The following is a 57,671-nucleotide window of genomic DNA, read 5'->3' as shown; positions in this document are numbered from 1 at the left end:
GATCAGCACGCCCTGGTCCTGGCCGCCGACCAATAACCGGCCCGCCATGCCTGCGGCGGGCAAGCCCTGAGCAGGCTGGCCCTGAGCGGGCTGGCCCTGGGGGGCCATGCCCGCGGCGGGTTGCCCCGCGTTGGCCGCGGCGCCGGTGGAGTCGGGCGACAGCAAACTGCCGAGCTCCTCACGCAGCTGGTCCCGACGTTTTTCCAGTTCCAAGGCGTCCAGGCCCGCCGCCGTTTCGGCCGCCTTGACCAGCAGGTCGTAGGCGTGCACCCGCACCGAATCGCTCATGCGGCCGCGCAGCCGTTTGCCGGCCTCCAGCCAGATGTCGGCGATCTCCATGGCTTCGCTGGCCGAACGGTCCTCGCTGCCGATCCAGACGATCTCGCGAGTCGCCGCTTGCGCCAGCCGGGGATCGGAGGACTGTGCCAACCAAGCCAGGCCGCCGGGCCAGTCGCGTTGCATCAGGCAGCGGTAGCGGCCCACCTGGGTGGCGTCGGTTGCCGAAACGTCGTCCAGGGTGTGCGAGGCCAGGATCTGCCGCGTGGCCTCGGCCAGACGACGCATGATCACGATCGAATCGCGACGCTGGGTCAGCCGCACCCGCAGGTCCGCGTCGTTGACCTTGCCCAAGGATGGCAACACGGTGCGCGTCAGTGCCGACGCGGCTTCGAATTGTTCGCTCCGCAGGTAGCGTTCGCTGCAGTACAGCACCCAGCCGACCAAGCGGCGGTGTTCGGTCATCTGCTCGGCGCGGTCGACCATCCGCCCGGTAATCGTCTGCGTCAGATCGATCGCCGATACCTCGAAACGCTGCTGCAAGGCGTACAGCAACTGGGCCGCGCGGTCGTAAGCTCCCAGGGCGATCAAGCGTTCCACAGCGACTTCGGTGATCACGAATCGATCGGCCGAGCCCTCGGGAGCGTTTTGATGCATGTCCAACAAATCGTCGACCGCCCGGTGGCGACCGGCATCGGTGACCGCGACCGGTCGATCGGCCAACAGGCGTTCGAGTTGTTGGCGGCTGGCCGTGCGCGCGGCCGCGTCCGGAAGCGGAGTGCGGCGGTCGACGTCACCGGTCGCCGCAGCGTTCTCGCGCTCGGTCTCGATGTCCCCGGCGGGCTGGCCGCTGGTTGCCGGTTCGCGGGCCGGTTCGCTCGGCTCGGGTTCGCTCGGCTCCGGTTCGGTGGGTTCCGGTTCGGTGGGTTCCGGTTCGGTGGGTTCCGGTTCGGTGGGTTCCGGTTCGGTGGGCTGGGGAGCCGCAGGTTCGGGAGCCGCAGGTTCGGGTGTGGCAGGTTCGGGTGTGGCAGGTTCGGGTGTCATCGCGATACGGGGAGCTTCGGCGGAATCGTCCGGCGAGGCGGCCTCGGCTTCCGCAACCGGTTCGGCCCCGCCCGCGGGCTCGCGTACGGCGTCCACCAACGCCTGCCAGCGGGCGACGGTTTCATCCAGCGACAGCGATTCCGAATCGCGCGAGGCCGGGGTGCGGTGGTTGTCGTCGCCAGCGGCGCCAAAGTCGCCGGCCGTCTGGGCCTCGCGATCACGGTTCTCCAAATCACCGTCCACGGCCGCACCGCCGGCAGGCGCAGCCGAGGCGCCGGTGTTCGAGGAGCCGGCGTTTTGGAGTGCGGGTGCGGGTGCGGGTTTAGGTGCCGGTTCAGAATCAGGCGTGGATTCAGCCGCAGGTTGAACCGGTGCGGGCTGTACCGGTACCGGTCCGGTGTTCTTCGGGCGGTCGGCCACGGTATGGAAGTGGATTTGGCGAGCCAACAGCATGCCGACCAGCAAAGCCAACAGCAGCGCACCCCAGATGACTCGCTGGCGGGCGTAGATCATCCAGCGTTCCAGAAACAATTGCCACTGCGAGGGCAGCGGGGCGTCGGGGTCGGGAAAGCTGGCTTGCCCGGTCGAGAGCGACTCGTAGGCTTGGGCGCCAAACCCCAAGCGGGGGCGGGCCGACAGGCGAGGTTGTTTGCGGCGGGCGCGCGGATGCAGCCACCGCGATTCGATCGGCGGGATCGGTTCGGTCTGCGACAGCAAGGCGCGTTCGGTCGCCGTTACGCGGCGCCGCGGGTCGAGCACTTTATACAGCGTCACACATAGATCCGTCACATCGGCCTCGGTTCCGTTGCCGCGGGCTTGTTGATGATGCAGTCGTTCCACTTGCCGAGCGGCCGCCTGGCGAATGATTCGTGGGCGGGCTTCGTTCGGACGCAGTCCCAGACGGCTGAAGTCTTGGGCGGCAGAATGCGGTTCCAGGGGATCAATGCTCATCGAACGATGCTGCGATAATGATTGGCTCGCCAACAACACGCCTCTCCAAAGGGTTCAAGCCGCCACGGCTCCCACGGCCGGGGCCGCCGGCGACGCTCACACGTCGCACACCGAAGCGGCATGCCTGAGGGCCGCCACCGGATCGTCCCAGGTCGGGATGAATTCTTGAGCCAGATAGCCCTTGTAACCGGTTTCCAGGATCGCCCGGATCACCGGTGGATAGAAGATCTCCTGCGACGTGTCCAGCTCGCCCCGACCGGGACAACCCGCCGTATGGTAATGCCCGATGATCGGGCTGTACTGCCGGATTCGGCGGATCAAATCCCCGTGCATTACCTGGACGTGATAAATATCAAATAACAACTTGAACCGTGGCGAATCGACCGCTCGGATCAGATCCGCACACAGCTCCAGGTCGTCGCCCCAGTAGCCCGGATGGCCCTTCATGGGGTGCGAGTCGTCGCGGGTGTTCAGGTGTTCCAGGACGATGCCCACGCCCTTTTCTTCGGCATAGGGAAGCACGCGTTTCCAGCACGCGACGCAGTTCTTCTTGGCCGCCGCTTCGCTGATCCCGGCTTTGGTCATGCCGGTAAAGGTGATCACGTTGGGGGCCCCGTAGCGGGCGGCCAGGTCGATGCCCTCGCGCAGTTTGGCTTCCACCATGGCGTGGTTGTCCGGATCCAGCGGTCCGTTGGCAAAGCCGTGGCTGCCGGTCAGCGAGATTTTCAAGCCCATTTGGGTGACCTGCGGATACGCCTCGGCCGGGATCCCTTCCATCGCTTCGATGCCGATGTCCAGGCAGTGTTTGGCCAGCGTCACCGCGTCCATGGGCTGGAAACACCACCCCATCACCGATTGGCGGATCCGGCCGCGGACCACGCCCGGAGCTTCGGCGGCAGCGCGGCCGGCATTCTCCGCGTTGCCGGCGGGTTGTTGGGCGGGTTGTTGGGCGGGCGCAGAGCGGCCTGCAGCGGCGGCCAGCATCCAGGCTCCGGCGGCCGAGGCCAAGCCACCGCGGAGCAGGTCGCGGCGGGAAACGGTGAGGCGGGATGCGGCGGCGGTCACGCGACGGTTCATTCGGACGGTTCTCACACGGCAGGGAGCGGATGCGATGCGCGGACCGGTCCCGCACTTTCCTCGCGCCCTTTATGGTACTCCATCGAGCGTCTACGCGTTCAGACGCTCGCCGCCGACGGGCAGTTCCCGCCAAAAATCGTCGTCTTCCACCGCCCCGGCTCTGCTGTGTGGGTTACTCGTCGGTCACGCAGCCTTCGCTGGCGCTTTTGACGTTCTTGATGTACTTGTACAGCGTTCCGCGAGTGGCTTTGAGGGCCGGAGCGACCCATTGGCTGCGGCGACGCTGCAGCTCCGACGGGTCCACGGCCACGTCCAGGGCGTTCCTTTCGGCGTCGATCGTGACCGTATCGCCGTCCTGAACCAGGGCCAGAGGCCCGCCCTCTTGGGCTTCGGGCGTAATGTGTCCGACGATGAAGCCGTGTGAACCGCCGGAGAATCGGCCATCGGTCAACAGGGCCACGTCGGCACCCAGGCCGGCGCCCATGATGGCGCTGGTGGGGGTCAGCATTTCCGGCATGCCGGGGCCGCCCTTGGGGCCTTCATAGCGGATGATAACGACGTCGCCTTTTTCGATGCCCTTCTGTTCCAGCGCCGAGAGCATGTCTTCTTCGCTGTCGAACACTTTGGCCGGACCGCTGAAGTGCAGGCCCTCTTTGCCGGTGATCTTGGCCACGGCCCCTTCGGGCGCGAGCGTGCCTTTGAGGATCCGGATGTGTCCCGACGGTTTGATCGGATTGCTGACCGGGCGAACGATCTTTTGGCCCTCTTTCAATCCCGGCAGGTCGGCCACATTTTCGCCCAGCGTCTTGCCGGTGACGGTCAAGCAGTCGCCTTCCAGCAGGCCTTCCTCCAGCAGGTACTTCATCACCGCGGGCGTGCCGCCGATCGAGTGCAGGTCTTCCTGGACAAAGCGGCCGCTGGGTTTCAGGTCTGCCAGGTACGGGATCCGGTCGCTGACGGACTGGAAATCGTCCAGCGTCAACGGCACATCGACGCTGCGAGCCATGGCGATCAGGTGCAGCACGGCATTGGTGCTGCCGCCCAGGGCCATGACCGTGACCATCGCGTTTTCGAACGCCGTGCGGGTCATGATGTCGCGAGGTTTGATGTCGCGCTCGAGCAGCACGCGGATGGCCTCTCCGGCCCGCTGGCACTCCTCGCTCTTCTCGGGGCTTTCGGCCGGGGCGCTGGCCGAGTAGGGCAGGGCCATGCCGAGGGCTTCGATGGCCGTGGCCATGGTGTTGGCGGTGTACATTCCGCCGCAGGCGCCCGCCCCGGGACAGCTGTGCCGGACGATCTCCTGACGCTCTTCGTCGCTGATCTGGCCGGCGAGGTACTGGCCGTAGCACTGAAAGGCGCTGACGATATCCAGTTTCTCGTCCTTGTACGTGCCGGGTTTGATCGTGCCGCCGTAGACCATGATCGAGGGCCGGTTCAGCCGTCCCATGGCGATCAGGCAGCCCGGCATGTTCTTGTCACAACCGGGCAGGGCGATCAGGGCGTCGTACCACTGGCCGCCCATGATCGTTTCGATGCTGTCGGCGATCAGGTCGCGGCTCTGCAGGCTGTAGCTCATCCCCTCGGTGCCCATCGAAATCCCATCCGAGACGCCGATGGTATTGAATCGCATTCCCACCAAGCCGGCGGCCTGGACGCCCTGCTTGACCTTTTCACCCAAATCCAACAGGTGCATGTTGCAGGTATTGCCCTCGTACCACACACTGCCGATCCCGATTTGCGGCTTGTCCATGTCCTCGGGGCTCATGCCGGTGCCGTAAAGCATCGCCTGGGAAGCTCCCTGGCTCTTCGGCTGGGTCACGCGGCGGCTGTACTGGTTAATCGGTGCGTTCATCGCAGTGGTCGCGTTGGTTTGGTCGGTGAGGGTATAAGGTTGGCCGAATCGAAGATCGTAAATCCTGGGCCGTGTTTTGACCAGCACTCGCCAGTCGGCCCCTTTCACAGTCCCCTCGCAGCGCCGGGAGCTCTCTGCTTTGACCCCTTCCGCACCGATTCGGTTCGTGTATTTCGATTTGGGCAACGTCCTGGTGGGTTTTGACCCACAGCGCGGCTGCCGAAATGTTGCTGCCTGGGCCGGTGTTTCCCCCGCCGCGGTGTACCGCGCGGTCTGGGACAGCGGTCTGGAGGACCAGTTCGAGCACGGCCGGCTGAGCCCCGCGGAATTCGCCCGCCAGGTGGTGCGAAATCTGGGCCTCTCGGAATCGCTGCTGGACCGCCGCGGTCAACCGCTGCTGGATCTGTTGAGCGACATGTTCACGCCGCTGCCCGAGATCCTGCCCCTGGTCGAAAGCCTGCGCCGCTCGGGCATCGGCGTCGGTATCCTGTCGAACACCTGCCACGCTCACTGGGACTGGATCCAGCGCCAGCGGTGGCCGGTGTGCTGGGGATGGTCCCAGAAGAACGTGCTGAGCTTTGAGGTCGGACACATGAAGCCGGCGGCGGACATCTACGCCGCGGCCCAGCGGCAGGCGGGCGTGCCGGCCGAGCAGCTGTTCTTTACCGACGACCGAGAAGAAAACGTCGCCGGGGCGCTCGCCGCCGGCTGGCAGGCCGCACCGTTTCTCGGCGCCCAAGACCTGATCCGGCAACTCGAGCGGCGTTTGCCCGAACTGTGCCAGCCGCGATAGGGTCCAGGTTGGCTTTGTTAGGGTCGCTGATCTCGCCAGAGATTGGATGGAGGCGGCGAACAGGTCCCGAGTCTGGCGACTTCCGCTACGGCCAGACCAACCGTGCCGGAGCCGTTTGGACGTTAGCCCCGGTTACTTCACGATGCGTTAGAATGAACCGATTCGGGTGCGAGGGCATTTTTTAGTTTTGAGTGGTTGCATTTGCGTGTTTGGCCTGCCGACGCCCGCTTTTCTTTGACGGAGACCGATCGCCTTGACTACCTCCTCCAGCCGCATGGAAACCCGTGAGGAAGCCGCGTCGACTCCGGCGGCTCCGCCCCAGACCGTGGCCGTGATCGATATCGGGGCGACCAGTATTCGCATGGAGATCGCGCAGATCGGTGGCGACGGTTCCATCCAACCACTCAGCCGCTTGGTCCGTCCGGTGGACCTCGGTAAAGACGCCTTTACCGGCCGGCGTTTTCAGCGCCGCAGCATCGAACAGGCGGTCAAGATCCTCACGTCCTATCAACAGGTGTTGCGCGAGTTCGGCATCCATTCGCCCGAGCAGATCCGGGTGGTGGCAACCAGTGCGGTTCGCGAAGCGGCCAACCGCCTGCAGTTTCTGGACCGGGTGTACATCGCCACCGGTTTGCAGATCGATTCGATCGACGAAGCCGAGGGCAACCGGATTACCTATATGGGTATCCAGCCCCACCTGGAACGCGACCAGACGTTGGCCGCGGCCAAAGCGGTGGTCGTCGAAGTCGGCGGCGGCAGCACGGAACTGTTGGTCGTCCGCGGCAGCAACGTGTTGGCGTCCGAGACGTATCGACTGGGCGCCTTTCGGCTGGCCAAGGCCCTGGAAACGCTCGGCGCGCCGGTGTCCAAGCGGCGGGCGATCATGGAGAACCAGATCGGACGCACCGTGGCCCAGATTCAAGAACAGGTCCGGCTCGACACGCGAGTGGAATTGATTGCGATCGGCGGCGACATCCGCTTTGCCGCCCATTACATCCACCCTGACTGGGACGGCAGCACGCTGGCGGTATTGCCAATCGGTGCCCTGGAACGGTTGACCAATACGGTGCTGGAGTGCGACGAGGACGAGATCGTGCGGCGGTACGGCATCAGTTTTGCCGAAGCCGAAACCTTGGCTCCGGCCCTGTTGACGTACCTCCAGCTGGCCAAGGCCTTCGGGCTTGCGCACGTGCATGTCAGCGACACGAATCTGCGTGATGGCCTGCTGCGAGAGATGGCCGCCCAGGAAAGTCTGACCGCGGATTTTCGCAACCAGATCATCCGCTCGGCCACCACGCTGGGGCGACGGTTCGACTTTGACGAAGCCTTTGCCAAACACACGGCCGAACTGGCCAGCAAACTATTTGCCCAGCTGCGTGACGTCCATCAACTGGACAGCCGCTTCGAGGTCATCCTGCATGTTGCGGCTCTGCTGCACGAGATCGGCAACGCGATCAACGATCGCAGCAACCACAAACACGCGATGTACATCATCCGCAACAGCGAACTGTTCGGGCTGACGCGTCAGGACGTGTTGTTGGTGGCGCTGCTGGCGCGCTATCACCGGCGGGCTTTCCCTCAACCCTCGCACGAACCCTACGGCACGCTGCAGTTGGACCAACGCGTGATCGTCTCCAAACTGGCCGCCATCCTGCGGCTGGCCATCGCCCTGAACGCGTCGCGCAGCGGCCGCGTCAAAGAGGTACGCTGCAGCCGCGAACGCAACCGCATGGTGATCGTCGTGCCGGGCGTGCAGGACGTATCGCTGGAGCAGTTGGCGATGCGGCAAAACCGCGGCCTGTTCGAAGAAGTCTACGGCTGGCCCGTCCTGCTCCGCTCGGGCCGCTAGATCATTCACTGCCGCGAGACCCGACGCTCGCGCGTTCGGCTGGGGCGTCCCGCGTCCGCGCTAAATGCCGATCTGAGCCAGGGCGTCGGCCAGCGAGCCGATGGTGTGGGTCAGGCGCGGATGGGTCTCTTCGAAGTGTCGCGCGGATTCTCGCAACCGCCGCACCAGACCGGATTCCTCCGCGTCGCTGCCCAGCCGTTCCTGGATCTCGTGCAGCGTCTGTTGCAGTTGGGCTTCCTGACTGGCATCCAGTGGCTCGGCCGCTTCCAGTTCACGGTGCAGCTCTCGCAGCAGTCCCGCCAATCGCTCGTTGTTCATCGGGCCGTTTCTCTGTTGGCAAAAGGACGTGATGGGTGGGAGCATTATAACTGGTTTCCACCGGCCAGACCGCATCCGCAGCGGTCACAAAATGCTCTTGGGCGGGAGGATGACGTTGGCCGTCAGGATGCCACCGACAAGCGCCGCGGCGACCATCACCATCGTCCAGGCAAAGTCCAGGCCGGCCAGCGTCTCGTGGTCCAGGAAGGCTGTTAGCGAGCGGTAGCCCAGCGAGCCCGGGACCAGCACGATGATGCCGGGCGTTTGGGAAACCATCGCCGGACGGTCTCGCAGGCGGGCGTACAGATTGCTGCCAAAACCCACGGCCAACGCCCCGCAGAACGCCCCGCCTTCCACGCCCCACACGCTGCCGGTCCAGCGGCTGGCCGCGAATCCGGCCACCGATACCGCCACAATGATCGGCCACTGCGGAAACCGGGCGCGGAAGAAAATCGCAAAGGCCAGCGGCGCCACCACGGCGGCCACCCATTGCCAGTGACTCTCGCCCCGCCACTCCGGCAGCGGCGGCAGCGCGCGCCAGTGAGCGGCCAGGCGCCAAGCCAGGCCCACGCCCAGAGTCATCGTCAGCAGGGACACGGCACCACCGGCCAAGCGGGCCACACCGGCCGACAGATGGCCCACGGCCAGCTCCGTCAGCGCGACCGTGATCCGCAGCCCCGGAATCATCACAATCAATCCCGCCAGGGCCACCAAGCGGTCGTCCAGCGGATAGACCCAGCGGGCCCAGCAGAGGGCTCCCAGGGCCGTCGCAAAGCCCGCCACCGGTTCCAGGAAACCGTGCTCCCAGCCGAAGCGGCGATGCAAGAATTCACAGCCCGCGACCAACAGCCCCAAAGCCGACGCCGCCACCACTTCACCAGCGGTCGCCCGAAACAAGGTGGCCACCGCCGCACAGGACACCGCGCAGGCGAGCGCCGTGGTCCACTCCGGGAAAGGCGGCGGCGCTTCGGCGATCGCATCGAGCCGCTGCCGCGTCTGGGCGACGGTCAACTCGCCCGACTTCAGCCGCTGGAGCACGTTGTCGAATTGCACCAGTTTGTCGACGTCCACCTGACCCGAATCGACCCGCCGCAGGTACGTCGTCTCGCCCTCCCGATCGCGCAGCGAATACAGCAGCGATGTGGGCGTGTAGAGGAATGCGCCTTCCACACCCAGGGACTGCGCCAGCTGTGTCAGCACGCGCTCCAGCCGGTGCGAAGGCGTGCCGTGGCGGTGCAGCAGCAAACCAACCTGAATCAGGAAGTCGCGAATCTCGTCCCGCGAGGCGCTGTGCTGGGCCGCCGCCTCGGGCTCGGTGGTTTCCGTATCCAGTGCCACTACACTTCGATGCGCAGTCGAGCCGGCTCGAGGTCCGGAGAAGGTTTTGGTTCGGCCGGCCGCTGGGGTTCAGCGGGCCGCTGGAGTTCGAGGGGCCGCTGCGGTTCGAGGGGCCGCTGCGGTTCGGGAGTCGGAATCGTCTCGGCCGCCGGCAAGCTGTCGATCGGTTCGAAGGACGGAGACGGCGGCGTCTGGGGCTGAGCTTCGGCGGTGCCGCGGGCCGCATCCCCGAACAACTGCCGCAGTTGCCACTGGTGCAGGTAGCGGCGCGTCGCCGCAAAGCCGTCCAGGTTGCTCAGCCAAGCCAGTTCGGTATTGGCCACGACGCCGTCGTAGCGATCGAGCACTTCGGTCACCGCAGCGGTGTCTTGGGCGGCCGTCAGGTTGACCAATTCTCGCGGCCGCAGAAACTCGCTCCATAGCTCGGCCGAAGCGCGACGGGCCAGGGCGTCGGCGAATCGCTGCGCCGCTTGGTTCAAGCGGGCCGTCAGCTGCGCATCGCTCAGTTCCCCCAGCTCCTCCGGGTCGGTCCGAGCCGCCGTCCAGGGGTCTCGTTCGTTCCGCAGCCGTTCGCCGTAGACGGGTTCGGTGGGGCGGGGCCGAGCGCGGAGACCACGGCGGTCGGCGGAGCTGCCGTCGCTGGGACTGCCGTAGACGGGACTACCGTAGATGGGGCTTCCGTAAACGGGGCTGCCGTAGATGGGGCCACCGTAGCCGGGGCCGCGATACACGGGTCTTGCGTAGCCGTAGCCGGGGGTGTCGACGGCCGTAAACGGGGCCCGCACGCTGGTCGCTCCACCCGGTCCCACATCGACGCTGACCAGTGGCAGACGCAAGCGGAAACCGCCCAGCGGACCGCCGCCCAACCACTGGGCGTACGCGGCCGAAGGGCCGGCCGTCGGGACGGCAAATGCCACGAGCAACAAGCATAAACAGCGGTGGCGAGACATCAAATGACTCTTCTTTTTCAAACGCGAATGAAGCGGGAAACCGGGTCTATTTTCGCACAACAGAAGGAAAAGGCAAACCGATTGTAAGCGTCTAAACGGATCGGCTTGGGGGCGATACAATGCCCCGGCAAAACAAGAACCTCTTTCTCGAAACCCACGTGCTGGAACACTGGTATGGCTAAGGCACCCAAGACCGCGATCTCTCCGATTCGCAGCGAAGACTACCCGGAGTGGTACCAGCAGGTGATCAAGGCTGCGGATCTGGCCGAAGCGTCTCCGGTGCGTGGGTGCATGGTGATCAAACCCTGGGGCTACGCCCTGTGGGAACGCATGCAGCGTGCGCTCGATGACAAGTTCAAGGAGACCGGTCACCAGAACGCCTATTTTCCGCTGTTCATCCCGATGAGCTTTTTGGAGAAAGAGGCCGAGCACGTCGAGGGGTTCGCCAAGGAATGCGCGGTCGTCACCCATCACCGCTTGGAACCGGATCCAGCCGGCGGGCTGCGGCCGGCCGGACCGCTCGAGGAACCGCTCGTCGTGCGGCCCACCAGCGAAACCATCATCGGCGCCAGCTTCGCCAAATGGGTCCAGAGCTGGAGGGATCTGCCGATCAAAATCAACCAGTGGGCCAACGTCGTGCGCTGGGAGATGCGGACGCGGATGTTCCTGCGGACCGCGGAGTTCCTCTGGCAGGAGGGCCACACGGTCCACGCGAGCCGAGAGGAAGCGTGGGAGGAGACCCAGCGGATGGTCGACGTCTACGCCGAGTTTGCCGAGCGCTGGATGGCGATGCCCGTGATCCGCGGAATCAAGACCCCCGAAGAACGCTTCCCCGGCGCCGTGGAAACGCTTTCCATCGAAGCCATGATGCAGGATCGCAAAGCCCTGCAGGCCGGCACCAGCCACTTCATGGGCCAGAACTTTTCTCGGGCCCAGGAGATCCAGTACCAGGATCGCGACGGGAATCTGCAGCACGCCTGGACGACCAGCTGGGGTGTGTCGACGCGCTTGGTCGGCGCATTGATCATGACGCACGGCGACGACGACGGACTGGTCCTGCCGCCGCGGCTGGCGCCCGCCCAGGTCGTCATCCTGCCGATCTACCGCGACGACGCGCAGCGCACCCAGGTCCTCGAGTACGTCGACTCGCTGCGTAAAGAATTATCCGAACAGACGATGGCCGGCGAACGCTTGCGCGTGGAGGTCGACGACCGCGACATGCGCGGCGGGGAAAAGAAGTGGTACCACGTCAAACGCGGCGTGCCGATTCGCATCGAAGTCGGCCCCAAGGATCTGGAAAAGAACGCCGCCTTCGTGACCCGCCGCGATACCGGCAAGAGCCAGGGCATGGACCGCGGTGAGCTGGTCGGATCGATCGCCAATATGCTGTGCGAGATGCAACGCGGCCTGTTCGAACGCGCCCTGAAGCTGCGCGAAGAGAACAGTTGCGAAATCGACAACGAAGCGGACTTCCGCGCCTACTTCACGCCTAAGAACGCCGACAACCCCGAGCTGCACGGCGGCTTCGCCCACTGTTACTTTGCCGACGAGCAGGATCTGCAGCCGCTGCTGAAGGAATTAAAAGTGACGATCCGCTGCATCCCGCAGGAGAGCAACGACGATCCGGGCAAGTGCTTCTTCACCGGCAAACCGGCGGCCCACCGCGGCGTCTTCGCCAAAGCCTACTAACGTGGTCTTCGCGGTCGTAGCTGAACTCGCCAGAGTAGCGACGGCAGGCGGCACGAATCGCGAAGCGATGGTAGGAGATAGCCTCGGACGCAAGTCCGAGGTGGCCAGTCCCCACCACCGCGCGTTCCGGAGTCGCGAAGCGACGGCAGGCGGCACGAATCGCGAAGCGATGGCAGGGGATAGCCTCGGACGCAAGTCCGAGGTGGCCAGTCCCACCACCGCGCGTTCCGGAGTCGCGAAGCGATGGCAGGTGGTTGGCGGACTGACGTCGCTCTGGCCACCTGCCGTCGCTTCGCGACTCTGGGGGCGCGTTGGGCCTGTGACCTGGGACTGACGTCACCAGGCTATCGATTGTCGTTGCTTCGCAACTGGGAACCGACTGCCGTTGCTTCGCAACTCTGGGGGCGCGTTGGGCCTGTGACCTGGGACTGACGTCACCAGGCTATCGATTGTCGTTGCTTCGCACCTGGGAACCGACTGCCGTCGCTTCGCGACTCTGAGGGTGCGTTGGGCCTGTGACCTGGGACTGACGTCACCAGGCTATCGACTGCCGTTGCTTCGCAACTGGGAACCGACTGCCGTTGCTTCGCAACTCTGGGGGCGCGTTGGGCCTGTGACCTGGGACTGACGTCACCAGGCTATCGATTGTCGTTGCTTCGCAACTGGGAACCACCTGCCGTCGCTTCGCGACTCTGGGGGCGCGTTGGGCCTGTGACCTGGGACTGACGTCACCAGGCTATCGATTGTCGTTGCTTCGCAACTGGGAACCGACTGCCGTCGCTTCGCGACTCTGGGGGCGCGTTGGGCCTGTGACCTGGGACTGACGTCACCAGGCTATCGACTGTCGTTGCTTCGCAACTTGGAACCGACTGCCGTCGCTTCGCGACTCTGGGGGCGCGTTGGGCCTGTGACCTGGGACTGACGTCACCAGGCTATCGACTGCCGTTGCTTCGCAACTGGGAACCTGCGTGTATCGCGTTTAGAATGCGTGGATGGTCTTAGGACATCTCATCGGACTTCGTGAAATGGGGGCAGATCCGTTATGTCAACGCACCATGGCATTTTGTTGCATGTTGTTTTTTCGACCAAGCATCGTCGACCATGGTTGAAGCTTGCTTGGCGGGAGGACATGTACGCCTACATGGGTGGGACGCTGAAGTCACACAAGGCGTCGCTGCTGAAGGCTGGAGGGATCGAGGATCATGTGCATTTGTTTGTTCGCACGAATCCCTCCTTCGCGATATCTAAGACCATCCAGATGGTCAAAGCTAACTCCTCGCGTTGGATCACTGACCTGACGTGCCTGCCCGGGAGATTTCAATGGCAACGAGGTTATGGAGCGTTCTCGGTGAGCCAGTCCAGGGCCGAGGCCGTGAAGGATTACATTCAAGATCAAGAAGCTCATCATCGAACCCAGCGATTCGAGGACGAGTACCTTGCGATATTGGCCAAACACCAGATTCCCTTCGACCGAAAGTATGTCTTCGAAGAGGAGATTGTCGGCTGAACAGCCCGGAGTCGCGAAGCGACGGCAGGTGGCACGAATCGCGAAGCGATGGTAGGAGATAGCCTCGGACGTGAGTCCGAGGTGACAGTCCCACCACCGCGCGTTCCGGAGTCGCGAAGCGACGGCAGGTGGCACGAATCGCGAAGCGATGGCAGGGGATAGCCTCGGACGTGAGTCCGAGGTGGCAGTCCCACCACCGCGCGTTCCGGAGTCGCGAAGCGACGGCAGGCGGCACGAATCGCGAAGCGATGGCAGGGGATAGCCTCGGACGTGAGTCCGAGGTGGCAGTCCCACCACCGCGCGTTCCGGAGTCGCGAAGCGACGGCAGGCGGCACAAATCGCGAAGCGATGGCAGGGGATAGCCTCGGACGTGAGTCCGAGGTGGCAGTCCCACCACCGCGCGTTCCGGAGTCGCGAAGCGACGGCAGGTGGTTGGCGGACTGACGTCGCTCTGGCCACCTGCCGTTGCTTCGCGACTCTGGGGGCGCGTTGGGCCTGTGGCCTGGGACTGACGTCACCAGGCTATCGATTGTCGTTGCTTCGCAACTGGGAACCGACTGCCGTTGCTTCGCAACTGGGAACCGACTGCCGTTGCTTCGCAACTCTGGGGGCGCGTTGGGCCTGTGACCTGGGACTGACGTCACCAAGCTATCGACTGCCGTTGCTTCGCAACTGGGAACCGACTGCCGTTGCTTCGCAACTGGGAACCGACTGCCGTTGCTTTGCGACGGGGGCGGAGCTTACGAGGGGATGTCGACGTCGTCCCAGGGGGCGTCTTCGAATCGTACCAGCCAGTTCAGGGCGTGTTGCCGTTCGCTGATCACGCCGCCGTCGATGGCCGCCGGCGGATCTTGCTGGTTTTGATGCGCCTGCCGCGCCGCCCACAGCAGCCGCTGGTGCAGGTCCAGGGCGTCCAGGATCTCCGATGTCTCGCGCAGCTGCGCACCGGCGGCGAACGCTTCATTGATCCGCGGCAGCATCGTCTCCGCCACCACGGGCACTTCACAGATGGTATCGGGAAACGGCAGTTCGGCGTGCAGGCCCAGCGCCCATTGCAACGAGAACAGGGCTTCGTAACGCCACGCCGCCTGCATCACACTCTGCTGGTCCGGCTCGTCCGTGGCCAGGAATTGGTTCTCCTGCGGGCTCAGCGCCGCGAAGGCCAGCGGCGAACGAGCTTGCAGGTTCTCCACCGGGATCGGTTGACCCGAAGCCAGCGACTCGGCGCGGACGGCCACGATGAACAGGGCCATCGCCCGCTGTGCCACCTCTTCGGCCGTTCGCAGTCGCACTTCGCTCTCGGCCACCACCGGGGGCAGGGCAGGAGGCGTGTCGATCAAGCGGTTTCGCAGCAGCAGCTCGCTCTGCGCCTTTCGCTGCCGGGCCTCCGGGGGAAACGGCAGCTGCGCCGCGTCGGCGGGCAGCCCCGTCTCGGGATCGACCAACACGTGATGGTCCGGATCGCGGATCGAACCATCGGGGTAGAACAGCACCGCGTTAGCTCGCCACGCCCACCGGCTGACCGCTTCGCGCTGATCGGCATCGACCTCAAAGGACCACTGGTGTTGGACTCGCTGCAGATGCCGCAGCACCGCGTACAGCGACGCGGTCATCTCGCGCTGGCCACCGGCGGAGACGTAGCCCATGAATTGGTTGAGGTGTTCGGATAGTTCGGCAGCACTGCGGTCGCGGTGGTGCAGGGCGTCGCAGGGAAAGTCGACCGGGGTGGGGGCAAGCAGGGTGCCGTAGGCGTTGATCAGGGTGGTCATGGGAGTCTGTTTGGTTTTCACAGGCTGGAAGCCTATGCCACAGAGTAGCTCGGCTGTCCCAGCCGAGACGTGTGTTGGTTCACGGCTGAGACAGCCGTGCTACTTTTCACAGGCTGGAAGCCTATGCCACTGGGCGGTCAGCGGGTGCGGGCTAGACGGAGGAAGAGTTCTTCGAGGACCCAGCGGTCGCGGCCTTCGCTGCTGTGGCTGCCTTTGAGTTTCAGGTCGGCGGCCAGCAACCACGGCAGGATCTGGCGAGCTCGCTCGCGGCCGAGCTGCTTCAGTTGCTGTTCGGCCTGTTTCAGGTCTTGCGGTCGACCGCGAAAGCCGGCGGTGCGCAGGGCGTCGGACAAGCCGATCCTTCGGCCCCGTTGTTCGGCCGCGTCGACCGCGGCGGTCGTCATGCCCAGCCGCCGCAGGGACCAGGCGAGCTGTGGCAGCAGAGCGATCGGCCGTTGGCCGCTGCCCATCAAACGATCGACGTGCTCGAGGGCCACGGCCGCGTTGCCCGAAGCCGCCGCGTCGATGATCTCCCACATCGTCTTGCCCTGCCAACCGGCCACAACGTCGTCGACCAGGCCATCGGTGATCTCGCCGTCGACCGGCAGGTTGACCGCCAACTTGGCCAGCTCCGTATCCAGCATGCCGATGTCGTCACCGACCAGGTCCAGCAGGCGATCGGTGGCGGTGGAGGTGATCCGGCAGCGATGTCGCGGCGCGATGTATTTTTGCAGGAAGGAGCGTATCCGGCCGTGGTCCGGGCGCGTCGAGCGACCCGACTGGATCGTGGGCGGCTTGCACTGCACCAGCCAGCCCTGTTTGCTGGCCGCTTTGTATAGCCGCGTGTTGGAGGCCAGCGTGTCGATCTCCATCAGCAACCGGCCGGCCTTGCTGGGCGCCGCGACGTAGTCTTCCAATTCGGTGCGGTAGCGTTTGACCAGAGCGTCGCCGCCGCGGACCACGACCATGCGCGGTTGCCCGGAGGAGAACAGCGAAGCGGTCGAGAGGTCGTCGCGCAGATCGCCCCACTGGACCGTGTCGCCCTCGACCTCGCTCTCGTCCTGACCGGCCGACAACTGGGTCCGGCACCAGGAACGCAGCGTGCTGTCGTTGCCGATCAGCAGCACGACCGGCGGCAGCGCCGCTTCCTCGGGCGGTTCGGTGAGAAGATCAAAGGCGTGCAGCAGGGGCATCGAAGGCGCCGAGGAAAGAAGGCAAGGAATGGACCCTGCGAGTATGACCGATCGGGGACGACGAGCAAGTATGAGCCGTTTGGGCGGCGTGGGTATCAGCCGCAACGCGCTAGCGTACGGTTCCGTGTGGTGCGGGATCATCGCGAGGTGTCGCGCGTAGGAACCGTGGGCTAGCGCCCTGCGGCTGATGGTGGTGACCGTGGGCTAGCGCCCAAACGGCTCACTTGAACCGGCCTCGGGGGGCGGCGGCGGTCTCGTCTCGCACGGGCTGGAAGGCGCGGATGCGGGCTCGCGGCGCCAGGCCTTCCACGGCGATCGGACGGTCCAGGGTGTAACGGCCGATGTTGTCCGCTCGGTCGCTGGCCTCGATCCGCAGGTAGATCTTGGACGGCAACTGAGGGTCGGCGGGCCAGGCATAGAAGCCGTCGTTGCTCAGCCCCGTGGCGATCGTCGTCCAAGGGCCCTCGGGACGCTCGGCGAATTTCAGCGTGATCGGCCGGCTGGCGAGGTTGTCGTGCGGGTCTTCGCATTCGTACTGAATCAACAGTTTGCCCGTGTCGTCGTTTTCGCCGTAGCGAGCCCCGGTGATCCGGACCTGCGGTTCGGTGGTGTCGATCAAGACATAAATGTCGGCGTTCTCGCCGGCTTTGGGCCGGGGACTGGCCAGACCGTTCTCGGCGACCACGACGATGCGGAAGCCGTAAACGCCATCGCCAGCGGTAATGATGTCGAAGGGGCTCTGGCCGTCGGGGTCGACGTCCCAGTAGTCCCAGCTTTGGCCGCCGTCCTTGGTCGCCCACAGCTCCACCTTGTCGACGCCCTGGCGGCCGACCGCTTCCAGCTCGTACTCCAAGCTGAAGGTCCGCGAGTCGCTCTGCCGCACGGCCGCGCCCGTCGCGGCCAACTGCTGCATCGAGACCCGGTAGGAACTGTCCAGCCGCGGCCGAGCGGCGGAATTTGAAGCGGAATCGCGAGCCGAATCAACTCGCCGGTTCTGTTCGCCGGCCCCGTTCTGCTCGATCCGTAGGTTCTGCTCGATCCGTAGGTTCTGTTCGAGCGCCTCGTTCGAACCGGCCGTCGTCGTGGTGGCCAGCGTGTCGGGTACCGCGGCCGGGGCCGGCAGTTGTTCGACCGAGGAAACCGATTTCGCCGGACGCGACACGGTTCGGCTGGAGGTTCCCGAGCGGCCCGCTGTGGTTGCCGAGCGGTTCGCTGTGGTTCCCGGGCGGGCGGCCGAGTCGTTCACGCTGGACTCGTCCAACGGGATCGGGCGCAGTGCGTCCTCGGGGCGGCGAACGGCGTCATCGGCGCGAGCAGAAACGTCATCGGCGCGAGCAGAAGCGTCGGCGGGGCGAGCAGAAGCGTCGGCGGGGCGTGGTTGGAGCTGGGGCTTCGCAGCGGCTGGCCCGGCCGGGGACTCCGCAGCGTCCGCTCGGGCACCGGTCGCCGGCGTCAGTTGAAAGTCCTCGCCGAACCCGCGATCCAGGCCTCGCATCGGAGTGCGGGGCGTGGCATCGGCGACGTACGCCGAAGCGGGGGCGTCAGCTGGATTGGCGCCGGGCGCAGCCGGGGTGGGGGCGGGACGCCGGTCTGCCATGGTCGGCTGCGAGCGATTCTCCGTCCGAGCGGGGGCGGTTTGCGGCGGCGTCGGCTGTTGGCCTGCCGGGGTTCCGCCAGCGGCCAGCGCGTGGCCGGCAAAGGTCGGGGCCGGGGTTCCGCCAGCGACTCCGCCGGCGGCCTGACGATCACCGGGGGCGGGCCGAGCGGCAGGGCTGGCGGCCACCGGATTGAAGGGCTGGCTGAGCAGGTCGCTCTGGGGCGGGCGGCCGGTCAGCGGTCCGGAAGCCGTGCGGTGAGCCGCCATCGCTTCGAGGGCCGCCGGATTGGCGTACATCGGCGGGGCGTCGTTGGGCGGTGGGGGCGGCGGCAGCAGCGGCGAACTGGCCAGCTGGGTCGGTGGCTTCTGAGTGGCCATGCGTGGTTTTTCGACCTGTCGCGACAGCACCGTCTGGTTGCCCGCGCGGTCGCGAACGATCAAGCGGACATAGACGTGTCGCCAGTCCGCTTGGGGAGCCCACACGATGCGACCCTCGGCCGAACCGTCCTGTTGGCGAAAGATGGGCTGCGAGGCGGATTCCACCGGAATCCACTGACGCACCGCGTCGGACATGTATTCGATCCGCAGGCTTTCGGCCATCGGAGCCAGGTCGCGGATGCGATAATCCACAATCACCTGGCCGCCCGCATCGGCATCGACGCGGGCCTCCAGATCGGGGTTGACCGTGTCGACGGTCACGCGCAACTGCGGCTGGACCGGACCGGCGGGATGGGCCACGCCGGAGCTGTCGATCGTGCGGGTGGCGAACCAGTAATCCCCGTCGGCCGGTGCGGAGAACGGAAAGTTGCGGCTGGTGGCCGGTTGCCGAGCGGCCAGTTCCCAGTGAGCCCCGGCGTCGCGCGATAGGTACAGGTGGACTTCCTGGGGCTGGGATCCGGTCGCCGCCACGCTGAACGGGATCTCGAACTGGCTCATGTTCAGGTAGATGCCCGCCGGCGCCTGGGCCGCCGCGGTTGCCGAGCCTGCCGGGCCTAGAGCCTGGTTCACCGAAGGCTGACTCACCGATGCATGGGCGGCCGCGGTGTGACCATAGCCGGGACCCTGCGCCAGGGCGGCGGCGGGCACCGTGACCGAGGTCGCTGCCAGGATCGCTCGAAGATGTTTTCGCATGATTCGGGCCAATGCCTCCACCGCGAGGTTCTCTGACGGAGATGAACGGGATGATCGATCGAGCGGCCGCGTCGGTCGTCCCCGGCGCAATGATCCCAGGACCATCCGCCGTTCTTCTGGTTAGGTTCGGCTGGGCGGATTGTCCGGCTTGAGCAAAACCACCCACCGGCCAGGAAAGGCCCCGTGAGAACCACCCAAGCGACGGGGCGTGTGGCATAGGCTTCCAGCCTGTGAACAGTGGCATAGGCTTCCAGCCTGTGGGCGAGTTAGTGCCATCGGCTTCCAGCCTGTGATTCGGTCTTCACCGACTGGAAGCCTATGCCACAGGGGGGCTTGGTCCCGAGGGTTTTTTGCAGTTGGACTTTCCCCACAGCGAAAAGGGCGCATATTCAGAGGCACCAAAGCCTATGTCCTTAGCGAGGAAAATCCTGCATGCCTGAAACGGTGTACCCCTACGACGTGATTGTGATCGGAGCCGGCCATGCAGGCACCGAAGCGGCTGCCGCGGCGGCCCGGATGGGGGCTCACACGGCCCTGCTGACCACGACCCTGGACACCGTCGGGCAGATGAGCTGCAATCCGGCCATCGGGGGTGTGGCCAAAGGACAGATCGTCCGCGAGGTCGATGCGCTGGGCGGATTGATGGGCCGAGCGATCGATGCCACGGGCGTCCAGTTCCGGTTGCTGAACCGCCGCAAGGGGCCGGCGATGCACAGCCCTCGGGCCCAGGCGGACAAGAAGGCCTATCAGAACGAAATCAAGTGGCAGGTCGAGGACCAACCCAACCTCGACCTCCGTCAGGAAACGGTCGAAAGCTTGTGGACCGAGGGCGAAGAAGAGAATCGCGTGGTCCGCGGAGTGCAGGTTCGCGGCGGAGCCACCTATCAGGCACCGTGCGTGATCCTGACCACCGGCACGTTCCTGCAAGCGGTGATGCATACCGGCGAAGCAAAGACCGCCGGCGGCCGAGCCGGCGAGGGCACCACGGCCGGGCTGAGCGGTGCTCTGCGCGAGCTGGGCTTTGAGATCGAACGCTTTAAGACCGGCACGCCGCCCCGGCTGAGCGGCCGCACGATCGATTGGGCCCAGACCGAACGGCAACCCGGCGACGAGCAACCGCAACCGTTCTCCTTCCTGACCGATCGCCTGACGCAGTCCCAGCTGGACTGCTACATCACCTATACCAACGATCGGGTCCACGGCATCATTCGCGACAACCTGCACCGGGCGCCGATGTACAGCGGCCAGATCGATTCGCGTGGTCCCCGCTACTGCCCTTCGATCGAAGACAAAGTCGTGCGGTTTGCCGACAAGAACCAGCACCAATTGTTTCTCGAACCCGAAGGCCGCCAAACCCACGAGGTGTACGTCAACGGGATCTCGACCAGCTTGCCCCGCGATGTCCAGGACCAGATCCTGCGGTTGGTTCCGGGGCTGGAAAACGCCCAGGTGATGCGCTATGGCTACGCGGTCGAGTACGATTTCTGCCCACCGACGCAACTGTGGCCGCACCTGGAAACCAAACGGGTGCGCGGCTTGTTTCTGGCCGGACAGATCAACGGCACGACCGGCTACGAAGAAGCCGCCGGGCAGGGCTTGATCGCCGGGGCGAACGCGGCCCTGCGCTGCGCGGGCAAGGAACCCTACGTGCCGGAGCGCGACGAAGCCTACATCGGCGTCCTGGTCGACGACCTGGTGACCGCCGGCACCGACGAGCCCTACCGGATGTTTACCAGTCGGGCCGAGTACCGCTTGCTGCTGCGGCAGGACAACGCCGATCGGCGCTTGACCCGGCGCGGCCACGAGGTCGGTCTGGTCGACGCGGCTCGCCTGGCACGGCTGGAGGAGAAAGAGCAGCAGATGCAGCGGGCGGTGGAGATCCTGCAGGCGGCCCGCATCGAAGCCGCCCCGGCCGATCGCTATCTCAAGCGGCCCGAGGTCGGCTGGGAAGAGATGACACAGCGGATTCCCGAGCTGGCCGCAGTCCCCGCCGAAGCGGCCCAGCAGGTCGAGTACGACATCAAGTACGCCGGCTACATCGGCCGGCAGCAGCAGGAGGTTTCCAAACAGCAGCGGTTGGCGGCGCGGCGAATCCCCCCGGCGTTCGATTATCACGGCATCACCCCGCTGCGCAACGAAGCCAAGCAGAAGCTCAGCGAGATCCAGCCGCTGACCCTCGCTCAGGCTCGCCGGATCAGCGGGATCACGCCGGCGGACATCGCCCTGGTGATGGCCCACCTGGATGGCAAGCGATCCTCGTAAGGTGGGCGAACTAGGGCAGCTCCGCAGACCGCCTGTCTTTGTCTAAAATCCGCCACGTTTTCTCCTGCTTTCGTTCGTAAGTGATTGCGGCGCAAGGGCTTGCGCCGGATATTTCGATCTTGACCCGAGGGGGGCGTCGGGTATAATTCCGCAGGTTTGGTAAATTTGGGAAGCAAGGCAGGAGCGGGAATTCTTGCTGCTTGCGGTTTCGGCGCAGTTTGCCCATGAATTGGGGTAGTGCGGAGAAACGGAGATTTGCTAAACGAGGTCTGATTTTAGGGACAAGCACGCCGCGAGCAGGGAGGATGATTTCTGCCATGACCACCAAAACGGTGTTTACGACGGGCGAAGCAGCGAAGATTTGCAAGGTCAGCCAGCAAACGATTATTCGCTGTTTTGACAACGGTTCATTGAGGGGCTTCCGCGTACCGGGCAGCAAATTCCGGCGGATTCCGCGGGATCATTTGTTTTCCTTTATGAAGGAAAACGGGATCCCCACCGATGCGCTGGAAAGCGGAAAGAAGAAGGTTTTGGTCGTCGACGACGATCAGGATCTGGTGGATTTGATCTGTGATGGTTTCAAGCGAGACGGAAACTTCGAGATCCGCACCGCCAACAACGGCTTCGATGCCGGGATGCAGGTTCGCGAGTTCCGTCCGGACCTGGTGGTCCTGGACGTGATGCTGCCGGACATCAACGGTAAAGAGGTTTGCCAGCGGGTGCGCAGCGACAGCGCCCTGGACATGGTCAAGATCCTCTGCATCTCGGGGATGGTCGAACAGGACAAGGTCGAGGAATTGAAGGTAGCCGGCGCGAACGATTTCATGCAGAAGCCGTTTGCGATCGACGACCTGGTCAACCGCGCCTGCGAACTGGTCGATCTGGAACGCAACGTTTCCAGCTGACCAGCCCGGAAAGAAAGCAGCTCGGCTGTCCCAGCCGAGAAAGAAAGCAGCTCGGCTGTCCCAGCCGAGCTAAGCACGTCGGCATGAATCTTTCGGTGAAACCCCGCGACAACACCCTCCCGCGCAGCGGGAGGGTCGGGCTCTTAGGCCCGGGGAGGGCCCTACGAAAACCCTCTCCGGGCCTAAGAGCCCGACTCTCCCAGAGGGAGAGGAAAGCCGAATTAAATGTTGCGACGTGCTACTATTGGGGCGGGCTGCCGTGCTCGTTTCACAGGCTGGAAGCCTATGCCACTTGGCCCCTGTGTTCGACAGCGAGAAGGATCCCGTCGAGTTCGATGAGTTTGTTGCCCTGCTTGCGGTGGTCCCGAAGCCGATGGTGGTTGCCGCTGGAGAAGTCCACGGCCGACCTCTTGGCCGACGTGCTGCTCGATGCCGCTGAGACCGCCGCGGAGCGACATCGCGGTGCGCTGCGCGAGCGACTCCGCGCCGATCCGGCGCTGTTGATCTATGCGGTGCTGCGCGGTGCCGAAGGCGGACGACGCCCTCCGGACGTGGTGTCCGTGCCCCGGTTGGCCGATCGTCTGCTGCGCCGTCTGCCGCAGTGGTTGGGTGAAGCCGATCGCCAGCTGCACACGCCCGGCGTCGATGCAGGGCACCGAAGGCGTTGGCAGGAATTGGCGAGGCGAGCTTTACAGTTGCCGCTGGAAGATCGGCTGTTGACGGCGCCACAGTGGTTGCGGGTGCTGGGGCCGCCGGTGCCGCCATCGTGGCAGTCGTATTGGCCTCGCCTGCGTGATCCAGAGGAGACGCGTGATCCAGACGAGGCGCGTGATCCAGACGAGATGTGGGCGGAAGCCGAAACCCAGCCACTCGAGTACGCCGCGCCGACACTCTCGCTGCATCGCCTGGCCGGATTGGTCCGCCGAGAACGTAGCCTGCGCGAGCGTTTTGATGCACGCTTGGCCCGCGAGAAGCTCGCGTCGCTGAAACAGTTCGCTTATGGCCTGACGCACGAGATCAACAATCCGCTGGCCAACATCGTCACCCGCAGCCAACAGTTGCAGGCCGACGAATCCGATCCCCAGCGAGTCGAATCGCTGGAGCGTGTGGTGGCCCAGGCGATGCGTGCCCACAGCATGCTCTCGGACGTGATGTTCTTCGCCCATCCGCCTCGGCCTCGACCCGTCAAACTGGACCTGCAAGCCTTGGTTGCGGACGTGGTCGCGCAGGCGCAGGCCGAAGCGGAGCGGGTGCGGATCGATTTGCATGTTGCCGCTGGCGACGCATTGTTCTGTCATGCTGACCCGGCCCTGCTGCACGACGCGGTCGCGGCCCTGGTGCGAAACGCGCTCGAAGCGGTCGGCAGCGATGGCCGCATCGTGGCTCGCTGCGCGGCCGAGGGCAACCGGTTGACGGTGGAAGTCGCCGACAGCGGACCGGGGGTCAGCGAGGAAGCGCGGCGACACGCCTTCGATCCTTATTACAGCGGGCGCGAAGCCGGACGCGGTCTGGGGTTGGGACTGTGCCGGGTGTACCGCGTGGCTTCTCTGCATCAGGGCGGGGCCGAACTCGGCGGCGGCTTGGCCGGTTGTGTTGCTCGGTTCTGGATCCACCGCGGTGATCTGTTGTGACCAACGCTGAACCCGTCGATTTTGGATTGCTCAGTCTGTTGCCATCGGCGGTGGCGATCATTCTGGCAATTGTCTCGCGGCGGGTGATCGCTTCTTTGGGACTGGCCATCGTCGTCGGAGCCGGACTGTTGGCGGCCGGCTTGCCCCTGGCCGAGAACGAAGCGTCGCGGCCGGTGGTTCTGCGGGCGATTCTGAAGCTGGTGGTCCCTCTGTACGAAGCCGTTCGCGACACCGCCCATGCGCAGGTGTTGGCGTTCACCCTGCTGTTCGGGGCGATGATCGGGGTGCTGGAAGCCAGCCATGCGATGCAGTCGTTGATGCAGCGGTTAACGCGGCGGGCGGCGGGGCGCCGCGGCGGTCAGACATTGGTCGCCGCCCTGGGGCTGGGCGTGTTCTTCGACGACTATGCCAACACGCTGTTGCTGGGCGGAACGATGCGCCGCGTCTGCGACCGCTTGCGGATCTCCCGAGCCAAACTGGCGTACTTGGTCGATTCGACCGCCGCACCGGTGGCCGGCGTCGCGGTCGTCAGCACCTGGGTGGCCACCGAGGTGAGTCTGATCGGCGAGGGGCTGCCGGCCGATTCGGCGGTCAGCGGCTTTCAGCTGTTCTTGCATTCGATCGTTTATCGTTTTTATCCGTTGTTCGCCTTGGTCTTGGTGGTGTTGATCGCCCGCACCGGCCGTGACTTTGGGCCCATGCGGACGGCCGAACGACGGGCTTGGTTGGGCGAAGCGAACGATGGCGATCGCGATGGAGAGAGCACGGTCTTCGCCGACACGGTCGACGCGTCGCAGGGCGGCGGTTGGTTGTGGTTGGCGGCCGTGCTGCCGGTTCTGGCCTGCGTGCTGACGGTCGCCGGCGTGTTGTGGATCACCGGGGCAGCGGTCGTCGCCGGCCAAGACGATGCGCCGGCCGGTGGACTGCGACGCTGGGGCGAGGTGCTGGGCAACGCGAATTCCTACTTGGCCTTGATCGCGGGCGGTGCGGTCGGGTGGACGCTGGCGATCGCGGCCACGTGGATCACCCGCCCGCGGCGCAGCACGGCCCGGCGAATCGCCGTGGGGTCGTTGGCCGGAATGTGGCAGCTGGCCCCGGCGATGGTCGTGCTGTGGTTGGCTTGGACGTTGTCGGCGATGACCGGGGACGAGCAATTGAATACGGGCGGGTTTTTGGGCGAGGTGTTAAGCGACCGGTTGCCGGCGGCGCTGCTGCCCACGACGGTGTTCCTAGTATCGGGATTGGTCGCTTTTTCCACCGGTACCAGTTGGGGCACGATGGCACTGCTGACACCGCTGGCCGTCCAGTTGGCTCTCCAGCTGTCCGGCGCCGGGCCGCTGGACCCCTTGGTCGTGACGACCACCGGCAGCGTGTTGGCCGGCTCCATCTTCGGCGACCACTGTTCGCCGATCTCCGACACCACGGTGCTCTCGAGCCGAGCCTGCGGATGCGATCACGTGGAGCACGTTCGCACGCAGATGCCCTACGCCCTGTCGGCGGCCGCCGTGGCGGTTGCCCTGGGGACGGTGCCCGCGGCCCTGGGCGTTTCACCCTGGATCAGTTTGCTGGCCGGCGCGGTGGTGCTGTACGGGATCGTCCGCCTCTGCGGACGCCCGGTGGAGGAGGCGACAGACATCGTGGCTCTGGAAGGTGGCGAACGTGTGGAGAGTAACGCGCCATGAACGCGACGTCGCCGCCGCCCTGGTGGAAAGCTTGGCAGCGAGTCGTGCCGCTATTGATCGAGAGCGGCGTCAGCGGCAAACGCGCTCCTAAACTCGATCCGTTGCTGGGCCGTTTGCGCGACGCCGGTTGGCAGTGCGAGAGCCTGTTTCAGTGGCAACCGACCAAGGCTCAGGCCAACGCCCTCAAGCGAGCTCAGAGTGAACGCTCGAAAGTGCTCGATCCGTCCTTTGCTAAACCCGATAGCGCCTACCATCGCACCCGCCGCCTGCTGCGTGAAGCTTCGATTCCCGACGCGTTGATGACCGCCTTTGACGCCAACATTTCGCATCTGGAACCGGTCGAACAACGCGAAGCGCTAAAGGCCAAGCAAAAGAAAGAGAAAGCGGCGAGAGAAAGCAAGGCGAAGTCGCGGGCCAAGACGAAGAAGCGAAGCAAAAAAGAGCAACCAACAGGACCGACGTCACAGGACAGCGCCCGTGCCAAGGCGACGAGTCGTCCCAAGCCGTCGCCGAAACTGACGCGAGCTCGCCGGGCCCAACAGCGGCTGGAACGAGCCCGGCTGGAAATGCCCAGCGCCACCGACTGGGGACGCGATAGTTCGGAGCTGCTGATCTGTATCGACGAAACCTGGCCGCTGACCGGCGGCCCCGGCAAGGCGGCCGAGAAAGAGAACTCGCCGCAAAGCAGTGAAGGGGTGATCGCGGGAGTGGTTTGGCAGGGGGCCGCACCCGACTTCGACGTCTTGCCGGCCGCTCGCGATCATCGTTACGCCTCGCCGCAAGCCTACGAGATCCTCGAACAATTGTTTCGTTGCCGGCGGGCCATGCCCTTCATCATGCCGATCCGGCTGGACGATCGCCACGGCCAAGCCAGCCAGCACTACGACGATCTGCTGCAGGCCAGCATCCAGATCGTGCTGGGTTGGTTGTTGCCGGTCGATGGCGAGCCGGCTCAGCTGCGGATCTGGATGGATCATGATTCGCGCCATCCGCACGGCTTTGACCAGACCGATTTCTATCGCGGTCTGCTCCGCGGCCATCAACGCTTTGCACGCTACGACATCCGCGAGGTGGCCTGGTACGACCTGGACCGCATCGACAGCTACATCGCTTACGCCGATCAACTGGCCTATCTGGCTCGAGAGAGTACCAAGGCCAACCGCGAACTCGGCCAGGTCGCCAAGTACAAACAGCTGCCGGGCTACGTGCCGCTGTCGATGCTGTTGGTCCAGCGGCTGAAGCGGCTGGAGCACCTGGAGGAGAACGGCGACGTCGAGAACTTTTTGGATCTAGCGGTCGAGCTGCGTCAGACGCGGATCGGAGAACTGTTGGTCGAGGACGTGCGGCGGCGGTTGGTCGATCGCCACGACCTGCAGCTGCGGTTGCTGGAGACGCTCGATCGCCGCTACCAACATCCCGGTCGCGATCTCCGCAAACTGGAAAAAGCCGTCGACGTGACGCGCCGCGTCGTGTCGATCCCCAGACACAAACAGGGCATTCGCGCGCGCCTGTTGGCCACGGCCGTGCAGTTTCAAAGCGCCAATTACGATGGCGATCCACACCGCGTCGCATTGGTTGCCAGCGAGTACCAGGCGATCCGCCGGCAAGCCCTCGAAGACGTGCCCGAACTGGCCATCGAATGCGACGTGCACTTGGCCGGCGTGTGGGCCGAACATCTGGAGTTTGAACGGGCCGCGGCGATCGCGCGGCGGTGGATCGATGAAGAGCGTTTCGGGTACCTGCCGCGGTTTTTGCGAGCCAAGGTCTGGACCAGTCTGGGACGTTTTCAAGCGGCCAATGAAAACCACCGCCAAGCGGACCTGGCGTTGGAGGAAGCGGTCGCGTTGGTCGAAGCCGCCCAGCAAGCGCTGCCCAGTCTCGTGGGCTGGCGCGAGATTCCCGCAACCTATCGGGCGCACAACGCCATCGACGCCCGCTGCGACCAGTGGTATCAGCGATTGGTCGACGCGCTGGGCGATCCGGAAATTCTGGTCGATCAACTGCTGGCCAACCAACGACCCAAGCACCACCGTTATCGGCATCGCTTGTTGCTACATGCGATGGCGGCCTTCGGGCGAAGCGAACCCCTCCGGCCGCTGACCCGGCGCTACCTCGATGCCCGCGCCGAATGGGCGATGTACGAGGGCGAACCGTGGCCGGACATCGGGCTGTACCGCGCCTACGTGCTGTGGCAGGACAAGGAGCCGCAGGCCGCGTCGCGATGGTTCGATCGGGCGCTGCTGGCCTTGGCCAGTCGCCGCTGCGAGGCGACGCTGCAGTTGTTCCTGGCCTGCATCGCGGCGACCGCGTACAGTTGTTTCGACGACCAACACTTCTACGAGGAAGCGCAGGAAGCGATTCTCGCGGCCGAACCGAAACTGCCCGCCGCCGAACCCCTGGTCCGCCAGCTCAAGCTGGCCATCAGCCGTCCCGACGCCGCCCGCGTACCGGCCTTGATGAGCCGGTTGAAGTTCCACTACCTGTGAGCGGTGAGTGCGAGCTTTCTTTCACGTGATGCTTGCATTCTTCCATCTGGTGCGCGAATGCTGTCACCTTATGCTTGCAATCTTTCATTGCCCCGAGCGGGCGGTTGGCAAGGGCGGCCCTGGCCAAGTTTCCTGTTCAAAGCCGTCGATCGGCAGAATCCGGACAATCCGTGGCAGCGTTTCAAAGCGTCCGCCGGCGGTGGGGTAGCGGGGGGGAGATCTCATTTCACCTTGATTTAACTTGCCAACGCCCAACAATAAAACCCATGCTTGGTGGCGCGAGTTGCTTTGGGCGCGCCGGCGGGGACTGTGGCAAGCCTTGTCTCGCCGTGCGGTAAAGAAACAATGGCCGCAGCCCGCCGCGAAGGCGGAGCGAGAGAACGAATGCGTTATGATGGGGCCCGGCGGACTGTAGGGGATCGCGAGTGAGCCTCTTCCACGATATCACGAAAGTGTACGATAGATGCTTAGAATCAAGGCCGCGAAACAGCCCAGGCAATGTTGCCCGATCGATCTGAGTCAGGTGGTCGATTTGGGCGAAGGGCCCGAAACGATCCTCTTCCTGCACGGATTGTTCGGGACGCCCGAACACTGGCTGGACGTGATGGAAACCCTCTCGGACCGCTACCGCGTGGTGGCCCCGCAGTTGCCGATCGACCCCCAGCCCGGCCGTCGACACCACGGCATGCAGACGATCGGCGACCTGAGCCAGGCGGTCGAGCAGTTGGTCGACCAGCTGGAACTCGACCAGGTCGTCCTGTGCGGCAATTCCCTGGGAGGCTTGGTCGCGATCGATCTGTGCGTCAAGCATCCGGAGATGGCCAGCGGGTTGGTGTTGGCCGGCAGTGCGGGCCTGTTCGAACGCAGCCCGATCCGGGGCCTGCGAGCGAAACCGACGCGGAGCTTCGTGCGGAGCACCATCGAGGGCATTTTGTACGACGAGTCGATCGTCAGCGACGCCTTGGTCGACCACTGGCACGCCGCTCTGTCGGACCGCGACTACGTCCGTTTCCTGCTGCGGGTTTCGCGGGCGACGCGAGATCGTACGGTCGAGGACGAGTTGAGTCAGTTGCAGTTGCCGACGTTGATCATCTGGGGCCGCAACGACGAGATCACTCCGCCGTCGACCGGTGAGGAGTTCCAGCGGCGGATTGCCGGATCGCGACTGGCCTTTATCGAAGAGTGCGGGCACGCGCCCAACTGGGAACGTCCGGATGCGTTTGCCGAGCAGCTGCAAGCGTTCTTGCCGGAGTGTTTCGCGACCGCATGAGCACGCCCGGCAGCAGGACGCCAGGTTCTCGAACCACCTCCGCAAAATGGACTTTGGCGGTCTTACTACTCGCTGCGCCCCTGGTGGTCTGGGGAGCCCTGTTGGCGCTGCGGAGCACGTCGAACGATCCCCGCCAGTGGTTGCCGCGAGATTTCGCCGAAACCGATCGCTATGACTGGTTTCTCGAACAGTTCGGCAGCGACGAAATCGCCGTGGTCAGCTGGCCCGGCTGTACGCTGGAGGATCCGCGGCTGGAGGCGATGGCCTCGGGCCTGAGAGCCTCGCCGTGGTTCGAACGCGTGCGCTCCGGTCCCGCCGTCATCGAGCGATTGATGCAACCGCCGCTGGAGCTGAGCGAGCGGGCGGCCGCGCGGCGCCTGCGAGGCGTGTTGGTCGGCCCCGACGCTCAGACGACGTGCCTGGTGTTGTCGACGTCCGAACCCGGCAAGAGCGATCGCGTGCAAACGGTCGATGCCATCTTCGAACAAGCCCAGCAGGTGCCGGGGCTGGACGCCGAATCGCTGCGGCTGGGCGGACCCACGGTCGACGCCGCGGCGATCGACCGCGAGAGCCGGCGGTTGTTGTTTCAGCTGGCCGGCGTCTCGGGATTGCTCTCCTTCATCATCGCCACGATCCGGCTACGCTCGGTGGCGATGGCGGTGATCGTGTTGGCCGTGGCCGGTTACAGCACGCTGTTGTCGCTGGCCATTTTGGCCTTTACCGGCGGCACGATGAATCTGTTGATGACGATGCTGCCGCCGTTGGTTTATGTATTGAGCATTTCCTCGGCGGTCCATCTGGCCAATTACTACCGCGATGCGCTCGAGCACGCTTCGCCGGCCGCCGCCCTTGGCCAAGCGTTGCGGCACGGTTGGTTGCCCTGTGCGTTGGCCGCTCTGACGACCGGCATCGGGCTGGCTTCGCTGGTCCTCAGCAAGATCGACCCGATCCGCACCTTCGGCATCTATTCCGCCTCGGGGATCGTGGCCGGGGTGGCGGTTCTGTTTGTGCTGATGCCCGCGGCGCTGACCGTGTTCCGTGTGCGGCCGGCGGGAAAACGCTCTGCGACAGGCGAAACACCGGCTGGCAAAACCGCCGCAGGCGAGAACGCGACGGACAAAACACAGGCCGATCAAGACGCGGCGGAGCTGGCTTGGGCCCACGGTGGAGCGACGGCGGTGACCACACGGGACTTTGGCGAGCGGGTGATCGATTTCATCATCCGCCGTCACGGGTGGGTGTTGGTCGTGTGCTTGACGATCATGGCCCTGGGAGCGGTCGGCTTGCCCCGTGTGAAATCGACGGTACGGCTGCAGGACCGCTTCTTGCCCGGTAGTCCCGCGATTCAGGACTACCGCTGGTTGGAAGAGAACATCGGCCCGATGGTGCCGCTGGAGGTGGTGGTCCACATCGATCGCGACAGCGACCAGTCGCTGGTCGAGCAGCTTCGCACGGTCGCCCGGGTACAGGGCCGCATCCAGGCGATGGACGATTCGGTCGCCACGATGTCGGCGATCAATTTCTCGCCGTCCCTGCCGCGTCGTGGCGGGGTGGCCGATGTGGCGCGGCGGCAGATGATCAACCGCCCGGAGACGCTGGAGCGATTGCGCGAGACGGGCTACGTGACCGACACCGACGAGCAACGGTTGTGGCGGATCACGGTGCGCGCCCCGGCGATCGGCGAGTTGGACTACGGCCTGTTTGCCGAACGGCTGCGGGGCGAGATCGATCCGATATTGGCCGCTGCGGAGGCCAGCGGCACCTACACCGGCGTGATCCCGTTGATCTACAAAGCCCAGCGGCAGCTGTTGCAGGACCTGTTCCGCAGCTTCCTGGCGGCCTTCGGCGTGATCGCCGTGGTCTTGGTCGTGGTCCTTCGCAGCGTCTGGGCCGCGGCTCTGGCGATGATTCCGAATCTGTTTCCCGCGGTGGTCGTCTTCGGGGGTCTGGAGTGGGTGGACATCCCGATCCAGATCGGCTCGGTGATGACGGCCAGTGCGGCGTTGGGCATCGCGGTCGACGACACGGTGCACTTCCTGACCTGGTTCCGCCGCGGGATCGGCGAGGGCCGCTCACGGCTGGCGTCGCTGCGGCTGGCGTTTCACCGCTGTGCCGGCGCGATGCTGCACACGACGCTGATCTGCTGTGGCGGTTTGTTGGTCTTTGCGGCCAGCTCGTTCGTGCCGATCCTGCACTTTGCCTGGTTGATGGTCGCCCTGTTGTTGGCCGCCATCATCGGCGACCTGGCGCTGCTGCCGGCGATCCTCGCCGGCCCGCTGGGCCGAAGATTCGAACGCCGACGCCGGCAAGATAAGTCGCCAACACCGTAGCTGAAGTCGACAGACTTTGGTTGTTGGTTGTTGGTTGTTGGTTGTTGGTTGTTGGTTGTTGGTTGTTGGTTGTTGGTTGTTGGTTGTTGGTTGTTGGTTGAGTGGCGAGTGGCGAGTGGTGAGTGGCGAGTGGTGAGTGGTGAGTTTGGATCGTACGCAGATACCAAATCTTCTGACTCCGGCGGAATCTATGTATGAGAAGAATCGTTTTCTCCCCTCTCCCCCGCGGCGCCGCGAGCGTCAGCGAGTGAAGCCGTGGTGGGAGAGGGGCCGGGGGTGAGGGGGCTCGGGTGCAACGGAATGCTTGTTTGCGTACGCCTTTCCGATTCCCGCACCGCATCGAGACGCGGAAGTGGTGGTGCTGCTCTGCTGGTCCCCCTCACCCCCAACCCCTCTCCCCCGAAGCCTGACTCGCTTAGGCTCGCCAGGCTTCGGGGGAGAGGGGAGTAAAAGATTCTATTCGTACATAGATTCCGCCGGAGTCAGCAAATCTCAGATCTCAGATCTCACCCTCCAAACTCTGGCGAGTTCGGCTACGACTAATCTCTCCAAACTCTGGTGAGTTTGGCTACCGGGGGATTTCACAGGCTGGAAGCCTATGCCACTGGAAGCCTGTGCCACTGGTGGCCTATGCCACGGCGGCGATGCGCTTTGGGGCGGCGGCGCCGAGACAGCGGTAGCAGGCTTCGCGGACGGCCCGCTCGCGGGGATCGTCGAACAGCCGGAAACCCATCTTGTTGGTGACGAAGGCAAAGGCCAATTCCTGCTGGGGGTCGGCCATCCCGAACGAACCGCCGGCTCCGGGGCAACCATAGGCCGTGGCATCGCTGCCAAAGGGAAAGCCGTCGCTGGGGCGTGAGAAACCCAGGTGATAGCAGGTGGGAATTTTGAGGATGGCGTCTTCGAGGCCGCTGCCGGGCAGCGTGGAGGGGGCGTGCAGGACGGTTCGGGTGGCGGGGCCCAGACCCAGTTCGGCGCCGCCGCGGACCAGGCAGTCGTACACGCGCGCGATTCCCAGGGCCGTGCCGAAGCCGCCTGCCGAGGGGATTTCGACGTGGCGGAACGGCGAATCGGCCAGATGCGCCGGATTGTTCAGCGGCAGCGTGCGGATCGAGCGGGCCACCAAGGACCGAGGCCAGGCGCCGGCCAGCACCATCCGCGGCGGCAGCTCGTGCAGGTGAGCCAGCATGGCCACCCGGTGAAAACCTTCGATCCGGCTCAGCCGCGACTCGTCGACGTCCTGGGGCAAACCGATCAGAAAATCCGCCGCCAACGGTTCCGCGATCTCGTCGCGAAAAAACTCGCCCACCGAGCGACCGGCCGGGTCGGTTCGCCGCAGCAGTTCGCTCTGATACCAGCCCAGCGTCACGGTGTGGTAGCCGTGGCGTTCGCCGGGCGTCCAGTGCGGTCGCTGGTCGGCCAACCGCACGGCCAGCCGCTGCGGGTCCGCCAGGATGGCCGCATCCAGCTGCCGATCCAGGCCGATCAAACCGGCTTGATGGGCCAACAATTGCCGCACCGTGATGGCGTGTTTGCCGCCTCGAGCGAACTCCGGCCAGTAATCGGCCACCGGCGCATCGAGCTGGAACAGGCCTCGGTCCAGGGCGACCACCATGGCGGCGGCGGCCATGCCTTTGGTGACCGAAAAGGTCAACGTCAGCGTCTCGGGCGTCCAGGGAACGCGGCGTTCGATGTCCTGGTAGCCGCCCCACAGATCGACCACTTTGCGGCCGCGATGGTAGACCGCACAGGCGGCGCCCTGGGGACCACCGCGACGAAAATTCTCTTCAAACGCGGTGCGAACCGCTTCGAAACCAGGGGCAACCGTCCCGCCGATCGGCGGGGCGGACGTGTCGTGGTTGGGAAGAATCATCGCAGGGTCGCTCCGGTCGTAGCGGGAACAGGCGTCGCAGGAACCGCCCTTCGACAGCGAGTGTGATACGCACTAACAGCTCTGCACCGATCGTGGCAACCCATCGTTTTTCTCCGCAGATTCACATGGTGTTGAAGTCAAGGTTTTTGCTAACGTCCGCTCGCCTCACTTAGAGGTTTCACCGTGACAGCTGGAGGAATGGACCATGCCTGCCAAGATTCACCCAACCGTTCGTCTCGTTGTGCTCGTCTTTGGGGTGGCGATACCGCTGGCCACGGCGGCCCAGGCTCCCACGCCCCAGTTGGTCGAACCGGTGGCCCGCACGACGATGCTGAATCGCGTGCCCGAGCCGAAAACCAAATCGCATCCGTTGGATCCGGCCCTGGCCATGGCCCAGGCCAGCCTCCAGCACATCCAAAACAACGTGCATGGCTACACGGCCCTGTTCGTCAAGCGTTGCCGGGTCGACGGGGTGTTGCCGCCCCTGCAGTACGCCCAGGTCAAGGTCCGCAATCGCAAAACGGATGCCAATGGGGACCTGAAAACGCCGCTGAGCGTGTATCTGAAGTTTCTCAAACCGTCCGACGTCCGGGGCCGCGAAGTGATCTGGGTCGAGGGTGAGAACGAAGGCAAAATGATCGTGCACGAGTCGGGGTTGAAAGGCATGATCAACGTCCACCTCGATCCCCACGGCTACCTGGCCATGCGAGGCCAACGCTATCCGATCACCGAAATCGGCATCGAAAACCTGGTCGAGAAGTTGATCGAAACCGGCAATCGCCACCGCCGCTACGAAGAATGCCAGGTCCAGTTCTACCGCGACGCCCGCATCGGTGACGTCGAGTGCACGATGTTGGAAGTGGTGCATCCCGAGCGCCGCGAGCATTTCGATTTCCACCGCGCCCGCGTCTACTTCGACAAGCAACACAACCTACCGATCCGCTACGAGTCCTATTCCTGGCCCGAGCAGCCCGGCGGCCAGCCCGTGTTGGAAGAGGAGTACTCCTACGTCCGGCTGAAGGTCAATCCAGGCCTGGGCGACCCGGATTTCGATATTTCCAATCCCGAATACGATTTCCGTTGAGCGAAAAAAAACGGTGATGTCAACGAGACGAATGACCGAAAACAGAAGCGGGAGGCCGTTTCGGGGAGTAACCGGGTCTCCCGTTCGGGCTAGCTGAAGCCGAAGGCGGTCGACTAGGGCAACTCGAGAAGTAATTCCGTACTTCCTTCTCTGTATATCTCGGTGGGGCATTCAATGCGTCGGATGACGATTGCGTTGTGGCTAGGAATCGCGTTGGCAAGCTTCCAGCCCGCCAATGCCCAGACTGCGGCTTCGCTGGAATTCTGCACGACCGTTCAGGCCTCGCTGGGGCTGCTGTGCCCCAACGGTCCGATTTACTTGATCCACGACGGGACGGCCGGTGTTAAACCGTTTGCGCCGCAAACCTTCAACGTCTTGTGCAACGACGCCGATGGGGCGACGGTCGTTTTCAAAACCTTGACCGGTTTCGTTCACAACGTGTTGCCGGTCAGTACCCGCGACGTGCATTTGGCCCTGGCCATCCGTTCGTCCGACGCCGCGGCCAACTGGACCGTCGACACGCCCAGCGACCAGTCCGACATCAGTTTGGTGGTCCCGGATCTGACGGCTCAGGTCGAGGCCAGCTCCAGCGGCCCGGGCAACGCCGAACTGGAACTGACCGTATCGTTTGATTCTGGGAATGCGGGCACGCTGATTCCCGGTACCTACTGCACGACGGTCTACGGCACGATCACGGCCAATTAGGCCGCTTCGATGATCGTGACCGGATGGACCCCATCGCCAGTGGAGTGGGTAGCATGAAGAGATTACGAATAACCGTCGTTCCTGCGCTCGCGTTGACCTGCGTGCTGTGCGGCGTATGTGGTTGCACCTTCTGGACACAAGCCAATCGCCACCGCCCCGTCGATCGCCACCGCCCCCTAGACTTGGCCGGCGCGGTTGCCGAGGCCTCGGGATCGGTGGATTCGCCGGGCCTGCCCGCTCCGGCCGGACAGCAGACCGCCCCGCATCGGCCGTCGTTCGCCGGCCAGCCCCGGAGCCGAACGCCACGGTTTCCAGCCGACCGCACGGCGTCCAGACCTGACGGGCCTCGCATCGAGTACCTCGGCGCGACCGTCCCGACTCGCCGGCCCGCCTCGGCCCACCATTCTCTTGCTGCTTCGCCTCGCCCGGGCGCTTTGCCTCGCCCGGATGCTTTGCCTCGCCCAGCCGCTTGCTCGTCGCCTCGTCGTTTGCCACCAGTGGCGGCGACATCCTCGGCAACGCAGGGCGCCACGGTCCGCAGGGTCGCCTTTCACCATCCGGATCTCGATCCGCCGATCACGGTCACCCATCCGCGGAGCGGCGGACCGCTTTCGAATCACGGCGGCTGGGACGAAGTTCCAGCGCACGCGCTGCCTTCGCCGGCGACCGGCGAGATCGAACTGGCGCCCGGCATGCCCATTCCCACATCCCGTGCCGACACGTCCACCCCGACCGCTCGAGCGGCGTCGCGCCCGGTCAGCGACGTGTTCATGGAGACGGACGTGCGCGAGGCCCTGCAGTCGTTGGCCGAACAGGCAGGCGTGGCGGTGATCGTCGACGACCAGGTGCGGGGGCATGTCACGGCGGTGGTGGATCAGGAGCCGTTCGGGGCGGCGCTGCGGAAGCTGCTGCTGCCGCTGGGGTACCTGCATCGGCACGAGGGCGACGATTGCTACGTCGGGTTGGCCGATCCCGAATCGGCGTTGTTTCCGTATCTTTCGGAGCGCGTCATCTACCATGCCCAGCACCGCACGCCCGAAGCGCTAGCGGAGCAGTTGCCGGCCCGTCACCTGCCGTTCGTACGCACCGTCGACCAGGGCGGGCGGTTGGTGATCGAGGCCCCGCGGCAATTGGCCGATCAGATCCTCCGCGAACTGCAGCAGTTGGACCATGCGATCCCGCAGGTGATTCTCGAGGTGTTGGTGTGTGTCTACAGTCCCGAAGCCAACTTTCGGTTTGGTTTCGACGTCGAGCACGGTGTGACGTTGGACGGGCTGGACGCCGCCACGATGTCGCTGGACGGTCTGGGCATCGCCGGTCACTACGGTCCGGCCGGATTCAACACCCAGCTGAATGATTTTCGCTTTACCAGCGTCCTGCTGCGAGCCCTGGAGCAGAAGGGGTACGTCAAGATTCGAGCCGCGCCGCGGGTGATGGCCGAGGACGGCAAGAAAGCCGAGATTCATATCGGCCGCGAGACCTTCTTCAGCGTCCAGCCGGACGTCTCGGGGATGGTATTTCGTCAAGACGTTCAGAAGGTCGATTCGGGCATCATGCTGGAGCTGACGCCGGCGATTCGCGACCCCAACGTGACCGTTCACATCGAACGAGCGGAGGTCAGCGAGGACATCCGCAGTGCCGAAACGCAGGGCAACGCCTACGACCGTTATCCGGTGATCAACCGACGCCGGGTGGCTACGACCGTCCACGTCCAGGACGGCCAGACGATTGTGATCGGCGGGCTGACCCAGCGGCAGAAAGTGGACCAAATCAACAAACTGCCCGTCCTGGGAAACCTGCCCTACGTGGGCCGCATCTTTCAACGCATCGAACGCCGCGATCAGGAAGCCGAGGTCGCGATCTTTATCACACCGCATATTCTCCACGACGGAATGACCGATGGGTATGAACACGGGGGCTTTCCTGGGGATCTTGCTCTGCTGGACAGCGACGATCGCGCCGACAGTCCACGCTGAACCGCCGCGTTCCCAGCCCGATTCGGTTCGCACAGTCTTTCGGCCGACCTTTCGGATGGAACCGCTGGCCTATCGTCGCGAAGCCCGTCCCGGCCAGACGATCACTTTTCGGTTTCGGCTGCACAGCAGTGACAAACCGTTGCATCTGGAGGTCCAGCCGGTGTCGCTGGTCCAGCATCGCGACGGCCGGATCACGGTCGACGAACGAGCCGCTGTGCCGCGGCTCGTCCGCTTGTCGACGCCCTCGCGGATCGACCTGGTGCCGCAATCCGAAGCGACGATCGAAGGCACGTGGACCTTGCCTGCCGGTGCCGGCCAGTTTTACGCCGTCGGCCTATTGGTGACCGATCGCACCGACCAGTCGGCCTTTGGCAGCGACCAGCGGCCGCAGATGGGGGTTCGTTTTGTGACCCGGTACCTGTTGCGTGTGGAAGCCGACATCCGCCAGGTGCGGCCCCAAGTCGCGGTGCGCCTGACCGGCGGCCGCTTGATCGACCGCGACGGGTTCGCCCACGCTCAGGTCCTGGTGTCCAATCCGGTGGGCGCCGGCCAACGCTTCGAAGCTCGCGGCCGTTTGCTGGACGCCGACGGACGCGTCGTGATGGACCGCATCCCGCTGGGGTTGCCCGTGCGAGCCAACCAGCCCAAGGGCAAACGCAGCGAGGTCATCGTGCTGCCCAGCAGTCAGGTGGTCCTGCAGGGACGTCTGCCCGATCCGGTGTATGCCGGCGAGTACCGCTTGCAGGTCTCCCTGCATCAGGGGACGCAGCGTTTGGAATCCGCCGAGTTTGCCCTCGCGGTGAGCGAAGATCAATTCCCGGCCCAGCGGAGCGTCGTTGCCCGCGTGCTGAAGGCCGTGGACATCCAGCCGCCGGAGCTCGAACTATCGACGCTCCGCCGCGGCAGTCGCATGCTGCCGCTGAGCCTCGAGAACAAGGGAACCGAGCCGATCGCGATCCGGCTACGGCCGATCGATGGAAACGGCGAAGTGGTCCCGTGGTTGAAGGTTCGCCCCCAAACATTGACGCTGCAGGCCGGACGACGTCGCAACGTCATGGTGGCCCTGCAGGTCGGAGGCACCGGCGGCCCGCCGGCCCTCCAAACCGATCGCTATGCGCACCTATCGGTCGAGGCGGTGGGCCAACACACCGCCTCGCGCGGGACGCAGTACCTGCCGGTTGCCTGGCTGGGCAAACCGCCCAGCGATTCGCCCGGCGACGACCCGCAGGCCGTTGCCGATGCGGTTCGGCTGGGGCCGCTGCGGCTGACCCCCGCGGAACCTTCCGCGGCGGTGCTGCAGCTGGCCCTGGAGAATCAGGGCACGCGGCATGTGACGCCCCATCTGCACATTCGTCTCGAAGGGCCCGGCGGCGAATCGATCCAGCGACAAGCGGGATATCATCGCTGGGTTCTGCCAGGCGGGCAGCGTACCTACAAGTTCCCGATCGAAGACCTGCGGCCGGGAACGTACCGGGTTCAGATCGATCGGATCCGCCGCCAGGGCGCCGCGCCGATCCGCACCCAGCAGACGCTGCGGGTGCGGTAAAGCATCGCGTGATCGAAACCGTCTCCGCGAGCATCGTCGCGGCGATGCAGAATTACGCCTGCCCAGGTTTGGCCGCTAGCGATAGGCGGCGGCCACCGCGTCGATGATCGCGTCCAGGTCGTAAGTGGGCCGGTAACCGATCGCCTGATGGATCCGGCTGAGGTCGGGAACGCGGCGGCGGATGTCCTCGAAGTCGGCATCGTAGGCGTCGGCATAGGACTGGAACTCGATCGCGCTGGACGGATTGACGCGGGCCTGCACACGCTTGGCCAAGTTCAGGATCGAGATCGGTTGGTCGCTGCCGATGTTGAACACGCGGCCCATGCAGTCGTCGTTGGCCACCAGATCGATCACCGCTCCGGTCACATCGTTGACGTGGGCAAAGCAGCGTTCTTGATGGCCATCGTCGTGCACGGTCAGGGCCTTGCCGGCCAAGGCGGCTTCGACAAAACGCGGCAGGACCATCCCGTAGGCGCCGGTTTGTCGCGGCCCGACCACGTTGAAAAAGCGGCCCACGACGACTTTCAAACGATGTTCGCGGTAGAACGCCAAAGCCAGGAACTCGTCGATCGCTTTGCTGACGCCGTAACTCCACCGCGCCTTGGTCGTCGAGCCGAAGACCAGGTCGTCTTCCTCGGACCAGAACGGTTTGGGGTTCTTGCCGTACACTTCGCTGGTGCTGGCCAGAAAACAGAGCACGTCCGCGCCGGCCTTCACCCGTTGGCCCAAGCGATTCAGGATCAGCTGGGTGGGATACACGTTCCGCTCGATCGTTTGAATCGGCTGCTTGGCGATCAGGGCGACGCCGACCGCGGCGGCCAGGTGATACACCTCGTCGGCTTGGTCGACCAAGCGATTGACCAGCAATTCGTCCTCGATCGTGCCCTCGACCCATTCCAGTTGGGGGTGGTCTCGCACAGCGTCCAAATTGGCGGCCTTGCCCGTGCTCAGGTCATCGACGACCACCACGCGGTCGCCGCGCTCGAGCAAGGATTCGACCAGGTGCGAACCGATGAATCCGGATCCTCCGGTGACCAGGGAAGTCTTCACGTGGCGATCCTTTTTGTGGGGGCGTGCTGCACTGGCCGCAAGCGTCAGCGTGGGGCGAGTCGACGGAGGATGAGGATGAGGGTGATTGGGGCAAGTGGGCTGGCTGCGACGGCCCGCGACGGCCTGTCGGTTAACTCGAAAACGCCTTGCTGTTCTGAGCCGTTTGGGCGATAGCCCCGGTTTTGCGGTGACGAAACCGAGGCTAGCGCCTAAACGGCTCAATCCATCGACAGGCCGCCCGCAGCAGTTTCCCGCGAGGTGGCTTCCCATGACAAGGGCCCCGGCGAGCCTTTACGCGGCGGGCCGCCCCATGGTTCGGTCCGCCTCGCTGCTTATTGTTTCGGTTGATCGCCCGCTGGGGTTGTCTCAAATCCTTGCCGCTTGCCTGTTCGATATGGTGGCCGGGGAATTGAAGCTTTTCGTTTTTCACCTTGACCGGTAGACTGAAAGCGTCCGTTTGTCCGGCCCGGAGGTCGGTGTTGGACGCATTCGAGAATGAAAACTATCTGTAGAGGAAGGGACGTGATGCAGATGCCGTATTCGGCCAAACAGTGTTTGACCGTCGTGCTCGTCGGCCTCGTGTGGTGGACCGCTGGCGGGGTGCATCCGTTGCGGGCGCAGGACGAGTCCAGCGAGGCGGCGATCGCCAAGTATGCCGATGCGGCTAATTTCCAGACCAACGGCGCGATGGAGCTGGCGGTCGAAGCGTGGCAGGAATTCCTGGATCAATATCCCGAGGACCCGCTGGCACCCAAGGCGGCGCATTACCTGGGCGTGTGTTTGATGCAGAAGGAGCCGGCGGACTATCGGGCTGCGGCCGAAGCCTTCGCACGGGCCCTGAAGCATTCGGAGTACGATCTGCGCGAAGAGAGCTTGGCCAACCGCGGTTGGTGCCTGTACGCCGCTTCGGGCGAGGGCGTCGATCCGGGCCAGCGCCGCGATGCGGAGCTGCTCGAGGCGACGATCGCCACCTTCAAGCGGCTGGCCCAAGAGTTCCCCAAAAGCGAGTTTTTGGATCAGGCGTACTTCTTCAGCGGCGAGGCGGCCTACGGGCTGGGTAACGCCCGGCGCGCGATCGTGTTCTACGACTCGCTGCTGCGATTGCCCAAGGCGTCGGAGAGTCCGCTCCGCTGCGATGCGCTGTACGCCCGCGGCGTGGCGCAAGAAGAATTAAAAGCCTACGACGATGCGATCCGCTCCTACCAGCGGTTGCTCGACGATTGCGGCCAGGACGACGCTTCGCTGGCCCAGGAAGTCCGCGTGCGGATGGGCGACCTGTTGATCCTCCAGCAGAAGAACGACGCGGCCGCGGAGGTGTTGGCCAAGGCGGCTGATGAGGGCGGCGAGAACGCGGCTTACGCGCGGTTCCGTCAGGCCTTTGCGCTGGCCCAAGCCAATCGCTCGGCGCAGGCAGCCGAGGTTTACGAACAGGTCATCGCCCAGCATCCCGACTCGCGATACGCCGCGGCCGCGATCCTGGCTTCGGCGCAGAGCTCCTATATCGCCGGCGACATCGACACGGCTCGCCGACGCTTCGAACAGGTCCTGGCCGGAGACAGCCTCGCCGAGAGCACCGAGGCGGCGCACTGGTTGGTGCAGATCGCCCTGCGCGAAGACGATGCGGCGGCGGCCGAACGCATTGCGGCCGCGCAGCTGCAGCGTGGTGCCGAGGGACCGTACGCCCTGAACCTGAAACTGGACCGGGCCGAAGCGATGTCTTTGATCCCCGAAAAGGCGGCCGAGTCGTTGGATCTGTTCGCGGCGGTGTACCGCGAGGATCCCTCCAGTCCGCTGGCTCCGCGAGCGCTCTACAACGCGGCCTTTGCGGCCCTGCAGTCCGGTAAGCTGCAGCGTGCGGTCGATCTGGCCGGTGAGTTCCTGAAACGCTTTGCCCAGGACCCGCTCGCGCCCGACGTTCGCTACATCGATGCCGAAGCGAAATTGTTGGCCGGCCGGCACGCCGATAGCGCGGCCGCCTACCAACGCTTGCTCGACTCCGCCGCTGACAACCCGCAGCGCAGCGTGTGGGCCCTGCGCGGAATCACCGCGGCGTACCTGGCCCGTCAGTACGACCAGGCGATCCAGTTGGCCGAGGCCCAGCAGGCATCGCTGGACACCGATCTACAGCGCGCCGAAGCTTCGTTCCTGATCGGTGCCAGCCAGCTGTTTTCCGATGCTCCCGAACAAGCGATTGCTGCGCTCCAGTCCAGCCGACAACTGGCACCGCAGTGGACCAAGGGCGACGAAGCCCTGTTGCTGTTGGGCCAAGCCCAGCAGGCGGCCGGCGATAGCGACGCCGCCGAAGCCACGTGGCGGCAATTGATCGAACAGTATCCCCAGCGGCGGATGGCCGATCAGGCGCTGTTTCGGATCGGTCAACAGGCCGCCGGTAACGAGGACTACGACGCGGCCGTCGCGGCCTACAGCAAAATCCTCCAACGTGACAACGATCCCGGTCTGATACCCTATGCGTTGTACAACAAAGGTTGGAGCCTGTTGCAGCAGGATAAACCCGACGAGGCTCGGCCGCTGCTGAAACGGATGCTGGACCAGTACGAACAACATCCGCTTCGCGAACAAACCCAGCTGGCCTACGGCGTGACGCTGCGGAAGATGGAACAGATGGATCCGGCCGAACAGCAGCTCCGCGAGATCATCGACGGAAACGCCGAAGGCAACGCCCTGGGCCACGCCCTGTACGAGCTGGCCCAGTTGGAACTGCAGCGGGAGCGGCCGGCCCAAGCGGCCGAGGTGCTCCAGCGACTGGTCCAGCAGGTGCCCGACTACGACGCCATGGAGCGTGTTCTGTACGACCTGGCCTGGGCACTGAAAGAATCCGGCAAACGCGACCAGGCGGTCGAGTACTTCGAACAATTGATCGAACGCTACCCCGAGCATCCGCTGGCCGCCGAAGCCAATTACTTTATCGCCGAACAACATTACGCAGCGGAGGATTGGCAGGCGGCGGCGAACTTCTTCGGCCGGGCGGCGGCCTTGACCGAGGATCCCGAGCTGGCCGAGAAAGGGCTGTACAACCAGGGTTGGTCCCTGTACCGGATCCCCGACTACGAAGCGGCCGAGGCGGTGTTTCGCCAGCAGGCGAGCGAGCATCCTCAAGGTAATCTGGTGCTCGACGCGCTGTTGATGACCGGCGAGTCGCGGTTCAAGCTGGATCGCTACGAAGCGGCGATGGAGTACTTCCGGGCGGCTCGCCAGCGAATCGAAGCGGCTGACGAAAACGCCGACAAGATCACCGATCCGGATCAACAACAGATTCGCGAATTGGTCTACCTGCACGGCGGCCAGAGCCTGGGCCAGCTGGAGCAGTGGGAACAGTCGATTCAGTGGCTCGACGCCCTCCGGGAACGCTTTCCCAATTCCGACTACCTGCCGCAGGTGTTCTTTCAAACCGCCTATGCTCACCAGCAATTGGGCCAGGAGGAGCGGGCCCTGCAGTTGTACGCTCAGGTGGCCGGCAAGTATCGCGACGAAACGGCCGCTCGCAGCCGGTTCATGATGGGCGAGGTGTACTTTGGTCGCCGCGAACTGGCCAAGGCCATCCCCGAATTCCAACGCGTGATGTACGGCTTCGGCGCCGAGAAAGCGCCGCCGGGCATCAAGAATTGGCAAGCCAAGAGCGGTTACGAAGCCGGTCGCTGTGCGGAACTATTGATCCAGTCGACCAGCGGCTCGCGACGGGAAAACGCCATTAAATATGCACGGCAGTTCTTTGGGTATGTGGTCGAGAAACATCCCCAGCACGAACTGGCCCCCAAGGCTCAGGAACGGCTTCAAGTACTGCGACGATTGTAGGGCGTTGGCTCCGGCGAACGATCCCATCCGAACCCACCGATTGGCAGCGCCTGAGCCAGAGGGCTCGCGCCGGAAAGTGAGATTGCTTTGAGAGACCTTTTTGCTCGCTGTCGCAGTGCTGTATCCCCGTGTGGCTGGGTGTCCCCGCGCGGATTGTTCTGTTGGATCGGTGTGTGCGCGGTCGTCCTGACGCTGGCGATGCTGTCCCCCGAGGCCTCGGTGGCCCAGGACGTGCCCATCGACGCCTCGGCGATCGAAGCGCTCGAGGGACCCGAGCCGGCCGACAACATTCCGCCCGATGCGGGCGCCGAGGCCCAGCCCAGCGGGATCGACCTGCTGACCCTGATCGGCAGCGGCGGCAAGTTCATGATTCCGATCGCGGTGATGTCGTTGTTGGTCGTGACCTTGTCGGTCGAACGCTTGATCAGTTTGCGGCGCCGGAGGGTGATCCCCAAACGCCTGGTTCGCCATCTGAATACGCTTCGCGAGCCGATCGAACAGTTCGATCCGCAGGCGGCCTACAATGTTTGCCAGCAGTACCCTTCGCCGGCCGCCACCGTGATCTCGGCCATGCTCCAGCGCACCGGCCAACCGCTGGGCGAGATCGAACGGGCGGCGACCGACACGGCCCAGCGAGCCGTCGACGATTACGGCGGCCCGATCCGGTGGTTGAACCTGGCCGCCGCCGCGACACCGCTGATGGGACTGCTGGGAACGGTCTGGGGAATGATCGTGGCCTTTCACGAATCGACCGCGCTGACGGCCGACCGCAGCCGCAGCGAACAATTGTCCGAAGGCATCTATACGGCGCTGGTGACCACGTTGGCTGGTTTGATCGTCGCCATCCCGGCGGCGATCATGGCTCAGTACTTGGAGAACCGGTTGACCAGATTGTTTCACCGGATCGAAGAGCTGGCTTTTGCGATCGCGCCGGGCCTGGAACGCTTTCACGGACGCATGCGCTTCGATACGGTTCGCGGCCTGCGGCCCCTGCAAAGTGGCGCCCAGCCGCCGCCCCCGCCGGGCAACGCCCCGCGGACCGGCAACCATCAAGGCAAGGGCGGCCGGGTCGGCAATCAACCGACGCTGGCCGATAAGGGGTAGGCTGCGATGGCGCTGAAGATCAAAAAATCCCAAGCCGCTTCGACGCTCAGCCTGACCCCGTTGATCGATGTCGTGTTCCTGCTGTTGATCTTCTTTCTGGTGACCAGCGAGTTTGAAGAACAGGAGCGGCGGCTGGAAATCGTCCTGCCCAACGCCACGACGGCCAGCCCGATGACCGCCGCGGCCAAGGAGTTCGTGATCGATATCGATGCCGCCGGCCAGTCTTACGTGGGCGGCCGAGCCATGGAGTTGGCCGAGATCGAACGACTGCTGCGGCGAGCGGTGGCCGATAACCCGACCAACCAATCGGTGGTGATCCGAGCCGACAAAGCCGTCTCGTTCCAGCCGGTCGTCAACGCCATGGATCTGTGCAACCGCACCGGCGTCAGCGATTACTCGGTCACCACCCAGGAAGGCCCGGGAGGCGGATCGTAATGAGCAAACCTCCCGCAGACCAGCGATACCCGGCAACAGGCAGACGACCCGCGGTGAGCGAGGCCGGCGAGCGGATGTGGCCGGTCGACCTGGCCCTGGTCGCCCTGGGGGGGCTGGTGATCTACATGGCCGCCACCCAGCTCCGCTTCGATGACCCGCGGTGGTTGTACAACGCTTGGACCTACATCGGCTTGGTCGCCGGCGGCGTGCTGGTCTCGGCCCTGGTGCTGCACCAATTGACCGGAAAGGTTTTCAAGCGATCGGTCGAGATCGGTTTTTTGGTCAGTGTGTTCGTGCACCTGTTGCTGTTGATCGTGGCCGTCAACGTGGTGATCTTCAGCCGCTACTGGCCGGATCCGTTCTCGGGGACCGAGCCCCAACGCACGCCGATCGAACGCACGGTTTCGGAACAGGTGTTCCAGCACCACCGACCGGCCGAAGAGCAGCCCGACTGGGCCAAACCGATCGAGGTGGAGACGGCGGCCAAGGAGGTGCCCGAGCAGATGCGCGAGTTGCCGCCGATGGAGCGGACGTCGGTGCAACTGGAGATGCCGACCGAGGTGCCGCAGCACCAGCCCGAGCTTCGTCCGCAGTTGATCCAGCGCGAGCAAGCGGCCGAAACGATGCCCTCGCCCGATAGCCAACCGTCGCAGCTGGCCCGTCGCGACGCGCCGGTGATGCCCGAGACCAATACGCCGATCGACATCCCCGACGTGGCGCCCAGCCAAACCGTCAACGATAGCGCGCGGCAGCGCCAGGATTTGCGGGTTCAACGGGCGCGTTCGGCCAGCGCGGCCCTGGACGTGCCCACGCCCCAGCCGCAGACCCAGCCCACGGCCAGCGAGCAACAGGTCCAGCATCGCCAGCAACAGCAGTTGCCGCGCTTGGCCATGTCGGCCGCTGCCCAGCCGCGTCGGCCGAGCCGCACCAGCGAGGTGCTGCCGCCGGCCGGCGCCGCCCCGACGGCGCCCAGCGTGGCGGTCGCTCGCCGGGCGGCCGAGGCGACGCGTTTGCTGCGCCGCGAATCGACCGTGCACAGCCGTGCCACCGAGGCGCTGGGCAGCTCGCTGAGCGAACTGGGGCAGGCCGGCCCCGCGCCGCCCCACAGCGACCTGGCTTCCAGCGGTGCCGCCACCGGACCGCCTGTGCCGCAGACCGGAATGCCGCAGGTCAGTCCGGGGCAGACCGGTGGCCCTGCGGGCCGTGCTCGCCAGAGCCGCGTCAATGCTCCTCGGCTGCCCACCGGCCCGCCCAGCTTGGCTGCGGCTATCTCCGGTGCATCCGCTGGCAGCGGGACCGTGGACGATGCTCCGGCCCGGGCCGACAGCGGCGGTTTGGCCCGCCGCACCATGGACACTCCCGCCGCGGCCGCTCCGGTGACCGGGGTTCCTCTGCCGCTGGACATCGCCGCGGTCGAGGGTCCGGCCGGCTTGGCCCGTCGCGCGGTCGAGCGAGCGGGTCTGCCGGGCACGCCGAACATGCCCCACGTCGCCGCGCTGGACCTCGGCCGCACGCCGCTGCGTCGCCGCGAGGTCGGGGGCCCGATCCGGCCGGCGGGCAGTCAGGTGGCCGCCGTCCAGTCGTTCGAACGCCGCGTCATGCGGACCGCCGGCTCGGCCGCTCCCGCCCCCGACGGCATGGTCGGACCGCAGACCGAAGAAGCCATCGAACGGGGACTGGAATTCCTGGAACGCTACCAGCACGAGGACGGTCGCTGGTCGCTGGAACATCCCGGCGAACGGGTTCTGCTGCGCAGTGATACCGCGGCCACGGGCCTGAGCCTGCTGGCGTTTCAAGGCGCGGGCTACACCCACCGGCAACACCAGTACGCCAGCACGGTCGCCAAAGGACTGGACTTTTTGCTGGAGCATCAGAAGGCCGACGGCGATCTGTTTCTGCCCGAAGATGCGGTCAGTAACCGCAACGTGTGGTTGTACAGCCATGGCATCGCCGCGCTTGCCCTGTGCGAAGCCTACGGCATGACGCAAGATCCCCAGCTCCGCGAACCCGCTCAGCGATCGATCGATTTTATTGTCGCCAGTCAACATCCCACCCGGGGCGGTTGGCGCTATCAACCGCGAAACAGCAGCGACACCAGCGTCAGCGGATGGATGATGATGGCGCTGAAGAGTGGCGAGTTGGCCGGATTGGAGGTGCCCGATCCAACGTACGAAGGCGTGCAGCAATGGTTGCAAGCCGCCCAGGCGGGCGTGGGCCGCGCGGATCGATACCGCTACAACCCCTACGCTCCGGTCAACGCCCAACAGCGACACGGCCGCCAACCCACCCGGACCATGACCGCCGTGGGCATGCTGATGCGAATGTACGGCGGCTGGCGTCGCGACCATCCGGCGATGAAGTCCGGGGCCGATTATCTGGCCCAGTCCCTGCCGGCCATCGGTACGCCCGAGAATCCGCGCCGCGATACGTACTACTGGTACTACGCCACGCAGGTGATGTTTCACATGGGCGGCCAGCACTGGCAGAACTGGAATCAGGCCCTCAATCCCACCCTGATCGATTCCCAGGTTCGCGAAGGCCCGAACGCCGGCAGCTGGGAACCGCTGGGCGAAGTGCCCGATCGTTGGAGCGTGCACGCCGGCCGCGTGTACGTCACCACGATGAACCTGTTAAGCCTGGAAGTGTTCTACCGGCACCTGCCGATCTATGAGGAGACAGGGCGGTAGGGGTTGGTTGTTAGTTGTTAGTTGTTAGTTGTTGGTTGTTGGTTGTTGGTTGTTGGTTGTTGGTTGTTGGTTGTTGGTTGTTAGTTGGGGGCAAGGGGCGTGAATAGTTTTGAGGAGCTGGAGTGTTACCGTGCGGCACGGCGGATCCGGTGCGAAGCGTCGAAGTTTTGCAAAACCCTTCCCGGCAACGAGCGTTTCCGTTTGGTGGATCAGATGCTCCGAGCGTCTCGATCGGTGACCGCCAACATCGCCGAAGGTTATGGCCGCCATCACCATCGCGAAAACCTTCAGTTCCTGCGTCAGGCTCGAGGTTCTCTTTACGAAACCATCGAGCACTACCATACGGCGCTGGACGAGTCGTACATCACGACGGAGCAGCATTCGATCCGACGCGCCGAAGTCGAGGAGGCCATTCGCATCCTCAATGGCTTCATTCGTTACGTAAACGGCTGCGCCGAACGCCAACATCGTCGTTGAAGACAACCATCAACCATCAACCATCAACCATCAACCATCAACCATCAACTAACAACTAACAACTAACAACCATCAACTAACAACCAACAACTACTGCGCAGCAGACCGTGACCCTTGGGGGCTGCCGGTGATCGGATGATCCATCGGCAGCGGCCGGGCGGCGGTGGCAAAACCGCGGGCGTAGAGGTGTTCCTTTAATCGTCGCAAACCGGCGAAGCTGTCCGGATACACCCAGACGGTGATCGTGGTCGTGGCCGGATTGCGACCGGCCAGTTCCACGTCCAGCATCGATTGGCCGCTCAGCACTTTCTCGATGCTCTGACCGTAGGGCTCTCGGAGCGGTTCGATCAGCAACCCCACCAACTCGATCCGCGTGGCCATGCCGACGCGGCCGCCGCTGGAGACCGCACCGCGGCTGCGATCCATTTCGTACTGGGCCGTATAACCCTGGATCGGTCCGACTTCGGAACGGGTCGTGCCCTCGCGACCGTTCAGACCTCGCTTGAAATCTTCGCGGATCAGCTCGAGCAACCGCTCGACCGGCACGACCGACAAGCGGTTGTCCTTCAAGCGAAAGTGCAGCTCTTCGCCGAACACCGTCTTGGCCATCGGCGTGGGCAGGTGTTCCACGGCGACCACCGGCGTCTCGGCTGCGGCCAGAGCACCGCTTTCGGCCTGCAACTGTTTCAGCTGGTTCTCGAGGCTCGAACGCGTGGAAACCAATTGCACGGCCGCCTGCCGCTGTTGGTCCAGTTCGGCTTGCTGCTGTTGCCACTGGTCGCGTGCGACCGCCAGCATGTCGCTGAGCACGGCGCGTTCGTGTTTGCGGCTGAGCAGTTCCGTGTCGATCTGCGCAAGTTGCTGTTCCAGCTGCAGCGAGGCGACCTGGGCCGCTTGGGTACGAGTCGTTTCGGTGGCCAAGTGCGAGAGGTCCTCGTCGCTGACCTCGGTGCGAGCCTGGATTTCCTGGGCGACCTGCTGCGAGCGGGTGCCCAGCACGACGACCAGGATGATCAAGATGCCGACCAGATTGGCGACGATGTCCAGAAAGGCATCGTGGCCCATCTCGACACTGGATCGTTTGCGACGCGTAGCCATGTTCGATTCCTACCTCCGCTCGAGTTCCAGGCCGCTGCCCTGCAGCAGGGTGCGCAGCTGGCGGTACCGGGATTCGCTGGTGCGGTCGGCCTGCACGCGCAGGACCGGCTGCCAGCGTCCGCCGGCGATCGCCACACCCCAGCTGTCCACGCGGCTGTGCACCGCGGTGGCCAGTTCCATGGCCGCGCGGTCCACAAAACCATCGTGGAATTCAAACCGCTGTGGCTGGCCGCCGGCCTGATCGGCCAGCAGGACAAACGCCGTGGGTTCGCAGACCACGTTCACGCCGCGCACGATCGTCGTCCCCCGGCCGCGTGCCGAAGCCGGCAGAGCCCAGTCGCGGCCGCCCCGGCGCAGCGTGGGCTGCCGGCCGGCCGCTTGCCCGCTGCCGGGCGAAGCACCATCGGTGGATTGGGGCAGGGCAGGGCGGGGCGCCGCTTGCTGCGGCGCGGCCGTCGCCATTTGGCCCATCGCATTGTGTCCGGAACCACCTTGCGCTCCGGCCAGGTTCGCCCCTTGCTGGGCGTCGCTGGGACCTTGGCTGTTGCCGTCGATCTGGCCCGCCGCATCCAAGCGGCCTTGCCCCGGGCGGCCCGCTGCGATCGAGCCGGCCGGATCGCCGCTGGCCGGACCGTCGCTGGCCGGAACGTCGCTGGATTGGCCGCCGGCTGCATCCGCCCGGTCGGTTGTCTGCGGGGCGTTGGCGGGCGGCGCAAGTCCCATCTCACCGCGTCCTATCTCACCGCGTCCCATCTGACCGTGTCCCGTTTCACCGCGTCCTATGCCGCCTTGATGGTCGGCGGCGGTGGGCGAGCCCGTCGACGAGCCCAGCGCCAGCGGATTGGTTCGAGGGCGATGGCTCGAGGACGCCATGTCGCGCTCGCCCGGCGATGCGCGGCCCGCTTTGTCGCCGCTGGCGAAATCTGCACCGTCCGCGCCGAAATCTGCACCGCCCGCGCCGAACCCGGCACCGCCCGCGCCGAACCCGGCACCGCCCGCGGCGAACCCGGGGCCGCTCAACCCCGCAGCGTTCTGTTCGGGATCGGTCCGACCGTCAGCCGATTGCCGAGCGGTCGCGCGTAAGGCTTCGTCGAAGTCGTGGATGTCGCTGCCGGCGATGCTGCCGTGACGCGATGGCGTGGAATCGTCGACCGGACGGCCGAAGTATCGCGGGCCGGCGCCGGCGGCTCCATCGGAACGAGCCAGGTCGGCCGCCGAGAGCACGCGTGGTGCGTTTTTTCGCAGCTGCGACAACCGGGTGCGGGTGTACGAGGCGGCGGCCAGATTGGCATGCTGGCGTGCGACCGCTTCACGAATCGCCACATCGACGCGCTCGCGGAGCTGGCCGTTCGGTTCGGGGAACGCCAATTCCACTTCGCCCGGCACCAGCTCGTACCCAAACTGGTCGTCCCAACGCTGCATCGCCGCGCGGGCTGCGGCGTAGGTTTCGATCCCATCGGGACGCACGATCAACAACGGATAGGGCGCCGGGCCGTCGGGGTCGGTCTGTTGCCAGTGGTAACGGATCGTTCGCAGGGCTGCGTCCAGCGGGTTGCCGCCGGCCGGACCGCGAGCCGATTCGACCTGCAGTTTGGAAATGAACGCGCCCTCGGGTTGCAGCCGCAAACCGTCCGCGGTGCATTCGACATAGATCGGCCGCTGGTCGGTGCCGTTGGGACCTTGGTGCGGGACAATGACCACGCGCGGCGGCCGGCCGCTGACCTGCTCGCGCAGCTCCTCCAGTCGCTTTTTCTCCGCGTCGATCTGTTGTTCGAGCAACACGATCTGTTGCTGTTGCGCGTGCGGGTCGAGGTCACTGTCCTCGGCCGCCGCAGCGGTTTCCTCGCGGAGCTGTTGCAGTTGATCGCGCAGCCGCCGGATGTGATCTTCGATGTGCGTCAGTTGGCTGCTGCGCTCCTTCAGATCGGCCGTTTGAGCATCGCGGATCGCGATCAGTCGTTCGCGTTTCCACTGCTGCTGTTCGACCAATTCTTCCACTGGCGGTGGCGCATCGGGATCCTCGACCGCCTGCTGCGCGGTCTGTTCGGCTTTCTGAGCCACCAGAGCCAGGAACAGGATCAGCGTTCCCAGGGTGCAGACCAACACCGCCAGGAAGGGAAACAGACTGGGCGACAGCGTGGCGCGACGTCGGCCGCTCATGCAGCACGTCCGTGGTGAGCGGCAAGGTTGGCATCGGTGCCGGCCTTGGGCGGCGTGGGCAACTGGGCCGAGAGCACGTCCACGGCGCGGGCCAGGATGCGGACCGCATCGGCCACGCCTTCGGCACCGCCGGCGGTGCTGACCGATTGCTCGACCACGCGATTGGTCGCCTCCAGCCGCTGGAGGTTCTGATCCAGGCTTCTCTGTAATGCCACCAGCTCTTCGGCTCGCGACTGGCTGTCGGCCAACAGTTCGGCTTGCCGCACCAGAGTCTGCTGGTGAGCCAAGAGGATGCGGGCGTTGTCGCTGAGGGCCAACTGCCACTGTTGCCAGCGGCCGTCGATCGCGTCGACGCCCTGTTGCTGGATCTGTTGCAGTTCGCTGGTGTGACTGGACAGCGCTGGCGAGAGCGCCGATCCGATGGCTTGGCCGATCGAGTCGCTCAGTTCGGTGCCGGTGGCCGCGACGACGGTCTGCCAGTGTTGGTGGGCCCCGTCGATGGTTTCTCGCCACAGTTCGGCCTGCGTTCCCAGGGATTGCTTGACCGCGTTCAGGACGCCTTCGCACAGACTGGTCATCTGGTGCGAAACGCCGTCGACCGCCGGATCGGGCAGATGGGCTGCCAGCAGTTCGCCGGCCCGCCGATCGATCGTTGCCAGCAACCGCTGCTGGGCCTGCTCGACCGGGAACTGCAGAAAGATCGCGACGACCGATAGGACCAGGCCCAGGGCCGTGGTATCGAAGGCCACATACAGACCGCTCTTCAGACGATCCACCGCGGCGGTTCCGTCGCTGAAATCCAATCCGCCCAGGGTCTGCGTGATCCCGATCACCGTACCCAGAAAGCCCAGCATGGGGATCGCCCAGACGATGATCCGCACCAGTTGGAGCGAATCGTGGGCCTCGTCGGCATCGCGGCCGGAGACTTCGCGAAGGTCATCGGCCAATTGGCGGGCATTGCCGCGGCGGACCTGCCGCTGCAGCAATTCCTCGAGGCGTCCGACCAGACGGCTGTGACGAGCGGCCCTGGGCAACTGGCCCAGCGAATCCAGCCACCGCTGGCACAGGCCGCGGACGTCCGAATCGGCTCCCGTGGCGGCCGAGGCCTGCGGCGGGGTGTCCGGGTTGGGCGCCAGCACGTCGTCGTCGATCTGTTGACACAGTTGCCACTGGCGGCGGACGGCCATCCATTTGCCGGCCAGCGAGACCACCGCGATGCAGAACAGGATCGTCGCGCCGACGGCGACCGGGTGTCCCAGGAAATACCGCTGGGCGGGCGCAAAGGGAACCAGGTACAGGCCCAGGTAAAAAACGCCGGCCAACAGCACGCCGGCCAGCCGCGAGGCGACCGAGCGAAGGGCGGTGGAAGCACCGCCGGGGCGATTGGATTGAGCGTAGGAGATAGCTGTCACCATCGGGTTTGGGTGCATGCAGAGGCGGAGACGAAGACCCGCTGGGTAGGTTCATCGACCGCGACAACCGCCCGACTTGACCGGATCGTTAAAGATTGCCTCACCCGGATCACCCTTGCTGGCCCCGCCGTCGCTGGCCTAGGATCGCGCCGCTTGGAGCGATCACAGCGACTCGGACAGGCGGTCTGTTCAGGATGTTTGGGTAATTTTGTTGAACTGCGGGGTTTGGGTTTTACAATGAGCAAGGATTACAAATCGTTGCGTGGGCGGGGCTTGGCTCCGTTAATGTTGGCGGCCGTGGTGTTCGTGCTCTGCCCCAGTTGGCAGGGTTGGACCACCGGACAGGGTGCAGATCCGGCTGGAAGCTTCGGCGGCCAGCAGGGTTTGGACTCCGCGAGGTCGCCGGCCCGTGCGGCCGTCGCGGCGGGTCCGGCCGCGGGCTTGCCGCCGTTTTCGACCGCTGCTGCCGGGGAATTCATGGGATTCTCCAGGCCCGCGAGCGATGGTGGTCAAATAATTACCTTGGTCAATACGTCGCATCCATGGATGGCGGTGTATCATGTAGATGGATCTGGTCAAATCATTTTGAAGGGGTCGCGCCAGCTCAACCAGGATTTCCAATTTCAATACAACGCCGTGGCACCGCTGCCGGAAGAGATCCGGCGGGTCACCGGTCCTTAAGGGCCGCGGCGAGCAGGGAAATCGGAACGGTTGGGGCTAGCAACTGCGACTTACCGCTCGTCTTATCCGATATTGGAGTTGCCATCGGTATGGCTACGAATTACCTGCCTCTCGACGATGCTGCACAGCGACTGGGCGTTTCTCACGAACGGCTGGTCGAGTTGCGTTCTCAGGGTGCGATTCGCGGTTTTCGCGACGGCGCCAGTTGGAAGTTTCCCGAGAGTGAAATCGAGCGGGTGGCCGAAGAAATCGCTGCCGGCGAGCTGGATGCGGGTGATTCGGACGTGGGCGTGGCCGGCGGCGACGATGCGGGCCCCGGCGATTCCGGTTTGGTTTCCGAACCCGAAGTGGGGTCGGCGATCCGCAGCGGCAAGAGCAGCGTGATCGGCGGCGACGATCGAGGCTCGGACGACTTGAGCCTGGCCCCGGAAGACGGGGAAGACGACAGCGATGTCGGGCTGGGCGACGAACCGGTCGGTTCCGAAGGCAGCGACGTCAACCTGGTCGCTCGCGAAGGCGGCGTGGAAGTGGTCTCGCAGGACAGCGACAACCTTTCCCTGGCCGATTCCGGCGAGCTGACGCTGGCGCCCGAAGGCGAAGATTCGGGCATGCTGGATCTGGGCGGCGAACCCAAAGAGGGCAGCACCAATCCGACGCTGCCTCCGGCGGCCGAAGCCGGAGCGGAACCGTCCAGCAAGATTCAAAGCGATCTGTCGCTCGAGGCCGATCCCATGGAAGGCCACACCAGCAGCCTGGAAATGCTGGGCGACGACCTGGAACTGTCCACCTCCAACTCCGATTCACTGTCCGGCACCGGCGCTTCGCACGGTCAGGATGTGCTGAGTGAGCTGGATCTGTTGGCCAGCAGTGGCAGCGGCGATGCGGGCGATCTGATTCAAGGCGACAGCGATCCCTCGCTGATGGGCGGCGGATCCGATCTGGGCCAAGGCGGTTCCGACCTGGGCCAAGGCGGTTCGGGGTTGGAACTGGATGATGCGCTGGACGACGATGACGACCTGGTGATCGCCGACGACGATGACGACGACCTCGTCCTGGGCGGCGCCGGCAGCGATATTTCCATTGCCGGCGACAGCGGAATTAACCTGATGAGTCCCTCCGACAGCGGATTGTCGCTGGAGAGCGAACCGTTGGACCTGGCCGGATCGAGCATTTCCGCACTGGACCTGGGAGCCGAAATCGAAGGCTCCGGCAGCAGCGCCCCGGGCGGACCCGGCAGCGGAGCCAGTGGCAGCGGATCCCTGGTCGACTTCCAAGCCGACGAGGATTTCCAACTGTCCCCCTCGGGAATCGATATCGAAGTCGAAGAAGACAGTAATTCTCAGGTCATCGAAGTCGAAGACTCCAACGCCTTTGGCAGCGGCATCGATCTGGCCGGCGTCGGGGTTTCCCCCGGCGAAGGCGGCCTTGGAGGCGACCCGTTTGGTGACGAGGTCGTGGCCGAAGGGGTGGTCGCCGGGGAAGGCATCCCCGAGGACCAGGTGGCCGTCGATCCCATGGCCGCCCCGCAAACCGAACCGGTGGCCTTGCGTCCGACCTACGAAGTCCCGTATTCCACACTCAGTGTGATTTCGTTACTGGGGATCCTGTTGGTGATGAGCCTGGGCGGGATGCTGGTGACGGATCTGATGCGAAACCTGTGGAGTTACAACGAGTTGTCCTCGCCGGTCAGCAGCTTGACCGATGCCTTGATCGGCATGTTCGGTCTGGGACCCTGATTCGCCCTAGTTCCCGCTCGTGGGGCTCGCGGATTCCCAAAGCTTAATGGTGATGGGCCGCCCGAATCGACCGACCGAGGACGCGGCTGCAATGGAGGTGCAAGGTGTATCCGTTCCCGGCGATTCAATACGGTTTGCTAGCTATCGTTTTGCTAGTTGGTTCGCCGGGATGCGCACTGTTTGGCACGAATAAACTGGAACAATGCCGCAGTGAGTCCGAGCGGTTGTTGAGCGATTTCCGTCAGCAGCGGGACCGGGCCGACGCCTTGGCCGAAGAGAACCGGCAGATCCAGGGACGGCTGGCGGAATTGGAACGGAAACTGGCTGCGGTCGAGGGCGATCGGCGGCTGGCCACCCGTCCGGAACACGCTGGATCTGGGAAACCTGCAAAGCCCACCGAAAACCCCGCGGCGACCGGACCCCGTTCGCGTGTCACCCCGCCGCCACCGGCCCATGTCCGTCAACCGAGCGATGGACAAGCGTTGCTCGGAGGCCTGCCGCAGGCCGCTCCGGCGCAGGCCGCTCCGCCGGCGGTACCGGTCGCTGTGCCGTCGACCGAGCCGCTCAAACCGCTGCCCGATCCCTGGCGCCGCGCGGCTCGAAATTAATTTCGGCCGATCTTTCCGGCCGCGGCTTTCGTACGGCTTTCACGTCATCGCCCGTGCTGTGTGAATCGGACCTGTCCGATTGTTGCACGGTACAGATTGTTGCACGGTACAGAAGCACACGATGCGGCAAGCGGATCGATGCGGCATGCCGACGCACCCCCAAACTCTCGGGGTACGCTGGCGGGGGGACATCCGCTTATACTTAACGACAGATCCAACACCCACCTTGGCTTTCTAGCCACAACCCATCCACTGGCCCTTCGCGGCAGTGTGCTCATGAAGAAACATTATTGCGGCATGGCAGCGAAATGGGCTGTGTGCCTCTCCGCGGCCGGTGCTTTGGTGATTTTGTCCGGTTGCAGCGATCCCGAACCGGTGCGCGTTTACACGATCGACCGCCGCGTTCCGGAGGAACTGCAAAGCACCAATCGGATGCTCGGCGCGATCATTCCGCAAGACGGTGCCAATTGGTTCGTCAAACTAACTGGTCCGGAGACGGCGGTTGATTCGGTGGCCGAAGACGTCCGCCAGTTCGTCGCGGATCTACAGTTCGAAGACGGCCAACCGGTGCTCGAGTGGCCCGACACTTGGCAGCAGGTTTCGCCTGGTGATGGCCCGTTCGCCCCCTTTGCCAAAGCCTTGATCGATGCCGAAGAAAACCAGCTCGCCCTGACCCTCTCGCGGCTGGGCCGCAGGGCGGACTGGGATGCCGACGTCAATGCCAACGTGAACCGCTGGCGCCAGCAGATGGGCCTGGAGCCGCTGGAAACCCGCTGGGCCGGCGCCGAACCGCTGGACGAAACCGCTGGCGATGACCCGACCACCCTGTGGGTCGACTTGGTGGCCGAAGGCGATGGCGGCGGCGGCGGGCGCATGACCCCACCGATGTTCCGGCCGTCGCAGATGGCCGGCGCGGGCCGCGGCGGCGACACGGCCGCTTCGGGCGGCGATGCGGACCCGCACGCCTCGATGGTTCCCGCCCCGGAAGCCGCTGAATCCGCTGCCGGCGAGGAGTTGCAGTATGACGTTCCCGAGGGCTGGACCGAGGGGCGACGGGGCGGCATGCGGCTGGCCACGCTGCACGCCGGCGAAGGAGACGAGGCCGTGGAGGTGACGTTTATCCGTGCCGGCGGCGATCTGCGCAGCAACGTCCAGATGTGGGCCGGCCAAGTGGCCGGCGACGCGGCCGACGCCGCCATGGTCGATGCGGTCATGGAATCGGTCGACGAGACGACCGTGGCCGGACAGCCTGCGCGGCGAATGGTGATCACACCGCCCGATTCGGCGGAGTCGACGGATGACAAACCGGCGGAGGCCATCGATGTG

General features: G+C 64.9%; 39 protein-coding genes (2 of these 39 cut by a window edge). 24 read left to right on the top strand and 15 right to left on the bottom strand.

What is annotated here, in order from left to right:
- From GE027_RS04005 to ilvD, 3 genes are all read right to left on the bottom strand, one after another.
- Window positions 1–2,271 carry the 5' portion of a hypothetical protein gene (locus GE027_RS04005; protein ID WP_153555893.1) on the bottom strand. Its footprint begins 411 nt before the window's first position, so the window shows 2,271 of its 2,682 coding nt (coding positions 1–2,271); it begins with the start codon at window positions 2,269–2,271; its stop codon lies beyond the left edge, outside the window.
- A 96-nt stretch (window positions 2,272–2,367) separates the two neighbouring features.
- The gene (locus GE027_RS04000) at window positions 2,368–3,348 is read right to left on the bottom strand and encodes a TIM barrel protein (RefSeq protein WP_237607248.1); all 981 of its coding nucleotides are present in this window, start codon (window positions 3,346–3,348) and stop codon (window positions 2,368–2,370) included.
- 172 nt (window positions 3,349–3,520) lie between these two features.
- The gene (gene ilvD / locus GE027_RS03995) at window positions 3,521–5,200 is read right to left on the bottom strand and encodes a dihydroxy-acid dehydratase (RefSeq protein ID WP_153555892.1); all 1,680 of its coding nucleotides are present in this window, start codon (window positions 5,198–5,200) and stop codon (window positions 3,521–3,523) included.
- 139 nt (window positions 5,201–5,339) lie between these two features.
- Between ilvD and GE027_RS03990 the strand changes: the two genes are divergently transcribed.
- Together GE027_RS03990 and GE027_RS03985 are read left to right on the top strand one after the other, a co-directional pair.
- The gene (locus GE027_RS03990) at window positions 5,340–5,993 is read left to right on the top strand and encodes an HAD family hydrolase (protein WP_153555891.1); all 654 of its coding nucleotides are present in this window, start codon (window positions 5,340–5,342) and stop codon (window positions 5,991–5,993) included.
- Between the two features lie 253 nt (window positions 5,994–6,246).
- On the top strand, window positions 6,247–7,842 hold the full coding sequence (locus tag GE027_RS03985; protein ID WP_237607247.1) for a Ppx/GppA phosphatase family protein: 1,596 nt from the start codon (window positions 6,247–6,249) through the stop codon (window positions 7,840–7,842).
- A gap of 60 nt (window positions 7,843–7,902) precedes the next feature.
- Here the strand turns inward: GE027_RS03985 and GE027_RS03980 are convergent, their stop codons facing one another.
- From GE027_RS03980 to GE027_RS03970, 3 genes are all read right to left on the bottom strand, one after another.
- The gene (locus tag GE027_RS03980; protein WP_162006567.1) at window positions 7,903–8,160 is read right to left on the bottom strand and encodes a DUF4404 family protein; all 258 of its coding nucleotides are present in this window, start codon (window positions 8,158–8,160) and stop codon (window positions 7,903–7,905) included.
- 84 nt (window positions 8,161–8,244) lie between these two features.
- Window positions 8,245–9,498, bottom strand: a complete 1,254-nt coding sequence (locus tag GE027_RS03975) for a threonine/serine exporter family protein (protein WP_153555889.1) — start codon at window positions 9,496–9,498, stop codon at window positions 8,245–8,247.
- Window positions 9,498–10,448 (bottom strand): hypothetical protein, encoded by a 951-nt coding sequence (locus GE027_RS03970; RefSeq protein WP_153555888.1) that lies wholly within the window; start codon window positions 10,446–10,448, stop codon window positions 9,498–9,500. The genes GE027_RS03975 and GE027_RS03970 overlap by 1 nt, the downstream gene beginning before the upstream one ends.
- Window positions 10,449–10,622: 174 nt before the next feature.
- Between GE027_RS03970 and proS the strand changes: the two genes are divergently transcribed.
- A complete protein-coding gene (proS, locus tag GE027_RS03965; RefSeq protein WP_153555887.1) occupies window positions 10,623–12,137 on the top strand; it encodes a proline--tRNA ligase in 1,515 nt (504 codons plus the stop codon).
- Between the two features lie 1,042 nt (window positions 12,138–13,179).
- Entirely contained in the window at window positions 13,180–13,644 is a 465-nt protein-coding gene (gene tnpA / locus GE027_RS03960; RefSeq protein WP_153555886.1) for an IS200/IS605 family transposase, read from the top strand.
- A 740-nt stretch (window positions 13,645–14,384) separates the two neighbouring features.
- On the opposite strand, the gene GE027_RS03955 is transcribed toward tnpA, so the two are convergent.
- The 3 genes from GE027_RS03955 to GE027_RS03945 form a co-directional block, all read right to left on the bottom strand.
- Window positions 14,385–15,413, bottom strand: coding sequence for a DUF4272 domain-containing protein (locus GE027_RS03955; protein ID WP_153555885.1), 1,029 nt, complete (start codon window positions 15,411–15,413; stop codon window positions 14,385–14,387).
- Between the two features lie 137 nt (window positions 15,414–15,550).
- Window positions 15,551–16,606: a DNA polymerase III subunit delta gene (gene holA / locus GE027_RS03950; protein ID WP_153555884.1), complete on the bottom strand. Its 1,056-nt coding sequence runs from the start codon at window positions 16,604–16,606 to the stop codon at window positions 15,551–15,553.
- A 220-nt stretch (window positions 16,607–16,826) separates the two neighbouring features.
- Entirely contained in the window at window positions 16,827–19,334 is a 2,508-nt protein-coding gene (locus tag GE027_RS03945; RefSeq protein ID WP_153555883.1) for a hypothetical protein, read from the bottom strand.
- A 432-nt stretch (window positions 19,335–19,766) separates the two neighbouring features.
- Here GE027_RS03945 and mnmG point away from each other — a divergent pair, with 432 nt between their 5' ends.
- From mnmG to GE027_RS03920, 5 genes are all read left to right on the top strand, one after another.
- On the top strand, window positions 19,767–21,596 hold the full coding sequence (gene mnmG / locus GE027_RS03940) for a tRNA uridine-5-carboxymethylaminomethyl(34) synthesis enzyme MnmG (RefSeq protein WP_153555882.1): 1,830 nt from the start codon (window positions 19,767–19,769) through the stop codon (window positions 21,594–21,596).
- Between the two features lie 317 nt (window positions 21,597–21,913).
- Window positions 21,914–22,501, top strand: a complete 588-nt coding sequence (locus tag GE027_RS03935; RefSeq protein WP_202617321.1) for a response regulator — start codon at window positions 21,914–21,916, stop codon at window positions 22,499–22,501.
- Window positions 22,502–22,836: 335 nt separating this feature from the next.
- Window positions 22,837–24,132 (top strand): sensor histidine kinase, encoded by a 1,296-nt coding sequence (locus GE027_RS03930; protein ID WP_162006566.1) that lies wholly within the window; start codon window positions 22,837–22,839, stop codon window positions 24,130–24,132.
- Window positions 24,129–25,814, top strand: coding sequence for a Na+/H+ antiporter NhaC family protein (locus tag GE027_RS03925; RefSeq protein ID WP_153555879.1), 1,686 nt, complete (start codon window positions 24,129–24,131; stop codon window positions 25,812–25,814). Before GE027_RS03930 ends, GE027_RS03925 begins: the two co-directional genes overlap by 4 nt.
- Entirely contained in the window at window positions 25,811–28,300 is a 2,490-nt protein-coding gene (locus GE027_RS03920; protein ID WP_153555878.1) for a hypothetical protein, read from the top strand. Before GE027_RS03925 ends, GE027_RS03920 begins: the two co-directional genes overlap by 4 nt.
- 84 nt (window positions 28,301–28,384) lie before the next feature.
- Here the strand turns inward: GE027_RS03920 and GE027_RS22785 are convergent, their stop codons facing one another.
- Complete coding sequence (locus GE027_RS22785; RefSeq protein ID WP_162006565.1) at window positions 28,385–28,525, bottom strand: hypothetical protein; 141 nt, start codon at window positions 28,523–28,525, stop codon at window positions 28,385–28,387.
- Between the two features lie 238 nt (window positions 28,526–28,763).
- Here GE027_RS22785 and GE027_RS03915 point away from each other — a divergent pair, with 238 nt between their 5' ends.
- Together GE027_RS03915 and GE027_RS03910 are read left to right on the top strand one after the other, a co-directional pair.
- A complete protein-coding gene (locus tag GE027_RS03915; protein ID WP_153555877.1) occupies window positions 28,764–29,570 on the top strand; it encodes an alpha/beta fold hydrolase in 807 nt (268 codons plus the stop codon).
- A gap of 53 nt (window positions 29,571–29,623) precedes the next feature.
- Window positions 29,624–31,900: an efflux RND transporter permease subunit gene (locus tag GE027_RS03910; protein WP_162006564.1), complete on the top strand. Its 2,277-nt coding sequence runs from the start codon at window positions 29,624–29,626 to the stop codon at window positions 31,898–31,900.
- Between the two features lie 628 nt (window positions 31,901–32,528).
- Here GE027_RS03910 and GE027_RS03905 read toward each other — a convergent pair.
- Window positions 32,529–33,773, bottom strand: a complete 1,245-nt coding sequence (locus GE027_RS03905) for a serine hydrolase domain-containing protein (protein ID WP_153555875.1) — start codon at window positions 33,771–33,773, stop codon at window positions 32,529–32,531.
- A 205-nt stretch (window positions 33,774–33,978) separates the two neighbouring features.
- On the opposite strand from GE027_RS03905, the gene GE027_RS03900 reads away from it, so the two are divergent.
- From GE027_RS03900 to GE027_RS03885, 4 genes are all read left to right on the top strand, one after another.
- Window positions 33,979–34,857, top strand: a complete 879-nt coding sequence (locus GE027_RS03900; protein ID WP_153555874.1) for a DUF1571 domain-containing protein — start codon at window positions 33,979–33,981, stop codon at window positions 34,855–34,857.
- A 183-nt stretch (window positions 34,858–35,040) separates the two neighbouring features.
- Window positions 35,041–35,562 carry a hypothetical protein gene (locus GE027_RS03895; RefSeq protein ID WP_153555873.1) on the top strand — a complete coding sequence of 174 codons (522 nt, stop codon included), beginning with the start codon at window positions 35,041–35,043 and terminating at the stop codon, window positions 35,560–35,562.
- A gap of 53 nt (window positions 35,563–35,615) precedes the next feature.
- Window positions 35,616–37,538 carry a type II secretion system protein GspD gene (locus GE027_RS03890; protein ID WP_153555872.1) on the top strand — a complete coding sequence of 641 codons (1,923 nt, stop codon included), beginning with the start codon at window positions 35,616–35,618 and terminating at the stop codon, window positions 37,536–37,538.
- Window positions 37,462–39,084, top strand: a complete 1,623-nt coding sequence (locus GE027_RS03885; RefSeq protein ID WP_153555871.1) for a fimbrial biogenesis chaperone — start codon at window positions 37,462–37,464, stop codon at window positions 39,082–39,084. The genes GE027_RS03890 and GE027_RS03885 overlap by 77 nt, the downstream gene beginning before the upstream one ends.
- A 75-nt stretch (window positions 39,085–39,159) precedes the next feature.
- Here the strand turns inward: GE027_RS03885 and GE027_RS03880 are convergent, their stop codons facing one another.
- The gene (locus tag GE027_RS03880; RefSeq protein WP_237607246.1) at window positions 39,160–40,134 is read right to left on the bottom strand and encodes an NAD-dependent epimerase/dehydratase family protein; all 975 of its coding nucleotides are present in this window, start codon (window positions 40,132–40,134) and stop codon (window positions 39,160–39,162) included.
- Window positions 40,135–40,659: 525 nt separating this feature from the next.
- On the opposite strand from GE027_RS03880, the gene GE027_RS03875 reads away from it, so the two are divergent.
- The 5 genes from GE027_RS03875 (at window position 40,660) to GE027_RS03855 (ending at window position 48,650) form a co-directional block, all read left to right on the top strand.
- Window positions 40,660–43,947, top strand: coding sequence for a tetratricopeptide repeat protein (locus GE027_RS03875; RefSeq protein ID WP_162006563.1), 3,288 nt, complete (start codon window positions 40,660–40,662; stop codon window positions 43,945–43,947).
- Between the two features lie 171 nt (window positions 43,948–44,118).
- Entirely contained in the window at window positions 44,119–45,051 is a 933-nt protein-coding gene (locus GE027_RS03870) for a MotA/TolQ/ExbB proton channel family protein (protein WP_237607245.1), read from the top strand.
- A gap of 6 nt (window positions 45,052–45,057) precedes the next feature.
- Complete coding sequence (locus tag GE027_RS03865) at window positions 45,058–45,486, top strand: ExbD/TolR family protein (RefSeq protein ID WP_153555868.1); 429 nt, start codon at window positions 45,058–45,060, stop codon at window positions 45,484–45,486.
- Window positions 45,486–48,173 (top strand): prenyltransferase/squalene oxidase repeat-containing protein, encoded by a 2,688-nt coding sequence (locus tag GE027_RS03860; RefSeq protein WP_153555867.1) that lies wholly within the window; start codon window positions 45,486–45,488, stop codon window positions 48,171–48,173. Before GE027_RS03865 ends, GE027_RS03860 begins: the two co-directional genes overlap by 1 nt.
- Window positions 48,174–48,272: 99 nt before the next feature.
- Entirely contained in the window at window positions 48,273–48,650 is a 378-nt protein-coding gene (locus GE027_RS03855; protein WP_153555866.1) for a four helix bundle protein, read from the top strand.
- A gap of 90 nt (window positions 48,651–48,740) precedes the next feature.
- Here the strand turns inward: GE027_RS03855 and GE027_RS03850 are convergent, their stop codons facing one another.
- From GE027_RS03850 to GE027_RS03840, 3 genes are read right to left on the bottom strand one after another with little or no spacing between them, the layout of a single operon-like run.
- The gene (locus GE027_RS03850) at window positions 48,741–49,748 is read right to left on the bottom strand and encodes a hypothetical protein (RefSeq protein ID WP_153555865.1); all 1,008 of its coding nucleotides are present in this window, start codon (window positions 49,746–49,748) and stop codon (window positions 48,741–48,743) included.
- A gap of 9 nt (window positions 49,749–49,757) precedes the next feature.
- Entirely contained in the window at window positions 49,758–51,908 is a 2,151-nt protein-coding gene (locus GE027_RS03845) for a hypothetical protein (protein ID WP_153555864.1), read from the bottom strand.
- Window positions 51,905–53,323, bottom strand: a complete 1,419-nt coding sequence (locus tag GE027_RS03840) for a MotA/TolQ/ExbB proton channel family protein (protein WP_162006562.1) — start codon at window positions 53,321–53,323, stop codon at window positions 51,905–51,907. Before GE027_RS03840 ends, GE027_RS03845 begins: the two co-directional genes overlap by 4 nt.
- 195 nt (window positions 53,324–53,518) lie before the next feature.
- On the opposite strand from GE027_RS03840, the gene GE027_RS03835 reads away from it, so the two are divergent.
- The 4 genes from GE027_RS03835 to GE027_RS03820 form a co-directional block, all read left to right on the top strand.
- Window positions 53,519–54,001 (top strand): hypothetical protein, encoded by a 483-nt coding sequence (locus GE027_RS03835; RefSeq protein WP_162006561.1) that lies wholly within the window; start codon window positions 53,519–53,521, stop codon window positions 53,999–54,001.
- Between the two features lie 89 nt (window positions 54,002–54,090).
- The gene (locus GE027_RS03830) at window positions 54,091–55,737 is read left to right on the top strand and encodes a helix-turn-helix domain-containing protein (protein ID WP_153555861.1); all 1,647 of its coding nucleotides are present in this window, start codon (window positions 54,091–54,093) and stop codon (window positions 55,735–55,737) included.
- Between the two features lie 227 nt (window positions 55,738–55,964).
- Window positions 55,965–56,345 (top strand): hypothetical protein, encoded by a 381-nt coding sequence (locus tag GE027_RS03825; protein WP_153555860.1) that lies wholly within the window; start codon window positions 55,965–55,967, stop codon window positions 56,343–56,345.
- 276 nt (window positions 56,346–56,621) lie between these two features.
- On the top strand, window positions 56,622–57,671 hold the 5' portion of the coding sequence (locus tag GE027_RS03820; protein ID WP_153555859.1) for a hypothetical protein. The gene runs 129 nt beyond the window's last position; the window shows 1,050 of its 1,179 coding nt (coding positions 1–1,050); it begins with the start codon at window positions 56,622–56,624; its stop codon lies beyond the right edge, outside the window.

This window comes from Roseimaritima sediminicola (assembly GCF_009618275.1).
Lineage (GTDB): Bacteria > Planctomycetota > Planctomycetia > Pirellulales > Pirellulaceae > Roseimaritima > Roseimaritima sediminicola.
The sequence above is the reverse complement of the archived record's forward strand: the minus strand, read 5'-3'. Positions and strand labels throughout refer to the sequence as shown.

Coding starts and splice junctions, on each gene's coding strand:
- GE027_RS04000 (WP_237607248.1), bottom strand. CDS start 3,348: ATGAACCGTCGCGTGACCGCCGCCGCATCCCGCCTCACCGTTTCCCGC.
- ilvD (WP_153555892.1), bottom strand. CDS start 5,200: ATGAACGCACCGATTAACCAGTACAGCCGCCGCGTGACCCAGCCGAAG.
- GE027_RS03980 (WP_162006567.1), bottom strand. CDS start 8,160: ATGAACAACGAGCGATTGGCGGGACTGCTGCGAGAGCTGCACCGTGAA.
- GE027_RS03970 (WP_153555888.1), bottom strand. CDS start 10,448: ATGTCTCGCCACCGCTGTTTATGCTTGTTGCTCGTGGCATTTGCCGTC.
- proS (WP_153555887.1), top strand. CDS start 10,623: ATGGCTAAGGCACCCAAGACCGCGATCTCTCCGATTCGCAGCGAAGAC.
- tnpA (WP_153555886.1), top strand. CDS start 13,180: ATGTCAACGCACCATGGCATTTTGTTGCATGTTGTTTTTTCGACCAAG.
- GE027_RS03955 (WP_153555885.1), bottom strand. CDS start 15,413: ATGACCACCCTGATCAACGCCTACGGCACCCTGCTTGCCCCCACCCCG.
- holA (WP_153555884.1), bottom strand. CDS start 16,606: ATGCCCCTGCTGCACGCCTTTGATCTTCTCACCGAACCGCCCGAGGAA.
- GE027_RS03945 (WP_153555883.1), bottom strand. CDS start 19,334: ATGCGAAAACATCTTCGAGCGATCCTGGCAGCGACCTCGGTCACGGTG.
- mnmG (WP_153555882.1), top strand. CDS start 19,767: ATGCCTGAAACGGTGTACCCCTACGACGTGATTGTGATCGGAGCCGGC.
- GE027_RS03935 (WP_202617321.1), top strand. CDS start 21,914: ATGACCACCAAAACGGTGTTTACGACGGGCGAAGCAGCGAAGATTTGC.
- GE027_RS03930 (WP_162006566.1), top strand. CDS start 22,837: ATGAGTTTGTTGCCCTGCTTGCGGTGGTCCCGAAGCCGATGGTGGTTG.
- GE027_RS03920 (WP_153555878.1), top strand. CDS start 25,811: ATGAACGCGACGTCGCCGCCGCCCTGGTGGAAAGCTTGGCAGCGAGTC.
- GE027_RS22785 (WP_162006565.1), bottom strand. CDS start 28,525: ATGAGATCTCCCCCCCGCTACCCCACCGCCGGCGGACGCTTTGAAACG.
- GE027_RS03915 (WP_153555877.1), top strand. CDS start 28,764: ATGCTTAGAATCAAGGCCGCGAAACAGCCCAGGCAATGTTGCCCGATC.
- GE027_RS03905 (WP_153555875.1), bottom strand. CDS start 33,773: ATGATTCTTCCCAACCACGACACGTCCGCCCCGCCGATCGGCGGGACG.
- GE027_RS03900 (WP_153555874.1), top strand. CDS start 33,979: ATGCCTGCCAAGATTCACCCAACCGTTCGTCTCGTTGTGCTCGTCTTT.
- GE027_RS03895 (WP_153555873.1), top strand. CDS start 35,041: ATGACGATTGCGTTGTGGCTAGGAATCGCGTTGGCAAGCTTCCAGCCC.
- GE027_RS03890 (WP_153555872.1), top strand. CDS start 35,616: ATGAAGAGATTACGAATAACCGTCGTTCCTGCGCTCGCGTTGACCTGC.
- GE027_RS03885 (WP_153555871.1), top strand. CDS start 37,462: ATGGGTATGAACACGGGGGCTTTCCTGGGGATCTTGCTCTGCTGGACA.
- GE027_RS03875 (WP_162006563.1), top strand. CDS start 40,660: ATGCAGATGCCGTATTCGGCCAAACAGTGTTTGACCGTCGTGCTCGTC.
- GE027_RS03865 (WP_153555868.1), top strand. CDS start 45,058: ATGGCGCTGAAGATCAAAAAATCCCAAGCCGCTTCGACGCTCAGCCTG.
- GE027_RS03860 (WP_153555867.1), top strand. CDS start 45,486: ATGAGCAAACCTCCCGCAGACCAGCGATACCCGGCAACAGGCAGACGA.
- GE027_RS03850 (WP_153555865.1), bottom strand. CDS start 49,748: ATGGCTACGCGTCGCAAACGATCCAGTGTCGAGATGGGCCACGATGCC.
- GE027_RS03845 (WP_153555864.1), bottom strand. CDS start 51,908: ATGAGCGGCCGACGTCGCGCCACGCTGTCGCCCAGTCTGTTTCCCTTC.
- GE027_RS03840 (WP_162006562.1), bottom strand. CDS start 53,323: ATGGTGACAGCTATCTCCTACGCTCAATCCAATCGCCCCGGCGGTGCT.
- GE027_RS03830 (WP_153555861.1), top strand. CDS start 54,091: ATGGCTACGAATTACCTGCCTCTCGACGATGCTGCACAGCGACTGGGC.